Raw genomic sequence first — 57,671 nt, 5'->3', positions numbered from 1 at the left:
AAAAGGGGACCTCTCTTCATTATTATGTCGCAAACATAGGTATATTATTCAAATAAAAAAACTTTTTACCCTAAAAAATGAATTATTTACCCATCTTTTTGAATGAAACACACCACATACAAGCATATAATGCAAAATATGCAACTTATCAAAACACCCACCACCTGTATTTCATTCACAAAGATAGGTAAAATCACCACCCGCCGGAAGAAGAAAGAAACACCCACCCTAAAAGTCAAAAACACCACCCATACGGAAATTCACCACTGTTCAAAAAAAACGATTGCATGAATCACCTCCGAACAAAGATGAATACGCCAATTAAGGGTTCTTTGGGATTCAGCTACCTTTGACACCAAACCAAACAAAACTCACCAATATGAAAAAGAAAAGAAAATTGTTTTTATTCGTTTGTCTATTTACCTCCACCTTATTATATGGGCAGGTAGTCGGCATTAAAACGAATGTATTGATGGATATCACTAAAACCATCAACTTGGGAGCAGAAATCGGCCTGAATAAAAAAGCAACCTTGGATTTGTACTTCAACTACAACCCCTGGAAGGAGAACAACTACAAAATGTTCAAGATGTTCGTTTTCCAACCCGAATATCGTTATTGGTTCTGCGACCGCTTCAACGGACATTTCATCGGCATCCACGCTCACGGCGGCATTTATCAGGCTGCCGGAATCGATATGCCTTTCGGACTTTGGAAAGAACTGGAAAACCACCGTTTCAAAGGTCACTTCTACGGAGCAGGCATTTCTTACGGATACCAATGGATAATGAGTAAACATTGGAACATCGAGGCCAACATCGGTGTAGGATACATCCGGGCCAAATACGAAAAATATCCTTGTATAGAATGCGGGGAGAAAACGGATGAAGGACACAAGAACTATGTAGGGCCTACCAAGGCTGCTGTCAGTTTAATCTATTTATTCTAAAAAACAAACATTGCAAGCAATATGAAGAAAGTTATATACCTTATATTATTAGTGACATTGCCGGGATTGAAATCCCAGGCACAGTCTACCGTTGTGTATAAAGATCAGGTACGCATTGAAAACCAGTCCGTCACACGCAGTGAGGACAACCGCCTGACCATATCCATGGACATCATCATGCAAGCCAACATGAAGATAACCTCCAATCGTTTTGCCACACTGACCCCGATACTTGAAGCAGACGGACGCACTAAGTCCCTTCCACCGGTTGTCATTTACGGTCGCCGCCGGGCGCTGACGCACGAACGCAACAACACCATTCCCAAAGACGCATTCGTGATTCTACGCCGGAAACGTCATACGGACCAGAAAGTAAACTACCTGATACAGTTGCCCTACGAAGCCTGGATGCAAAAAGCCAATCTGGTGATGGATACCGACCTTTGCGGTTGCCGCGACATTGTGGAAGCAAACCAACTCGACCCTATCACTTCACTCAATATCGAGCGCGCCAAGCTGCAACCTGCCATCGCATACATCGCCCCTAAAGCAGAAGAAATAAAACACCGTGCCGCAGAGGGCAGAGCGTACCTCGACTATCCGGTCAATCAGACCGTCATCTATCCGGATTACCGCAGCAACCAAGTGGAACTGGCCAAGATACGTGCCACCATCGATACGATCCGTGCCGACAAGAACATCTCCATAACAGGTATCCGCTTCGACGGATATGCCTCTCCCGAAGGCGGTTATGCCAATAATGCCCGCCTTGCCAAAGGACGTACGGAAGCGTTACTGAATTATGTGCGCAAGTATTACAACTTCCCCGAAGGGCTGATTACCACCACTTCTACTCCTGAAGACTGGAAAGGTTTTCGCAAGTTTATCGAAAACTCCGCACTGCCGCAGAGGAACGAGCTTCTTCAGATAATCGATTTGGAAGAAAAAGACATGGATGCAAAGGAGAAACGCATAGCCCGCTTTGTTGGCCCCGAAACTTACCGGTTCCTGCTCAATGAATGTTATCCTGCATTGCGACATTCCGATTACACAGTATCCTACACTGTACGCGGATTCAACGTCGAAGAAACCCGGGAGCTCATCAACAATCGGCCACAACTATTAAGTCTGCAGGAGATATTCAATCTGGCACAGACTTACGAACCGGGCAGTGAAGAATTCAACCATACCTTCCAAGTAGCAGCCGTCATGTTTCCCGACAACCCGACAGCCAACCTGAATGCAGCGGCCATGGAGATACAGCGGGGCGGCGACCTGACGGTAGCCAAGAAGTATCTGGCCAAAGCAGATCCGGATGCAGGCGCCACCCTGAACAACCAAGGAGTGATAGCCCTGATGGAAGGTGACCTGGATGCAGCCGAACAATACTTCAACCGGGCTAAAGAAGCAAATATAAAAGAAGCTGAAACCAACCTCATCGAGGTGAGCAAACAACGGAATTTCCCGACAGAATAAATAATCTATAACCACTTTTCCTTCTTCACGGGCTCCGGTAAAACGATCCTTGCAAGATTGTCTTTTATCACAATTTGTTCATATCCCGCGCAGAAACGAATGAATCCCGCAAACGATGATTATTATCAGTTTGCGGGATTCTTGTTATGGAGATATTTTCTTTATTTCTACAACTTATCTATCTCGTCAATCGTCAGACCAGTAATGTCGGAAATCAGCAGGTTATCCAACCCTTTTATTTTCATTTTACGGGCATTGGCTATGCGCTCTTCTTCACGGCCTTCAAAAACGACCTTCCTCGCGTTCCGTATAGAGTATCCATTCATAACCAGAAAGAAATGAACTAAATACAATAGCTAATTCCTTTCTTAGGCATTCCTATGCTTTTTCCCTTCCAACGGTTAGCCTTTTCCATCCGATCGTTTATTCTTTCCACCGTGGAGTTTCTTTCTTTCCTCCATGGTGGAAAGAATAAGTACCTACTACAAGTTCCCTTAACCGTCGCAGCGAAAAGGGATAAAAGTGGCGATGCGGCGGCTTAACCTCTGAAACTTAATATTATTTATGCGGATCAGGAGTTGGATTGCGTTCATATCCGCTCGATAATAAAATCAGAGGATGGGAGAATAAGTCACCGGATGACTGAAACGCCATTTCAAATATTTTACAGTGAATAAAACGGCATATTCCGGATTTAAATCAAACGAAACTACTTTTTTTTCGCGGAAGACAATCGTTCCATCAACGACAAATCTGACAAAAAGCACGTGAAAACGCCCTCCATACCCTGATAAACAGCCTGCAAATCATTCATTTTAGATTAAAATACCCACCACTCAAAAAAACTTTCAGATTGCGAGAAAAATAATTTGAGATTGAAAAAAACACCGATCAACGGGAAAGGAAAATGCCCCTACATTTGCAATATCGAAAGAAAGAGATAAACAAAACAAATTATAGAGTTACAAACAAACAAAACCAAAGTATCATCAGAAAGGTATCATCAGAAAGAAAGAATGACTACAGGAAGCTCAGTACTTATCAGATAAGACACTTCCAAATCAACAAAGCCTCTCACGATGTTGAACAGTTCCACATTATTATATAGAGAATGTAATAATGCTCCTCTCAAAAAAAGTCTATAAATGTACTACTTTAAAAGTACAACAACCCCAAAAAGTATTATCAATTTTAAAAATCAAAAGAATATGAAACTTAAAAGTTTATTTTTAGCAAGTTTGGCTGCATTGGCAATGGTTTCTTGCAGCAACGAGAACGATCCTGCCATTGACGGTGGTGTAGATAACGCAGAAAAGAATGCCCTTTTAAATTTGGGATTTGCTTTTCCGAAGTCAGCAGTAACAAGAGCTGATACTGAAGCAGGCAGTGAAGCTGAATATGAGTTTAATAATATAGCTATCATCATAGATTATCAAGAGCCCATTGATAATAAAGGTACTAAGAGAGAAGTAAAAATGCTGGATCGTGCTGCTTTCAGTCCGGCCACGGTGGCACCAAATAGCAATAATGTCGTGATTTATACCAAGGAATCCATTCATGTGACAAAAGGCACAGCTACCATTCATGCAATTCTCAATACTAATTATACGGAAAGTATCCTTCTAAATCCAATAATGCAGGATTTGTCTGCTCAAACATTTATGCCTAGTAGCTATGAAGCACTGGATGCTTTGACACAAAACGGGCCGGCTACTGCCAACAACTTCATGATGACAAATACAACAGAAGGAATAAGTGCAACATTCATTGAAAATAAAGCTACTGATGTCACGATTCCAATGAACCGTGTAGTTGCAAAATTAATGGAAACAAGTACAACGAGAGTATTTAAAAATGTACCGTTGGATTATGAACCTGCAACAACAGGCCTAGTCGAAAAACTACATATAGTCTTGAAAAAGGCTACTTATGTGAATCTGGCAAAGAAGACCAGTCTGTTCCCATCCGAAACCGCAATAAGCACAAATTGGTTTCAGGGATATCCCATGACTTGGAATGCATTGCCAGCCAACAATGGTAGTTTTGAATATATAGACTTGACAAGTGACGCACGCACCCATTACTGTTTTGAAAATGAATCGGAAAGTACTCATACAGGCATCATCTATGAAGCAGTAGCCACTTGGGATGAAAAAGCAGCCCAGACATTTTATATCTATGGAGGAAAAATTTATCTGGATTATGCAGCATTGAAGGAAAAATGCCCAGGTTGTCCTGAAGAAACTGCAACTTCCAAAGACTTCCATGAAAAAGACATCAGAAAATATGTAGATGGAAAGTGCTACTATTACAAGGATATCCAGACCACGACTGAAACAGGATCTGTTCCTAAAATCCAGCGTAACAACGTTTACAAAATAAGTGTATCCAGCGTTGTGAAAATCGGTACCCCAACCATCATCTTCGAAGATCCGGAAACACTTATGAACGTGAGCATTGAGGTTGATCCGTGGACTGTTAATGATAATTCATTAACCCTTGAATAGCCCTCTATAATCTTTAACCATCAATCAATCCTGAGACGGAAGAGGGGGAGTCCCCTCCCCCTCTTCCGTTTTTCTCTCAAAGAACTATCAAACAAAACATCATTATCCCCAAAGCTTAAAAGACAGAAAGCATGAAACGAATATTCACTCACATACAGAAATCAGCAAAGAGTGTACTGCTGCTTACAACAGTATTGGCTGGTGCAATGGCATCCTGCGACTCAGTCCTGGATTTTGAAAAAGGCGATTGCAGCATCGAATACCAAGTCAAGTTCAAGTATGACTATAACATGGAGAAAGTGGACGCATTTGCAACAGAAGTGAAAACTGTTACGCTTTATGCTTTCGACGAAAACGGAAATTTCGTCAACCAGAAAACAGAACAAGGTGAGCGTCTTGCCACCGAAAATTTCGCCATGACCATAGATTTAGCTCCCGGAGAGTATGACATGATTACATGGGCAGGTCTGGACGACCAATCGTTCGCCGTTCCCTTGCTGACCCCGGGGGTATCGAAGCTGAAAGATCTCACCGTACTGACCAGACGTAATATCGATACCAAGGCTACCGGCGAAGAAGGAGAATACATCGTACAACATAACCTCCCCTCCCTGTTCCACGGCAGAGTGGAAAGAGTAACATTAAGCGATAAGCCCAATACCCGCGCCATACAACAATTAGTGACCACTATTCCTTTGGTTAAGAACACCAACAACATACGCATCGTCATCGCCCAGATCAATCAGAACCCCGACCAACCCGTGACGCGCGCCATCAACAAAGAAAGATTCTCATACGCCATTTACGATGACAATGGCTATATGAACTACGATAACACCCTGCTGGAAGACAACATGCTGACTTACCTCCCGTTTGTCACCGAAGACTCCAAGGTTACAACCCGTGCCTTTGGCGACGAAGACGCTGAATATCCGGCAGCCATTGCCGAAATAAGCGTAGCGCGCCTGCTTGAAACGCAAACTCCACAACTGGAGATTATCGACCAGGAGACAGGCAAGCAACTGCTTCCCGACAACTCACTCATCAAACTCCTGGGTCTACTGAAAGAGCAGGATTTCATAGACATGTCCCTTCAGGAATATATGGACCGCGAAAGCCGTTTCGGCGTAATGTTCTTTGTTGACGAGAACCTGACAATGATAAACACCGTGATTCAAATCAACGACTGGATTGTAAATATCAACGATATCGAACTTTAAAAACGGACAAACAATGAAAAAATGGTTATACATATTAGCAGCTATCCTCCTTCAGATACAATTCGTATCTTGCATGGATGAACAACTGGTCGACGGTTCTTACGAAAGCGACATGACCAGCCTGAAAATAGTACTCGATATCCCGGTAGAGAACGCACAGTCACGGGGTCTTGTTTATGGCCCGGACGAGGATGCGGCAAATGTATACGAAAGCGAGATAAACGATATATACGCATTTGCCTTCGACAGCGACAACAAATGTGTTGATAAGTTCAAGACCGTTTATTCATCCGGTACACTCACTGCAACAATCAATCTTGAAAAGACAGCGGCGGACAAACCCATCACCGTAATGGTGATTACCAACCTGAAGAATCAGGAGAACGGAGACGAGTTAGTCGGCAAACTGAATGGCATGGAAGGCAAGACAAAAGAGCAAGTGCTGAAAGAACTGGAATATACCTTCTCCGGAGCATGGAACATTACAGAACGTCAACTTCCGATGTGGGGTGAAACCAAAATCACTCCCCAAAAAGGTAAAACCGTGTTCGGTGATGTAAAATTGTATCGTGCCGTATCCAAAATCAATGTAACGGTGAATAAAGGTAAAAGAATACAAGACAGTGGCACAGATATATTCAAACTACGCAGTGTACGTGTATATTATGCACGTACCAGCGGTTTGGCCGGTTCATTTTATGCGCCTGGAGATAACGAACCAGACAATCCAACAATAGGTTCGCCCACAATCACCCAGACTTCTATGCCCGACGGCGTAGAGTATATGCCAAGATACACAGCAGAACAGGAACCTAACGGAATTCAATTTACAGTAGATAAAGGCAATGACTATGCACTTGAAAACAAAATATATGTGCCCGAAGTAAATCAGCAGGGCGAAGAGCCAATGTGCCTGGTAATAGGCGGTTGCTACATGGGCAGCACTGAAGAAACCTACTATCGTGTAGACTTCAAAAAAGGCAACAAAGGCGATGAATATTATGATGCCCTTCGCAACCATATCTATAACTTCGACATCACAAACGTGAAACGACCGGGAACCGATATACCCGACCCGGCACTGGATCATGTGGTAGTGGGTATGGATGTGAAAATCACAGAGTGGGAAACAGAATTTATGCGCGGCATCGGCGGACAATATACGCTGGAGGTGCAAGGAGGAGGCGTAATAATGGATGCAACCAACCAACAAGGAACCAGCCTATGGGTAAAAACAACTTATAATGGAGGCTGGAAGGTCAGCTCCCAAGTAGGCGATTGGTATACAGTTGAGAAAGATGGCGATAAGGTAAAAATTGTACCTAACTTAAATCAAGGCGGTCAGCGTCGCGGTAGTTTTGTTATCACTTCCGGCAACCTGAATAAAACAATTATGGTACGCCAAAGAGGAAAGGGTACGGCAAACTGCTACATAGTATCAGATAATGGTCATCAGATGGTACAAGACTTAGTTGTAACCGTGAAAGGAAACGGCGAGGATGGCTTGATGGCAGATGGCAAGCCCCTGCATGACCAGAATCCCAATATAGCTCCTGCCTATGCGAAAGTTATCTGGGAAACAGCTGAAGGATTGGTGCAATTACAAAATGTGGTCGATGGAAAAGCCCAGGTCAACGAAAATGGCATTGTACAATATGCAATTGATTTGGGTAAACAAAATACAGATTTAAAGATACCAGGAGGCAATGCCCTGATAGGTGCATTTGATGCTGAGGATCACCTCTTATGGTCATGGCACTTGTGGGTATGTCCCGAATTGGATACAAATGGAGATGGCTACATTAAATATAAAGTAAATGATGAAGAAAGTGATGATGAAAGTAATGATAATTCGGAACCTTTCTTTCAAGAATGGAGCACCGGTTATACATTTATGGACCGTAACCTGGGAGCTCTCAGCAATAAGCCGGGATTGGCTTCACTCGGACTGCTCTATCAATGGGGACGTAAAGACCCGTTCATCGGAGCAGGTGACATTACAGAGTATGCAAAGATAATGGATACAAAGAATCTTGATGGTTTCTCATGGCAAACCAGTGGAAGCGCCTTGAGTGTGGAAGAAGCCCGAACAGCGCCGACAACCTTAAGCAAGGAAGCTCTTACCGGTACCGACTATGCCCTTCTGTGGGGAACGGATAAAGGTTTCACCCCTAATGGAGAAAGGGATGCAGGAAACAAGACTATCTACGACCCGTGTCCGGTAGGTTATCGTGTGCCGCCTGTAGGCTCGGTGGTATTCACAGATGGAAACTTAAGTAGTGCAAACGATAACTGGGATAAAAACAATATATATTGGCCGTACCTTCAGGATCAAAGCATATTAGAAAAGGATAAATATAAAACCGGTGCGAGTTCTTATGGCTTTTGGCTTAATCAGAAAGCCGGAGATAGCAAACCGGAAGGTGTACCCTATTATCCGGCGAATAATGCCGAATCAGTAGAAAATGCCGCCTGGCTCCCCATATCAGGTGTATATGATGGTGATATGACGAAATTTGCACTGGTAGACGGTCAATGGAGTGTTACTGTAAATAGTATTATATGGACCAACTCATCCATTAAAGCCAAGATCACGGAAAATGGTGTCAAGGTCGAGAAGACACGTCCGGGAGCCTTATTCTTACATGGAACGGAAGATTGGCGTACAAACCTGGGACTTTCCCATAATGTTGAGAACAGTGGACGCCATATACACAAATTGATTGAGGGAGATAATGATTTGTACGCCAAGCCAAGCCATGCCGGTTCTGTACGTTGCATCAGGGATCAGAAATCGACGACAGAGGGTTTAATCAAAACTCCGATAAACGTCACATTGGGATCAAAAGAAGGCTCTATATCTCCAGCAACTTTAGTGTCTATCACAGAAAGTTGGGAGGTTGTGAATCCGGGAGCATCCTGGTTCACCATGACACCGGATGAAGGAGGAGCTGGCAGTTCTCAAACAATTACATTCACCGCAACGAAAGAAAATACTACAGGCAAGGAACGTGAAGCTACTTTGACAGTCAAATTCAGTGATGGAACTCAAAAGAAAATCAAGGTAGTTCAAAAAAGTAAACCGGTTTATGTATCAGAAAACTACTTGACGTTTGCAGGATATGGCGACAACGCCGAAGAACGTCCTGCCACACAAGAAATTGATATAACAAACTGGGAAAGTGCAAGTTCAAATAAGAATTGGCTAAAATTGGGAAGATACAAAAATACAGAAATTTATTATAATAGTATAACAAAATTATCATACCCTTATTTTATTATCAGATTAGATAAAAATGATAGTGGAGCGGCACGTACAGGTACAATCACTGTAAAAATAAATAATAGTACTACTGAGACCATAACCGTGACCCAAGGGGTAGACAAAGAATAATAAATGAAACAAGCTAAAATCATAGAATTATGAAGCATATACATCACATATTATACTGTCTGTTGTTCATTGCAGGATTAAGTTCCTGCATCACAGACACGGATTACGATAATTACTGCCCGGGTGACGGAAAGACCGATGCGGACAAGGCGCAAGTTATGCTTAGTTTGTCCATCCCTAATTCACAGTTTCCGTCGGCCACACGCAGCATCTCTGACGACTCGAAAATCAACTCTCTGTATGTATTGGTATTTGAGGGCGAAAAAGAGGACTACGATACGAATTTAAAGAACTATAAGCTGACCGACGTAATAGACATTACAGGCAAATATATAGCAAAAAAGCGGTTCTATGTAGCTATCAAAGAAAGCAAAAAAGCGGTATGCTTGTCTCTCGTAGCCAATGTAGAGGCAGGGAAGATAAGCACGATAAAAAACTCTCTGGACGCCACCCCTCTTACAAGAGAGGCAACTTTGAAAAGCCTGACGTTTGAGAATGCCAGTAATCTATCTTACATGCCCATGTACGGCGAAGCAGACGTGTTTATGGATGGCCTTAGCAGAGAAGTGGGCAACGACGTAACAGTCAACATGGTTCGTGCCCTCGCCAAGATAGAAGTGCAAAACCAATCGACCCAACTAACGAAAGATTTTGAACTACTGGACATTGAAGTCTTAAATACAAATGCCAAGGGATATATAGCGGCAGGGCAAGGCGATATGGAGCAGGAAAGAGTTCAAAGTGTTGCCGCAGCTCCTGTTACCATCGAAGGGATACCAACAGCTTCCGTATATGTAGCGGAGACAACGAACACTAACCCCAGCAAAATCTCAGTTTTGCTTCATGCCAATTTCAAGGGTGAAGCATGCTACTATCGCTTGGATATGATTAAAGATGATGAGACAGAGAATGCAGAAATCCCGGAATTAATACGCAACTATAAATACATATTTTCACTGCAAAACGTGCAATCTGTGGGATATACAAGTCGTGATGAGGCTATAAATGGCAGTCCATCCAACGGAGTAATTAAAGCCCGAATGATGCTTCTCAGCGCAGAAGAGAGCGACATATTGGATATCACCACAGATGACTACTACTTCCTGGGAGTAAACTCATCTACCCTGCAACTGGATAGCTATACGGATGCAAGTGAAGGCTTCTTTACGAAGCTAAAAATCCTGACTAATAATGAAGCAGGATGGAAAATAGTAGATTATCCCGAGGAAGGCGTAAGGTTCACGATAGCTGCTACAGATGGCAGTACAGACGGTACTGCAGGCGGTACATTCTCCTCTGGTGAAGCAAGAAAAGTTATCTCCGTATGGGTTTCTACAAAAACAAATGAGGATTTCAACTTCTACATAACCAGTGGAAAGATTAGAAAGACGATTACAGTAAAAGCCAAACCATAAACAGAATTATTTACATAAAACGATATAAGTATGGAAATGTATGATATCCTATCCCGCGAATCGGAAAATACACAGGATGTGTATCTTTACGAAGTAGGAGGCCATTGGTACGCCTACGGGCGTTCCGCCCAACTCATCAAGCAATTGCAACAAGGGTTAGTGAAGATGAAGCAGTTTGTTAACAGCACTTACGGCAGCGTAATAGACCAGGTGGAAGTAGACTTCAAAGCAACTATAGAGAAGTGTACAATCATTCTCTGTTCCGACTCAGAGATGGTGTTGAAATGTTAAAACAAACATTACTAACCTATATATAAGAAAAGCAAAATCTTCTCTTAACCGGAAGATATTGTTTGTTTTGTTTGTATTCCTCACCCCACTTATTAATCGTCTGTGAAGATAATGGTAAGTGGGTGGGGATTTTTTTTGCCCTTTATTTACTAAAAAATCCATTCACAATAAAACATTCTATCTTGTGATTTGCTTCAAATAAGAATAATCACGACCACTTGTTATCTTAATAAAATGTTCACATGAAACCCATTTTGAACAGCTTGAACCTACTTATGCTGTAACTGCCCAAGAGATAGAAATTTATATAAAATCTTGTTTATTATAAATTGTTGCAACTTTTCTGTGCATGGGATTGTACCACTATTCAGGTAATTCATGTGCCATATAGGTACAAAAAAATGGAGCTTTTCACAAAGCCCCATTTTTCAGTTTTCAATAGGTATTAGTTTTTTTTAAGGTAAAAAGATTGTTTTCAGGATAACGCTGCAAATATAGCGGCTTTTCGAGATACTTACCAAATTAAAAAACATGTCTTATAACATCTTTTTGAATTTTCTTTGATTTTGTTACCACTTATGTAGCCTTTTCTACATCCGCAATCGTTTTCAATGGACAAATATATATCATTTTTCTAACAAACACTAAATTTTATCTAAAAAAGAGCTTATTTCTTAGTTAAAGGGTAATGTTCGTCTGTTTTTCCGCTATGCTTTAGCACTTTTGCATCGATAAAGAAGACTATTTCTTCTGCAATATTAGTGATATGGTCGCCGGAACGCTCCAATTTACGGAAGACACTTACCAGGTTCAAACAGGGAAGTACAGTCTCAGGATGCTGGGCAATGTAGTCTGCTAAAACAGTAGTAGCTTCTGCATTGATTTCATCCAATAAATTATCTTTGGCAAATACCGAAGTCGCCAGATCCTGACTTTCTTCCTGAAGAGCTTTCTTGGCAAGTTCCAGCATAGCAAGTACCTGTCCCTGCATTTCTTCCAGGCGCAATCGTTTCAGAAGTTCCGGATCAAGAACCGGCTCCTTGCAATTCAGAACGAAGCGGGCAATACCCTCGGCAAAGTCACCAAGACGCTCCAGATTCGTATTGATCTTCAGCATGGCAAGCACAAAGCGCAGGTCGATGGCTACGGGATTGTACAAAGCAATGATATCTTCAACATCACTATCTATCTTCAATTCCAAGGCATTCACACGACGTTCGCGTACCAGTACCTGTTGCGCCAGTTCACGGTCAAAGGTCAACACAGCCTCCCCTGCCCTGTCGAGCTGGTTATATACTAAGGTCCACATTTCGTCTATTTCTTTTTTCAGCAAGACGAGTTCCGATTCGATAAACTTTACCATAAATTTCTATTTTAAGATTACTTGTATTATAAATTAAAGAAGACCTGCAGTTCCTGTTTATTTCTCCACAGCAAACAAATGCCTACCCGAAGCGTCCCGTAATGTAATTCTGGGTCTCCACTTTATCAGGGTTCGTAAATATTTTCTTGGTATCATCAAACTCCACCATTTGCCCCAGATAAAAGAACGCTGTCTTATCACTAACGCGCGCAGCCTGCTGCATATTGTGTGTAACGATAACAATCGTATACTGCTCTTTCAGTTCGTGAATAAGTTCTTCTACCTTAGCCGTAGAAATGGGATCGAGTGCAGAAGCCGGTTCATCCATCAGTAACACGGAGGGAGATACAGCCATGGCACGAGCTATGCAAAGACGCTGCTGCTGACCGCCGGAAAGTGCATAGGCAGAAACTTTCAGCTTATCCTTTACCTCATCCCACAAAGCTGCCCCTTTCAGGGATTCTTCTACACGCTGGCGGATGAAGCTACTGTCTGTCACGCCATTCACGCGAAGCCCATAAGCTACATTCTCAAAGATGCTTTTCGGAAAAGGGTTAGGACGCTGGAATACCATACCTACCTTCTTGCGAAGTTCATCTACCTGAATATCTTTTCCATAGATATTCTCTCCATCGATATGAATCTCACCTGTCAGGCGGGTATTCGGGATAAGATCGTTCATGCGATTGAACAACCGGAGGAAAGTGGATTTGCCACATCCCGAAGGTCCGATAAATGCTACTACCGAACGTTCTTCTATCGACATGCTGATACCTTTCAAAGCATGGAAATCTCCATACCAGAAGTTTACATTATTTGCTTCTATTTTACCAATCATTTTGTTTACTGTTTTATTCCCGTTAGTTCATCTTTACTTTTTTCTCGAAATGCTTCCGCAAAGCATTCGCCAGAAGGTTTACCAAAAGGATGATTACGATTAAAACCAGAGCGGTGCCATAAGCCAGCGGAAGCTGGGCATCCATATCCGTGCCACTGGTAGAAATAACATACAGGTGATAAGGCAATGCCATACACTGGTCGAGTATACTTGTGGGGAGTTGTGGAAGGAAATAGGCGGCACAAGTAAACAGGATAGGTGCAGTCTCGCCGGAGACACGTCCCAGAGCCAGAATCAGCCCCGTAATCACATTAGGCATCGCCATAGGCAGAACAACGTGCCAGATAGTCTGCAACTTGGTGGCCCCTAACGCACGGCTTCCCTCACGTAGAGTATCGGGAATGGCTTTCAACGCTTCCTCTGTGGTACGGATAACTAAAGGTACACACAGCAATCCCAACGTAAGTGAACCGGCCAGGATGCTATCGCCAAATCCCATATAGTTAACAAATAAAGCCATACCGAAAAGACCAAAGACGATGGAAGGTATGCCGCTCAGGTTGTTTGTCATCATTCGGATGAACCGGACTACCCAGCCTTTCGGCGCATACTCATTCATATAGATTCCACTCATCACTCCTACCGGAAAGGCAAACAGGGCACTGCCTATCATCAAATAGAATGTTCCGACAATGGCGGGGAAAATACCTCCTGCCGTCATGCCGTCCGTGGGGGCAGTAGTCAGGAACTCCCAGCTAATAACTCCCACACCTTTATATATAATGAAGCCGAGAATGGCAAAGAGTATCCCCACCACTGTCAGGCTCAGCAAACGGAATGTTCCGAATGCAATACGTTGCGAAAGATGTTTCCTATCTATCATACTTATTTTTCTTTTCTCTATAAGACATTATCTTTTCCGGGCTGACACAGCTTCTACCGTGAAGTTTATCAGCAAACTAATAAAGAACAACACTACACCCAAAAGAAATAAGGCTTCATAATGTGCTCCCCCGGCAGGTGCCTCTCCCAGTTCCGCCGCAATCGTTGCAGGTATGGTACGCAACGGTTCCAGAATGGTATGCGGTATGACTGCCGCATTACCTGTCACCATCAGTACCGCCATTGTTTCGCCGATAGCACGTCCGATTCCCAATACCACACCGGAAGTGATACCTGATACGGAATAAGGTATCACCACCTTATATATGGTCTGCCATTGTGAAGCCCCCAATGCAAGGCTGGCTTCCCGCATGGCACGGGGACAGTTGCGCATAGCATCTTCCGTCACCGTTATAATCGTAGGCAATGCCATTATAGCCAATACGATGCTTCCCGCCAGTCCACTTTCACCCACAGGCAGATTGAATACTTTCTGGATGAATGGTACAATCACAATCAGTCCGAAGAAACCATAGACCACCGATGGAATGCCACTCAGCAACTCAATGATCGGTTTCAGCAGATTACGTATCCTGGAATTTGCCACTTCGGACATATAGATAGCAACTGAAAGCCCAAAAGGCAATGCTATCAGGATGGCAAATAAACTCACCCACAGTGTACCGGTTATTAAGGGTAGAAAACCGAATTGTGCGGCAGGTGTAGCCGTCGGAAACCATTCCGCCCCCGCAAAGACATCTTTCACCGAAATGGTGTTATCCTGCAATAAGTGGACGGAATCCGGACGAACAATAAACTGTTGCGGTACAAAAGCAATAATGCCTGGCGTACGTTCCACCAGTTCGGTAATCTTTACTCCGGCATGTTCATAAGCTGCCCCCAGTTCTTCCTCGGTATAATACTGAGTGATATCTTCCAAACGGAAAAGCTGGATGGGCATATCCTGCCCCCCGACTTCATTCCAGTTTGTTATCTCCTCATCGAAAACATCTTTTATCTGAGCTGGGGTTAGCTCACTTACCTTATTATCTTTATTCAGTGCCAATACATATCCTTCTTCAATGACCCGGCTGTTGAACAGTCCCAACGCCTCGGAAAAGAGAAACAGGATGATGAGCACAATGGTGATGCTTGTTACAAAACCGCTACAAGCTAACACTCCTTCTATTATTTTCTCAAAAAGCTTCTTCATAAATGCCTATTGAATTTCGTATGCAAAGAAACCGCGTCGATGTTAAGAAAGTGTGACTAAGGTTTGAAAGAAATGTTTCAAACCTATTACAAAAGCGTTACAACCTCCAAAAACACAAGTTTTGTAATTAGATTGTAATGCGCAATTGTTTTATTTGCAATCAATAAACAAATAGAATAATATTTGGGTTCTATTATCACCCCATTTCAAGTATAATAAAATTCATTATAAATAGAATCAAAAACAATTTTGAATAAAATGAAAACAATAAGTATCATCCTACTCCTGACATTAGCTGTAAGCAGCCTACAGGCGCAACGCATCAAAGGCAGTGACACCGTACTGCCTGTAGCACAACAGACTGCCGAAAGATTTATGGCCCTCAATCCCGACGCCCGTGTTACCGTAACCGGTGGTGGCACCGGAGTGGGTATTTCCGCTCTATTGGACGGAACAACAGATATTGCCATGGCATCCCGCCCCATTAAATTCAGTGAGAAGATGAAAGTAAAGACAGCCGGAAAAGAAGTGGAAGAAGTGATCGTAGCTTACGATGCCCTTGCCGTTGTGGTTCACCCCTCCAATCCCGTAAAGCAACTGACGCGCCAACAACTGGAAGATATCTTCCGAGGTAAGATTACGAATTGGAAGCAAGTGGGTGGAGATGACCGTAAAATCGTGGTGTACTCTCGCGAAACATCTTCGGGTACTTATGAATTCTTCAAAGAAAGTGTTCTCAAAAATAAAAATTACATGAGTAGCAGCCTCTCTATGCCTGCCACCGGTGCCATTATACAATCTGTCAGCCAAACGAAGGGAGCAATAGGATACGTAGGATTGGCTTATCTTTCCCCTCGCGTCAAATCACTGTCCATATCTTACGACGGGACACACTTTGCCCCACCTACTATGGAGAGTGCTACAGATAAGAGTTACCCCATTGTGCGGCCTCTATACTATTATTATAACACAGAAAACTCCGAACAAGCAACCCCTCTCATTCATTTCATCCTTTCACCTGCAGGTCAGGAAATCATTAAAAAGAGTGGATATATTCCCGTGAAATAAGGATATACGAAAAAAATGTCTTACTTTTGTAGCTCGATTTTTAGATTATATACATACCAATTATGGCAGATATTAAGAGCGAAGAAGCAGGCGAAAAAAAGAGCCTCAACTTCATTGAACAAATTGTTGAGAAAGACTTGAAAGAGGGTAAAAATGGTGGTAAAGTGCAAACACGTTTCCCGCCGGAGCCCAACGGATACCTCCACATCGGACATGCCAAGGCTATTTGCCTTGATTTTGGTATTGCAGCCGATCACAATGGCATTTGTAATTTGCGTTTCGATGATACGAATCCGACCAAAGAAGATGTGGAATATGTAGAAGCTATCAAGGAAGATATCCAATGGCTGGGTTACCAGTGGGGTAATGAATACTACGCATCCGATTACTTCCAGCAATTATGGGACTTTGCCATCCGCCTTATTGAAGAAGGTAAAGCATATATCGACGAGCAGACTTCGGAACAAATAGCACAGCAGAAAGGCACTCCTACCCAACCGGGTATAGAAAGCCCTTACCGTAACCGTCCGATAGAGGAAAGCCTCTCCCTGTTCAAGAAAATGAATACAGGTGAAATAGCAGAAGGCGCCATGGTGCTTCGTGCCAAGATTGATATGGCAAACCCGAATATGCACTTCCGCGATCCTATCATCTATCGCGTAGTGAACCATCCGCATCACCGTACAGGGACAACGTGGAAGGCCTATCCGATGTATGACTTCGCTCACGGACAAAGTGACTACTTTGAAGGTGTAACGCACTCTCTCTGTACATTGGAATTTGTTCCCCATCGTCCGCTCTACGATCTCTTTGTAGACTGGGTTAAGGAGGGTAAAGATCTGGATGATAACCGCCCCCATCAGTACGAATTCAACAAGCTGAACCTCAGCTATACCCTGATGAGCAAGCGCAACCTGCTGATTCTGGTAAAAGAAAAACTGGTGAACGGATGGGATGATCCCCGTATGCCGACTATCTGCGGTTTCCGCCGTCGCGGATACTCACCTGAGTCTATCCACAAATTTATTGATAAAATAGGATATACCACATACGATGCACTTAATGAATTCGCTCTACTGGAAAGTGCCGTACGCGAAGATCTTAATACCCGTGCTACGCGTATCTCAGCGGTAGTGAATCCGGTGAAACTGGTTATCACCAACTATCCGGAAGGAAAAGTGGAAGAACTGGAGGCAATCAATAATCCGGAAAAACCGGAAGAAGGCAGCCATCTCATTGAGTTCAGCCGCGAACTGTGGATGGAACGCGAAGATTTCATGGAAGATGCTCCGAAGAAATACTTCCGTATGACTCCGGGCCAGGAAGTACGCTTAAAGAATGCTTATATCGTGAAATGTACCGGTTGCAAGAAAAATGAAGCCGGAGAAGTAGTTGAAGTATATTGCGAATATGATCCGAACACCAAGAGCGGTATGCCCGAAGCAAACCGTAAGGTGAAAGGTACCCTGCACTGGGTAAGTTGTGATCATTGCCTTGAAGCAGAAGTACGCCTCTACGACCGCCTTTGGAAAGTGGAAAATCCACGTGACGAACTGGCTGCTATCCGCGAAGCTAAAAACTGTGATGCACTGGAAGCGATGAAAGACATCATCAATCCGGACTCACTGAATATATTGCCTCATTGCTACATTGAAAAATACGCCGCCGGCATGAAACCGCTTACTTATTTGCAGTTCCAGCGCATCGGATATTTCAACGTAGATCCAGACTCCACACCAGAGAAAATGGTATTCAACCGCACTGTAGGCTTGAAAGATACCTGGGGCAAAATAAACAAATAAAAATAGGATTATAGGAGTAAACAATTAATGAGCAATAAAAACCTGCTGTCCGGCAGGGATAAAGAGTTACAGGAACTTGCCGAACAATATGAAGCGGCAATGTCCGAAAACAAACCGTTCTATCAGGATGCAGATGAGTTAGCTGATCTTGCCGACTGGTATGGTACAAAGAAAAGATATGATAAGGCTTTTGAGATTGCAGAATATGGATTAAAGCTGCATCCCGATAGCACTGAACTTATGATTGAATACGCTTACCTGCATCTGGATAACGGAAAGAAAGCGAAAGCACGTGAAATCATTGAAAATCTTCCCGATACTTATTCGCCGGAAGCAAAAGTGGTGCGTGCCCATTTGCTATTGAGTGAAGGTAAACTGGATGATGCCGAACAGTTACTCGACACGATTGAAGATAAAGCTGATCTGGCAAATGTGGTAGATGTATCCTATATGTATCTTGACATGGGGTATCCGGATAAAGCCTTGGCATGGCTCGATCCGGTAAAGGAAGAATATTCTGATGAAGAAGCCTATATTGCCGTGGTTGCAGACTGCCTTTATGGCAAAGGCATGACCGAGGAAGCAATTCCTTTGTATAACCGCCTCATAGACATGAATCCATATTCGGCTCCTTACTGGTTCGGATTGGCAAGATGCCACTTCGAAGAGATGAACTTCAACCAAGCTATTGATGCTTGCGATTATGCATTGGTGGGTGACGATGAATTTGCAGACGCCTATGTAATGAAAGGGCATTGCTTCTACCAATTAGGTAACGAAGATGCTGCTCTGGAGTATTATCAGAAAGCGGAGGAGCTTCATGGACTTGCTCCCGAATTTATCTATACATACATTGGATTATGCAAGGTATCCAAAGGAGAATGGAAGGAAGGCTATGAAAACCTGGAAAAAGCAATTCTGGAAAATGAAACAGATGAAATTGCTTCTCCAATACTGCCCAGCTTATATGCCAATGCAGGACTTTGCCTCTCCAAGATGGGGAAGAAACGTAAAGCACACCAATATTGTAAAAAAGCACATAAACTGTCACCGGAAGAGCCGGAATCTCTCCTGATAGAGGGTCGCATATACATTGAAGAAGGGGACTACGACAAAGGAATAAAGCAGTGGGCAAAGGCCTTGAATTGCTCCCCTACTGCCGACACTTGGAATGAAATAGGTATGCATAGCATGGAAATCGGTTATCTGGATTATGCCAAGATAGCTTTTGAACGTGTCTGCGAATTGGAACCGGACTTTGATGGTATCAACGAGAAGTTGACGGTACTCTACATGACACTGCATGATAAAGAGAACTTCATAAAGTATAATCAGAAATGCCCCCGCCCATTCGATTTAAAAGAATTGGAGAAGATGCAGATGCTTATGGAAAGCGAAGACCGGGAAGACCTGGCCGCTTATATGCAAAACATCATAAAAGCATTGCAATAAAAAAGAATAGAGAGTAAAGGAATCTTTACTCTCTATTTTATATATACCATCAAGATATTTGTTTGTTATCTCTTATTTAGCACTACGAGTAGAAAGCTTTTCCAGAAAATATACCAGGAAGAAACCCACTATCATCAATACTACAGCCTCAACAACATACTGATTGGGCAGAATATTACTTTCAACCAATGGCTTCACTACTCCATGATTATCAGTAAAAGTTTCTATGGTTTCCTTCCAAGGCCACACTTTGTTTAGTGAACCCAACATGAAACCTGTCAATACAGCCAATGTTATATTGCGGAAATGCTTTAATGCATACGAAAGAATCCGTGAAAAAGAAGTTATTCCAATAAAAGCACCCACAAAAAACACTAATAAAACCGTTATATCAAGTGTTTTGACAGCTTCCATTATAAAGAAGTACTTACCTAACAGTACCAGAATAAAACTTCCCGATATACCCGGCAATATCATAGCACAAATGGCAATCGCTCCACAAAGGAATATAAAAAATAAGTTGGAAGGAGTTTCAGCAGGAGTTGCTACCGTAATATAATATGCAACTGCCACACCTATAATAAATGCCGGAATCGTTTTCTTGTTCCATTCCTTTATGTCTTTTCCTACAAACCATGTGGATGCCAGTACCAGTCCGAAAAAGAAAGCCCAAACCATAACCGGATGGTCCGTAAGCAACCATGTGATAATTTTAGCTAATGAAAATACGCTGATTCCAATTCCCGCCAGCAGAGAGATCAGAAAATTACCGTTAATCGCTTTCCAGAATGCTCCCCATTTTCCTGTGAAAAACAACTTTAAACTTTTTCCGTTAATGCTTTTTATCGAATCTATCAATTCGTCATAAATACCTACAATAAAAGCAATTGTTCCCCCCGATACACCGGGAACCACATCGGCTGCTCCCATTCCCACACCTTTCAGCATGAGTAGGGCGTAGTCTTTTAAACCTCGTTCCATCTTTTTCTTTATCAATTAACCATTAATACTTGATTTATGGGACGCAAAGTAAAACAAAAAAAGCCAGTTACTTACTATAAATCAATCAAAAATATCCGAAAAACACATTGGAATTTTATACAATAGTTAGATACAGGTATAAAAAAGAAATGGTGTATAATAATCTCACGACTACTATACACCTGGTCTTTTCTAATTGCTTATTAAAATCTGAGGTTTACTACTTTACAGCCTCTATTGCTTTGTCATAATCCGGCTCCTGGGTAATTTCAGGTACCAGTTCAGTGTATGCAACCTTTCCATCCTTACCGACAATAACTACTGCACGTGCCAGCAAGCCACCCAACGGTCCATCTGCCATACGCACACCGTAACTTTCATCAAAATCAGAGAAACGGAAATCAGACAAAGGAATTACATTTTCAATACCTTCCGTAGTACAGAACCGTGCATGGGCAAAAGGCAAATCTTTGGAAATCGCCAAAACCACTGTATCTGGCAGACTCGCTGCCAGCTTGTTGAACTTGCGCACAGATGTTGCACAAACACTGGTATCCAAACTTGGAAAGATATTCAATATTACATTCTTACCTTTCAAATCTTTCAAAAAGAAAGAAGAAAGATCTGTTTTTACTAACTCGAAGTCGGGAGCAACTGTCCCTACTTTTATAAACTCACCGATAATCTTAACCGGCTGTCCTTTAAATTTTGTTGTAGCCATAGTTTTCTTGTTTTATATGTCTATATAACAAACGAACTGTTGGAAAAGTTCGCCCAAAACTTTTCCAACTGCAAATTGTTACTCTCACAAACATGATTACAATAACCATTTAAAATTAAATTTGCATGAAAACTTTATTTGACGAACTTCAATGCGAAGTAAAAAACTGGTGGATGTCTCTCCTACTTGGTATACTCTATGTAGTAGTTGCTATAAGTCTGATGTTTGCTCCGTTCAGCGGTTATGCAGTTTTGAGTATTCTGTTCAGTATATCGATGCTGTTCAGCGGTTTGTTAGAGATTTCTTTCGCCGTAAGCAACCGGAAGAATGTTTCCAGCTGGGGTTGGTATCTGGCAGGCGGTATCATCGACATGATATTAGGTTTCTATCTGATAGCTTATCCGCTGTTAAGCATGGAAGTAATTCCATTCATCATTGCATTCTGGTTAATGTTCCGCGGCTTTTCTTCCATCGGCTATGCCATGGATCTGAAAAGATATGGTACCAGAGACTGGGGATGGTATATTGCCTTCGGCATATTAGCTGTGATTTGTTCACTCCTCATTCTGTGGCAACCGGCAATAGGTGCCATGTATGCTGTCTACATGATCTCATTTGCATTCCTTATTATCGGATTTTTCCGCATTATGTTGTCTTTTGAGTTGAAGAACCTTCATAAGCGAGGAAGAAGTATGAGAGATAAAAATGAAGAAAAAGAAATTCCAGTAGGATAAGTAGCAATCCAGCCCGGAAAAACGAGTTGACTAAAGAACCTGGCAACAGGAACTCGCCAACTCGCTTTTTCATTAGTTACACCTCAGAAAGCGATGCATAGTGGTTCTGGATACCCCCATCTGACGAGCTAATTCCGAACAAGAAACACCTCGCTTGGATTCACGCATCAAACGTCTTTTATTCTCACGGAGTACTCGCATTGCAGGACAGGTTCCTTTTTTACGTCCTAACTTGACACCTTCCTGTTTTCGTCTTGCCAACGCTTCCTTAGTCCGCATGGAAATCAAATTACGCTCTATCTCCGCCATCAATCCAAATGCAAACCCCAATACTTTACTGTTAATGTCATTTTGAAAAACATATCCCTCTTTCGTGCTGTACAAAATAATTTCTTTCTTTATACACGAATTGAGAATGGTCATGATTTCTAACAAGGTGCGACTCAATCTTGAAATCTCCGTTACAATCAACGCATCCCCCCGCTGCATCCGGTTCAACATCCCCGACAGCTTTCGCTCCTTACTACTCACACTACCGCTCACTGTCTCAGTGTACCACTTGTCAATCTTCAATCCATTTTTCTCTGCAAAGCGCAGAAGTTCTTCACGCTGATTAGCCAGAAACTGCTTTTCTGTACTCACTCTTAAATAAGCTACTACCATAATTTTGTTGTTTTTATAGGTTTAACAGTGCCAAAGAACAGCAATAACAGTGAAAAATCACAATATCATTAAGCTATGAAATACAGCAAGTTCGCGCACTTTACCCCTTTTATTTTACATCACTTATTTCGAAGATGGCAAAGCAAATTATGTAGGAATACACATTTCCATACCGGAAGCTGGTTATAAAAAGAAACAAGAAAAAATCTTCTTTCTTTTCTATAATAGACTATTTTTCCTTTTCAGCTTCCCACAAGTCCTATTATTAAGTTCTTGAAACGTTAATTATCTAATTATGAATGCATTGCATTTACCAGCTGTTCACATCATAATGTAAAAGCATTTACCTCAGCATGTAACGGTCTTTACCCCATATTGTAACGACCTTTACCACGGTATGTAACGGTCTTTACCACGTCATGTAACGGTCTTTACCGTAACATGTAACGGCCTTTACCGCAACATGCGAACAAGATTAGCATGGGGGATAAAAAGAACCACCATGAAAGAAAACGACCGCATCTCTGTAAGATTTCAATTCCACTCTTCCCATAAAAAAATGAATCTATTCATTTTATTCTACCCTTCGTTTGCATTATCTTTGTGGTCAGTTTTATAACAAGAATATAAATTCATAATTAAAAAACAAAGAAATTATGGCAATGCATACATGGTTTGAGTGCAAAATCCGTTACGAAAAAGTAATGGAAAACGGAATGAACAAGAAAGTAACCGAACCTTATCTAGTAGACGCACTCAGCTTCACGGAAGCAGAAGCACGTATTATTGAGGAAATGACACCGTTTATTTCAGGAGAGTTTACGGTATCGGACATCAAACGTGCTAACTATAGCGAATTATTCCCAAGCGAAGAAGAAGCCGCAGATCGCTGGTTCAAATGCAAACTGGTCTTCATCACTCTGGATGAAAAGAGCGGAGCTGAAAAGAAAACATCTACTCAGGTATTGGTACAGGCTGCCGACCTCCGTGATGCCGTTAAAAAGCTGGATGAAGGCATGAAGGGTACAATGGCCGATTACCAGATCGCTTTAGTGTCCGAAACACCTCTTATGGATGTATATCCGTACAGTGCAGAACCCAATGATAAACCGGAGGTTTAATATATATTAGTATCATGAATATTGCAGATAATCTTCAACAAGTGCTGAACGAACTACCTGAAGGGGTGCGATTGGTAGCTGTTTCCAAATTTCACCCCAATGAAGCGATAGAAGAAGCCTATCGCTCCGGGCAGCGAGTGTTCGGTGAAAGTAAGGTGCAAGAAATGACTGCCAAGTACGAAAGCCTTCCCAAAGACATTGAATGGCATTTTATCGGGCATCTGCAAACTAATAAAATAAAGTATATTGTACCCTACGTAGCCCTGATTCACGGCATTGATTCATACAAGCTTCTTGTTGAGGTCAATAAACAGGCCGAAAAGGCCGGAAAAGTGGTCAACTGCCTGCTGCAACTGCACATTGCAGAGGAAGAGACTAAATTTGGTTTCAGTTTCGACGAATGTCGGGATATGTTAGCGGAAGGTGAATGGAAAACTCTCAGTAACATACAATTATGCGGCTTGATGGGCATGGCGACAAATACAGACGACAATGAACAAATAAAGAAGGAATTTTGTTCATTAAGTAGCTTCTTCAAAGAAGTGAAAGACTCATGGTTTGCCGACACAGAGGCTTTTCGGGAGTTGTCCATGGGAATGTCCCACGATTATCACCAAGCTATTGCGGCTGGCAGTACTCTGATACGCGTAGGAAGCAAAATCTTTGGAGACAGAACGTATTAATCATTATTCATTAAACATTATTACCATGGCAACATTAAAAACTACTTTTGCCGGGTTAGAATTAAGAAACCCAATTATCGTCAGCAGTTCAGGCTTAACTGATAGTGCTGAAAAAAATCAGAAATTCTATGAAGCCGGTGTCGGTGCCATTGTTCTGAAATCTCTTTTCGAGGAGCAGATCATGATGGAAGCTGACTGGCTTGGAGATCCGAATATGTATCCGGAAGGCAGTGATTACCTGGTAGAATACGTCCGCCAGCATAAGCTGTCTGAATATCTGGAATTGATTAAAGAGACTAAGAAAGTATGCCCTATTCCTGTTATTGCCAGTATCAACTGCTATCAGGATGCTGAATGGGTAGGCTTTGCACAGCAAATGGAAGCTGCAGGCGCCGATGCTATAGAAATTAATATTTTGGCGTTACAAACAGATGTTCAGTACAATTACGGTTCATTTGAACAACGTCATATTGATATTCTCAGCCACATCAAAAAGACAGTTCGCATCCCGATCATTATGAAATTGGGCGACAACCTTACTAATCCGATAGCTTTGATAGACCAGCTATATGCCAATGGAGCTGCCGCTGTTGTATTGTTCAATCGTTTCTATCAGCCGGATATCGATATCGAGAAAATGAAGCAAATCTCAGGAAATGTATTCAGCACAGGAGCTGATCTGGTTAAGTCTTTACGCTGGATAGGTATTGCCTCAGCAGCAGTAAACAAGCTGGATTACGCAGCATCAGGCGGTATTCATTCTCCCGAAGGAATCGTAAAAGCAATTCTTGCAGGAGCTTCAGCCGTAGAAATCTGTAGTGCATTTTATCAAAACAGTTATGCGCTTGTAGCAGAATATACCCGTTTCCTGAATTTATGGATGGATCGTAAAGGAATGGAAACAATCTCTCAATTCAAAGGAATGTTGAATGTTAGCGATTTGAATGGTGTGAATACCTTTGAACGTACTCAGTTCATGAAATATTTCTCCAGCAGAAAATAACAGGAACCACACAACATATCATTATAAAGCAAGAGGCTGTCTCAAAATAAAGTGAATCCTATTTTGAGACAGCCTCTTACATCTTTAATCCTCTTACGGAATACTCTTATTTAACGTGAGTTCAAGACAAACTATATTCTTAAACCAGTTTCTTGTCCAATGCTTCGAAACATGAATTCTTACTGATAAATTCCGGCACAATGTCCTTCATGGCCGACACAATCTTCATCTGGTCATAAGTGTAGCTAACGTCTATCAGTTTCTGAATACGCTCTTTCACTTCATCATAGTCATATTCACGCACGGTAGCTATCATGATTTTATCATGATAGGTCGGCTTGGTCAATTCTTTCACATTTAGTAATTCCTCATACAGCTTCTCACCATGACGCAATCCGGTAAATTCTATTTTCACATCCGTACGGCCTGACAGACTGATCATACGTTTGGCAAGATCTACAATCTTCACGGGCTTGCCCATATCAAAAATATAAATCTCACCTCCATTCCCCATACTACCGGCCTCAAGTACCAGACGGCAAGCCTCAGGAATCGTCATGAAATAGCGGATAATCTCAGGATGGGTAACTGTAACCGGTCCCCCACGTTGTATTTGATCGCGAAAACGGGGAATCACAGAACCGTTGGAACCCAATACATTGCCAAAGCGCGTCGTAATGAATTGAGTTACATATCCACCATTTTGTTGTAACTTCCTTGCCAAAGACTGTACATAGATCTCACAAATACGTTTGGAACATCCCATCACATTCGTCGGGTTCACAGCCTTATCAGTAGAGATCATCACGAACTTCTCCGCCCCATACTTCACAGCCAGGTCAGCTATGGTACGGGTTCCATACACATTGATCTGGATGGACTCTGAAACATTATCCTCCATCATCGGTACATGCTTGTAAGCCGCCGCATGGAAAATATACTGAGGCCTATATTCCCTGAAAATATCTTCCATACGTGTAGGATTGGAAATATCTGCAATGATAGTCTCTGCATCAATATCACGCCAACAATCCTGCAATTCCAGACGAATATCATGCAACGGAGTTTCTGCCTGGTCTATCAGAATCAACTTATAAGGATTGAAAGAAGCTACCTGACGCATGATTTCGCTGCCAATAGAACCGGCAGCACCGGTTATCATCACCCGTTTTCCTTCCAGATGAGAAGCAACTTTATGAATATCAATCTCAATCGGATTACGCTGCAGGAGGTCTTCAATCTGTATTTCTTTCAGTTGGGTACGGTTCAAGGTTTGCCCGCTCCATTCGCTCAAGGGAGGCGCAGTCATCAATTTGATGTTGTGGGCCAAAAGACGGTCAGTCATATCCGACCTTTTCAGCTCCTCCATTTTGGCAGGCGAAATAATAATAGCATGTACATCACGGTCGCTCAGCACATCAATCAACGTCTCGTCATTGGGGAATACCTTCACTCCCATCATCACTTTATTTATCAACTCCGGCTCGTCAGCAATGAAACCACGCAAGCGATAATGATTACGCAGGTTCACACGCAAAGCTTTAGCAATATTCACCCCCGCTTCCTTAGCGCCATAAATAAAAACGTTGGCGCTATGGCTTCCGTCAAAATTCAGAAGTTCATAAAACATCTTCACAACAATACGCGAACAGGACATCATGGCGAAACTGATAATATATGCCATGAAAAACACGCTCACAGGTGCCAGGCGGACATTCATGTAACTTGATAGAAGTACACTTGAAATCATCAGCAGTGAATAAGACACTGTCAATGACACAAAGATGCGCATAATATCTATAAACGAAGAAAAGCGCAACACATTGGAATATGTACGAAATACCCGAAAAAATACTAAATTGACAATGACCGTCCATACAATCGTTTTGTCAATGGTGGAAGACTCCAGAAAAATACTCTGAAAATCATACCGGAGTGCATAAGCCAATAGGCTGGATACAACGATTATCAGTACATCGATCAACAGAATAGTCCAAATCGGCAATACCTTTGCTGAGAGGTATCGATGAAAAAATTTATGTTTCATTTCATTTGACAGTTTTGCTTTAGGCGGGGCAAAGATACATCATTTTTTATCAAATAAGAGAAGAAAAAGATAAAAATATGTGATAAAATGAAATGAGGCTGTCTCAAAATAGTTTTTTTGAAGTGAACCCCAAAAGTTTTTTATCTAACTTTCAGAGGTGAGTTCAATTTTGAGACAGCCTCAGACTAATGATCTATAAAGCTCTGTTACATCAAATTACTAGCTAATTCACTTAGTTGACTACGTTCTCCTTTTAACAAATTCACATGAGCAAAAAGGTTCTGATCTTTCATACGATCAATCATGTAAACCAAGCCATTGGACTGGCTGTCCAGATACGGTTGGTCTATCTGCTGGATATCACCGGTGAACACCATTTTGGTTCCTTCGCCAGCACGGGTGATAATAGTTTTTATTTCATGTGGAGTTAAGTTTTGTGCTTCATCAATGATACAATAAGTTTCACTCAAACTACGTCCGCGAATGAAAGCTAACGCCTCGATTACCAGCTGCTCGCTTTTCTGCATATCTTCCAAACGTTTTACTTCAGTAGAATTAGAAGCAAACTGACGTTTAATAACATTCAGATTATCAAACAAGGGCTGCATGTAAGGTGCCACTTTCTCTTTTGCATCACCCGGTAGGAAACCAATATCTTTATTGGATAGAGCAACAATCGGACGTGCCAACAGAATCTGTTTATAATCATTCATCTGACTAAGGGCAGCTGCTAAAGCCAACAAAGTCTTTCCCGTACCAGCTTTGCCCGTCAGAGCAACCAACTTAATATTAGGATCAGTCAACACTTCGAAAGCAAAACTTTGTTCAGCATTTCTGGGTTCAATGCCATAGTTCTTTGTTTTATTTACCCGGCAAATGGTATGTGTAAAAGGATTATAACGCGCAAGGACACTATTCCTGTCACTTTTCAGGATAAAACATTCATTCGGATGGATAATATCTTTGAAATCAAACTCACTGATATCCAGTCCTTCTCTGGAAGAATAAATACGGTCTATCAAAGCAGGATCAATTCCTTCGAACACCTCATTTGACTTTTCAAATATATCCACATTTATCACCTTATCGTTGATGTAATCTTCGCAAAGCAGACCTATGGAACGTGCTTTCATCCGGAGATTCACATCTTTAGTCACCAGGATAGTTTTCATATCCTTCTTCTGGCGTGTCAGCCAGTCCACTACAGCCAGAATCTTATGATCGGGAATACGCTCGGGGAATGAGTCGAACACATCCGGAGCATCCACCGAACCGGCTATCACAAATAAACTTCCCAGACCTTCGCCCAGAGAGGCACCTTTATTGAAAAGATTGTCATCGGTAACTAAATCGAGTTCACGGAGAAATTCACGGGCATTGAAGTTTATCTGTTCATTCCCTTTCTTGAATTTGTCCAATTCTTCAAGAACTACGATGGGAAGATAAATGTCGTTCTCTTGGAAATTCTTAAGACAGTTATAGTCGTGAAGGATCACATTCGTATCAATCACAAAATTTTTCTTTGTTCCCATACTCTTTTAGATTTAAAATGTTGATATATTTGCCTCCAAAGCGAAGATAAGCTGCACTTCGACATAAAAAATGAACAAGTTCATTTTATTCTGCTCTCAGTTTGCATTATCTTTGCAGCTTCTAAGATAGGAATTAAAAAGAGAGAATAGCTTGCTTTCTCGTTAAATATTTTAAAAGATGGATTATCAGAACACTTTATTATACTTATATAACAGTGTCCCCATGTTTCAACAGGTGGGAAGTTCAGCATACAAGGAGGGTTTAGAGAATACACTAGCACTGGACGAACACTTCGGCCACCCGCACCAGCACTTCCACAGCATCCATGTAGGGGGAACTAATGGAAAAGGCTCATGTTCGCACACACTTGCCGCCATTTTGCAGGAAGCAGGATATCGGGTAGGACTTTACACTTCTCCACACCTTGTGGACTTCCGCGAGCGTATTCGAGTGAATGGACAATCCATCCCGGAAGAGTATGTAGTCCGATTTGTAGAAAAAGAACGAAATTTCTTCGAACCTCTGCATCCTTCTTTCTTTGAATTGACTACTGCTATGGCATTCCGTTATTTCGCCGATGAACATGTAGATGTAGCAGTTATTGAAGTAGGACTGGGTGGAAGACTGGATTGTACCAATATTATACATCCTGATTTATGTATTATCACCAATATAAGTTTTGATCATACCCAGTTCCTCGGTAATACATTAGAGAAGATAGCAGGAGAAAAAGCCGGTATTATCAAAAGCAGAATACCCGTTGTAATCGGAGAAACCACTCCCGAAACAAAACCTGTATTTACAAAAAAGGCTCGCGAAGTGGATGCGCCCATTTTCTTTGCAGAAGAAAACAAAAAAGATGATTACCCCGGATTGGAATGTGAACTAAAAGGATTATACCAAGCTAAGAATACCCATACTTTACTCACAGCCATCGCACAGCTACAGCAAGCCGGATACAATCTGAGTGAGCAGGCTGTCCGTAGTGGTTTTGCACATGTTTGTGAACTAACCGGCCTGATGGGACGTTGGCAGAAATTGCAGGACAACCCTACTCTGATATGTGATACCGGACATAATGTAGGTGGTATCACATATATCACAGAGCAATTGAAACAGCAATCTTACCGAAAGTTACATATGATTATAGGTATGGTGAATGACAAAGACATACGTGGTGTATTGGCATTACTGCCCAAAGACGCTGAATATTATTTCACGAAAGCCAGCGTCAAACGTGCATTACCCGAAAATGAGCTTTACCAACTTGCTTCTGAAGCCGGATTACAAGGAAGTTGTTACCCGGATGTCCCTTCCGCTGTGCAGGCGGCACAAGAAAAAAGCCTCCCGGAAGACTTTATCTTCGTAGGAGGCAGTAGCTTTATTGTTGCTGATCTGTTAGCGAACTGCGATACACTCGATCTCCACTAAAGCATCTTTCGGCAGAGCTTTCACTGCAACAGCCGAACGAGCAGGGAAATCACCATCGAAATAGGTGGCATATACTTTATTCATATCTGCAAATAATGACATATCTTGCAGGAAAACAGTAGTTTTGACAATATTTGCCATCGTCAAACCTGCTTCTCCAAGGATATGCTTAATATTCTCCAATGACTGGCGGGCTTGTGCTTCAGCCCCTTCTACCATCTGTCCGGTAGCTGCATCAATAGGCAACTGACCAGATACAAATATCATTCCATTCGCTTCGATAGCCTGGCTGTAAGGACCGATAGCCCCCGGAGCTTTCTGACTGCAAATTACTTTTTTCATTCCAATAATATTTTAATATTCAACAATTTATGATTTATACAAGAAAAAAACAGATATTCTATGCAGTATTCTCCAACTTCATGCATTTACCTAATAGGATTATACACAAAAGAAAAATTCACTTATACCTGTTTTAAAAACCTAGACTTAGCTAATTCTTTTTTGACACGGGAGTTTCCCGATAAAGGCTCGGCTTGTGAAAGCAGAGCCTTTTTTAAATATATCAACTGCGTCACAGATAACACTTTATATTACAACTACTTACAATGTTTTTCAATCAAAGCATCAACGTTCGGATCACCCAGTTCTTTTGCTTTCGCAAAACTAGCACAAGCCTCCTTGTTCTGCTTCAACTGCAATTGTGCAACTCCCATCAAACGATAAGCTTCAGCATATTTGGGATCAATTGCCAAGGCTTCTTTCAGAACTTTAATAGCTTCTTCATTTCTACCCACGCGAATATTCACCGCAGCAAGTTCCGAACGATAAGTCAACTCTTTCGGATTAAGTTCAATTGCTTTTGCCATATCATCCAACGCACGTTGGAATTGTTTTGCCTGGAAAGCGGCTTGTTCACGGTAATAGTAGAATACATCATTCACATTACCACGCACAGCTTTATAATATTCATCATAATCAAGCATTGCATTACGCCCCTGTCCGGCATTCATGCGCGCTTGGGCACGTTCCAGCAGATAAGGGGCAACATCTTCAGTATACGGTTGCAGGCAATGTGCTATACAGCTATCCATCAAAGCCAGCACTTCTTCCGGAGCTGCTTCCATCAATTCTTTTGTCTTAGCAGCACTAAAGAATGTAGCAGGAGAAACAATATTGGTTTTATTTACTTTCTCATAGCTGGCAAGAGCTGCTGCATAGTCTTTTTTAGCAAACTGAATATCGCCTTCCAACTGAACATAAACCGGAAGTTCCTCAATTGCTATTGCTTTACGAACTTCATCCAATGCTTTGTCATATGTCCAATCTTTATAGGTGGTTTCCGGCTTAGTCAACTGATAATTATAAATTAATTTGGCACGATTGAAGTATGCATCATCTTTCTTCTGTGCTACTTCAAGTGCTTTATCTATATCAGCAGCAGCCTTATCCATCGAACTTATTTCTTTCGACAAATACATTTGACTGTTGGCACGACGAAAATAACCATCGGAACTGTTAGGATACTGGGCAATAAAATCATTCAGCAATTCGGCATATTTCTCCGGAGTTTGCTGTGAAGAAGCCATATAAAGATATACCAGCGCTTGTTCTTCTGTATCGGGCAACGCTTTCTTAATGCCAATACTTGATAAAGCATGATCATTAAAGGAAAGAGGATTAATCTTCTGAGCCATAGCATAGTCAGCACCTACCGCATAGCAAATGGTAGCTGTATCTTTTCCTGAAGATTTCTGTGCAAGACCGAAAACTTGTCCGTCAGCAGTCATTACCGGACAACTTACCATCTTGTCTTTCAGATGCATATCAAGCGTATAATAATGATATTGTCCATCTACCTTAGATTCTTCTTTTACCTGTCCGGTAGTATAAGAACGGTCTTTCTGTGTAGAATAAGGCAACAAATAGACACTTGTACCTACAGTCGGAGCCGTAGGAGATACCAGTAATGCAGGTACTTTTTTTCCTGAAATCGCTACACGGAACTTCACAACATCGTACATGTCGTTTGCTCCCATGATAACTTCCACAGGCATTTGTTCACCCTCTGAATTAATGACTACGGCACGTTGCGCACCTTTAAACAGACTATAATCAGACAGAGCCATTCCATCCTCGGTAACAAAAAATCCGTTTCCCGTATTGAGTATCTTATCACTCTCATCGTACGTAACTACCGAAAAAACAGCACGCTTGGCTTTTTCCACCCATTTGGGTGCCTGAGCTACACTCCACTGTGCCAGCAAACAGAGGGCGAGCGTCAACAACAAGTTCTTTTTCATATCTTAGTTGGTTCTTTGTTTCACAGCTTCATAAATCAAAATACCTGCCGCAACAGAAACATTGAGCGACTCAATAGTACCCAGCATCGGGATTTTCACCCATTCATCACAAAGAGCCAGGTTCTCATAGGAAACACCTTTATCCTCAGCTCCCATTATGATACACATCGGTCCTGTATAATCAGCTTTGGTATAATCATAGTCCCCCTTTTCCGTAGCTGCCACAATGCGGAAACCACTATCCTTGAGATATTGCAATGTAGTCTTCAGATTCTGCTCACGACAAACCGGCAGCACATGCAATGCTCCGGCAGATGTTTTCATTGCATCTGCATTCACCGTTACACTTCCTTTAGCAGGAATAATAACAGCATCTACCGCTGCACACTCACAGGTACGGGCTATAGCACCAAAGTTACGAACATCGGTCACACCATCCAACATGACGAACAACGGATTCTTGCCCTCTTCGAAAAGAAAGGGCACCAAATCTTCTGTCTTCTGATACGTAACGGATGAAATAAAAGCAATCACCCCTTGATGGTTCTTACGGGTAATGCGGTTAATGCGTTCCACCGGAACACGTTGCACCGGAATCAAAGTTCCTTTTAGTGCAGCAAAAAGTTCTTTGGATAAATCGCTCTGAATGTCTTTCTTCACCAGAATCTTATCGAATTCCTTTCCTGCCTGTATTGCTTCTATCACAGCGCGAACGCCGAAAATCATTTCACTCTTATCAACCATCTTTGAGAATTTAAAATTAGAAATTAAAAATTAAAGGCTATCTTTTGATACCAAGAAGCGCCTTTGCATTATTCAAAGCAGCTTTTGTCAAAGTAGCCCCACTGAGCATATGGGCTATTTCCTCTACCCTCTCCTCATCTGCCAAACGGCGTATGTGGCTATTGGTTTCGGTTTCATTATCTTGCTTATATACTTTATAATGTGCACATCCGCGCGCAGCAATTTGCGGCAGATGGGTAATACTGATTACCTGGCGATCCTGTTCGCCCATTTCCTGCATAATGTCCGCCATACGGTCGGCAATCTCACCGGATACTCCTGTATCTATTTCATCGAATACAATAGTGGGCAATTTCACCGCACCCGCTATCATGGCCTTGATGGACAACATGACACGTGCAATTTCACCACCGGAAGCTACCGATGAAATGCTTTGCAATGCACCGTTCTTATTGGCAGAAAAGAGAAAGTTTACAGTATCTTCACCGTGTACGCCAGGCTCTTTTCTCATTCCCATTTCCACCTGAAAACGCACATTAGGCATACCCAGCGGAATCAAACGTGAAGCCATCTGCTTCTCAACTTCACGGGCAGCACTGGTACGGGCTTTGGTAAGAACAGCAGCCTGCTTTTTCACCTTATTATATAAGGTATCGCAAAGAATTGTCAACTCACCGATACGTTCATCATAAGAAGTAATGGCTGCCAACTTTGCTGCATATTCCTCAGTAAGCGCCAGCAACTCTTCTACGGTAGTTACTCTATGCTTTTGCTGTAAGGTATAAATCAGATTCAACCGATCGTTCACCTCTTCCAGACGCTCAGGGTTAAACTCGACATCCTCTTCCTGAGAAGAAACCTCCTGAGAAACATCTTTCAATTCAATATATGTACTTTCCAGACGTTCAGCAAGTTCTGTAGCCGGAGAATAGACCTTTTGCAGACCAAGCATTGTATTCAGACTTTCCTTCAACGCAGCCAACAAACCGCCTTCATCAGAGGTCAGCAACTGCCCGACGCGGAACAAACCGGCCTTTATTTCTTCAGCATGACTCAATGTATCCGTCTCTTGTTCCAGTTCTTCCTGTTCACCTGCAGATAAATTCGCTTCTTCTAACTGTTCCAACTGGAAACGGATATAGTCTTCATCTGCTTTATTCTGCTCAGCACGGGCTATAAGATCAGCCAAGTCCTGTTGTGCCTGCTTCCATTCTCTGTACAAAGATTGATAAGCGGAAAGTTGTTCATCATTATGAGACAATATATCAAGTACATTCAACTGGAATCCTTCTTTATTCAACAAAAGATTCTGGTGCTGAGAGTGCACGTCAATAAACTGTTCTCCAAGTTCTTTCATTTGTACAAGCGAAGCCGGAGTATCATTGATAAAGGCACGACTCTTGCCGGATGCGTAAACCTCACGACGCAAGATACACTCTTCTTCATATTCCAGTTCATTCTCCTCAAAAAAAGGTTCCATACCATAAGCTGAAATATCAAAACGAGCCTCAATCACACATTTCGATGCACCCTGGCGAATGGCTTTTACTTCGGCACGCTGCCCCAGCAACAAACCGATAGCACCTAGTATAATAGACTTACCGGCACCCGTCTCACCCGTGATAACGGAGAAACCTGCACCAAAGCTAATATCAAGCTTTTCTATAAGCGCGTAATTCTGTATGTAAAGCGAACGTAACATGACTTATTTACAATTTTAAATCTTACTCACTTCCTATTATTGTTTTATCTTTTCCCACTCGGTAGCCAGCGAGGGATTGACAGAAGAAAGCAACTCACAAACCTCTTCTTTTTCCTTCATTGCAGCACGGGAATAAAGATTAATCAATTCATCTTTCTTTATTTCAGTAAACAAACCTGGCAATGCCGACATAGGTTTATTCTGTTGCGCCTCTTTCAGGTCGCTAAGCATAGATGTTATTGTAGCACGGGCACGGGCAGCATTCACTGAAAGTTCATCCATACCTGTACGATGATACCCATACATCAGTTTACGCAAAGGCGTCATGCCATCTTCCAGATAATCGGAAACCAACGCATAACGATTCCGACTGCTATCGAACGCTTTCCAACCGGTTTCACCAAGATTCTGTGCAGCTGTTACAATATCTTCAGCTGCCCGAAAAACCTCCGTACCACCTTGTGGAGCCATCGTATCCATGTCCAGTCCGATAATCATATAAACATAATAAGCAATTACTGCCGTCAGATTACTGTCAATAACATTATCCCGCAATTCCAGCGGATCAAACTCACGATAGTTGAAAGCAACATCCGTATCTTTAAAGCTAAAAACTACCGTCTGATAACCGGATTGCCAGACAGGGCGTGTAGACTGTACAATCAACTCACATTTCCAACGCCCGTCCGCCTCATTATACTCTTTCACTGTCAAGTTCATAGAGCAACGAATCCGTTCATTCATTTCATACTGTGCCTGCGTCCACCGACGGGTATTGACAAACTCCATCAAAGCATTTTCAAGCGTAGTAAAAACTTGTGTACTCGTACCTTGTATCTGAGAATAATTCACCGTAAATTTACAATTCAATTCCTGGGCAGCAGACTTTAACACCACCGCAACCAGAAGCAGAATCATATAAAGTGTCTTATTTCTCACTACCTATATTTACTTATTCTTCAATACTTCCACCAAACGATCTACAATATCCGCAGCTACTTCCGCTTTTGATTTCAACGGAAAATCCGTCTTGCTTTCACGGTCGATGATGCTGATTTTATTCGTATCGTACCGGAAACCGGCTCCCTTATCATTCAAGGAATTCAACACGATAAAATCCAAATTCTTCCGCTGCAACTTATCTTCAGCATTATGCAACTCGTCATTCGTTTCCAAAGCAAAACCTACCAGCACCTGGCGATCTTTTTTCATCTGTCCCAAACAAGCGGCTATGTCTTTCGTAGGTTTCAAACGCAACGTCATTTCCCCTTCCCTTTCCCGCTTTATCTTGGCATCAGCAACTTGTTCCGGTGTAAAATCAGCAACAGCAGCCGAAAGAATTGCAGCATCAGCCTCCATAAAAAAGTTACACGCTGCAGCATACATCTGATCTGCCGATTCCACAGTAAACCAATCTGCCGGATATTTCAATTGCTGTTGCACAGGACCTGATACCATAATAACCTTAGCTCCACGAGCAGCACATTCATCAGCAATAGCAAAACCCATTTTACCGGAAGAATAATTTCCGATGAAACGCACCGGATCAATCTTCTCATAAGTAGGTCCGGCAGTAATCATAATGGTCTTACCCCGCAAATCACCTTCTTTCCCGGCAAAATAATTCGCCAAATGCTGAATAATAACTTCCGGTTCTTCCATGCGTCCCTTACCTACCAGATGGCTGGCAAGTTCTCCCGTACCCGGTTCTATAATATGATTTCCGTAAGAACGAAGCGTATCCAGATTCTTTTGTGTAGAAGTGTGGGCATACATATCAAGATCCATGGCAGGTGCCACAAACACCGGAGCTTTAGCCGACAAATAAGTTGTTATCAGCATATTGTCAGCCACACCGTTGGCCATCTTGCCAATCGTTGAAGCAGTAGCCGGAGCTATAAGCATAGCATCCGCCCATAAGCCCAGATCCACATGGTTATTCCATGTACCATCACGCTGGGCAAAAAACTCACTGATAACCGGTTTACTCGTCAGTGCCGAAAGCGTGATGGGAGTTATAAATTCTTTCCCCGCAGGAGTTATGACAACCTGTACTTCAGCACCTTGTTTTATCAATCCCCGGATTATATAACAAGCTTTATAGGCAGCAATACTTCCGGTTATACCTAATACAATTTTCTTCCCTTTCAGTGTATTCGCCATGATACTACTTATTGGTTAATTCACGTAGACGAATCTTAGTCAACATTGCCTTGGTATTCAATGTAAAGTCGCTGTTCAGTATCCAACTATAATAACCCGGATCACGCTTCAATACATCTGTCACCGACATCCCTTTGTATTTTCCAAAGTTGAATACTTCCACGCCATTATCATCATAAACCATACGTCCTGCGAAATCCACATTCTTGTTAAAACTGGAATATTCAGCCAGGAAAGCGATGTCATTCTGCAATTCCGGATAACGGTCCAGCTGTGCCATCAGCACCTCGTAAGTGGCTTGTGTATCAGCTGCCGCCGTATGTGCATCCTCCAGATTTTTTCCACAATAGAATTTATAAGCAGCAGAAAGTGTACGTTGCTCCAATTTATGGAAAATGACCTGTACATCCACAAACTTGCGACGGCTCAGGTCAATATCTACACCGGCACGAAGAAATTCTTCTGCCAACACGGGAATATCAAAACGATTGGAGTTAAATCCTGCCAGGTCACATCCTTCTATATCATTGGCAATGGTACGGGCCACTTCTTTGAAGGTAGGGCAATCTACCACATCCGCATCATAGATACCATGAACGGCAGATGCGCCTTCGGGAATATGCATTTCCGGATTAATACGAAGTGTTTTTGCTTCCTCATTACCATTGGGATGTACTTTGAGATAACAGATTTCAACGATACGGTCTACATTGATACTCGTTCCGGTCGTCTCTAAATCAAAAAAAACAATCGGGTTTTTGAGGTTTAATTTCATTATTATTATAAGTATAAGCTACAAGCTACGAGCTACAAGCTACAAGTGGCTACGCTATATCCCCAAAGGCACTCGTAACCTGTAGCTTGTAGCTCGTAGCTATAGCAATTATTAATCATTCAGCATCATCGGCATCAGCAGCATCAACAAATCCTCATTTTCTTCTTGTTCAACGGGGATAATAACACCTGCACGTGACGGGTCTGCCAGTTCAATTATCACTTCATCAGCAGCAATATTATTCAAAATATCAATCAGGAAAGTCGATTTAAAACCAATACTCATCGGATTACCATCATACTGGCAAGCCAATGTTTCTTCAGCAGAAGTAGAGAAATCAATGTCCTGGGCTGAAATCACAATCTGATTGGGCTGCATACGCAACTTGATAAGACTACTTGCCTGTGACGAGAAAATAGAGACACGACGCAGTGCACCTACCAACTGCATACGGTCCACAGTCACTTTATAAGGATTATTCTGCGGTATTACCGAATTATAATTAGGATAACGTCCTTCAATCAGACGACATACCATGCGATATTTCTCCAATGTAAATACAGCATTACGCTCATCGAACTCAATAACAACCTGTCCTTGTTCTTTAGGCAACAAGTTCTTAATCAATGAAGCCGGTTTTTTAGGCAGAATGAATGCTGCACGTTCATTACCTTTGGCCGCTAATGTTTTGCAACGTACCAGTTTGTGACCATCAGATGCCACCATTGTAATATCTTCTGTGGTGATATCAAAATAGATACCATTCATCACCGGACGAAGTTCATCATCAGCCGTAGCAAATACGGCACGATTAATGCCACCCAACAATACGGATGCTTCCATCTCTACACGTACGGCATTATCGCCCAGCATAGCCGATTGAGGAAATTCATCGGCATTTTGCCCCATCAGACTATACTTACCATTTTGATACTGTACTGTGATTTCCAAGGAATCAGTATTCACTTCAAACGACAGCGGTTGCTCGGGGATTTCCTTCAAAGCATCCAGAATTGTTTTAGCAGCCACGGCAAAACGTCCGTCAGCATCACTTTCATTCACTTCAACTGATGTTACCATCGTCGTTTCACTATCAGAAACAGTAACCGACAATGTTCCATCTTTCAGTTCAAAGAGGAAACAATCCAAAATGGGCAACGCATTCTTCGAATTAATCACACGGCTGATAGCCTGTAAATGGCTGGAGAGCGCAGTACTCGAAACGATAAATCTCATATGTTCTGTGTATTTAAGTTTTATATTATTCCCTATTCGTACTATAACTTCATAGTATCGGACAAAGTTACAAAAAAAGATCTTCCCACAACAAAGAAAATTAAGAAAAAACGTCCGGAACTTCTCCGGATTTCCCTAAAAAATTGTAACTTCGCCGCATCATTTAAAAAGAATGCAATGGAATTTACAGGAAAAATTATCGCTATACTCCAGCCAAGAGGCGGAGTGGCAAAGTCGGGCAATGAGTGGAAAGCACAAGAATACGTGATTGAAGACCACGGCCAATATCCCCGCAAAATGTGTTTCGATGTTTTCGGAGCAGACAAAATAGAACAGTTTAACATCCAGATGGGTGAAGAACTGACCGTATCATTTGATGTAGATGCACGCCAATGGCAAGACCGTTGGTTCAATAGTATCCGCGCATGGAAAGTAGAGCGTGTCAGCGCTGCAGCTCCTGCAGGTGTACCGGGTGCACCTGTTCCGCCACCGGCACCGACTGCCGCACCGGAATTCCTGGCAGGTGATGCTAAAGACGATCTGCCGTTCTAAAGTATATAAAGTTTAGGTATAATAAAAAAGAGGAGAATAATTCTCCTCTTTTTTATTATATAATTACAAGTATTTTGAACCTCACGTTTACCCTTTGTATAAAAGCACCAAATTCGGATATACCACCTCTTCTACACAAGTAAACTGTATAGAAAGTATAAAATGGCGGAAAAACTTCGCCTGACGAAAGAAGAAGTTAGGTATCAGACGTACATATGTTTCCGGTTGCTCTACCATCCTTTCCATATCCACCATCATCACAAAGCTATACGATGGTGAAAGACTTCCTATCCCTTCCTCGTAAAGTGCCGTACCATCCAGCACCTCTCCATTCTCCATAGAATCTATATATGCAGTAAGACTAACCACATCCGGCGCCATCAACAAATGTCCACGATAAAAACAGACATATGTATAAAGAGCCGATTCCGTGATACCTGTCAACTGGGTCAGTAAAGTATTTCGAGGCAATACATAATAACGGTGTCCCCATGCTTTGGGATAAAGATGATAATCAGGACATTCCTGCGGAACAGGAGGTGCATCCACTTCCTTAGGAGAAGTATAAAGCAATGATTGCAAACGACGCTCAGCCTGTGACATATTCTTCACCGGAACGCTCATCACTGCACATGGATACTCACTTAATGTATCTTTCGGTTCAAAGAGACAAGAAATCACCTGATCTCCCGCATAAGTCTTCAGAAAGTCCATCCACTCCTCATCCCTCTCTTTGATATAATCGGAATAAGTAGCTTTGGCATATTCCTGCTCTGCCGTAAAGCTACACATGGCATCCATATCTGAAATAGCCCAACAGTCATAAAAGAAAGTAGAGAGTGGAAGCTGTTCTCCCGGAAACCCTTCCACCGGCTGCTGATGACGTAAAGCATTAATAAAAGTGCGTGTAATGTCCGAGCCATGGCTGATACCTGAACAATAAATGGCAGTTTCATTCAGCTTCAAATCAAACTCCGCCCAACTTCCCAAATAGGTTTGCGAACGAATACCATCCGTATTTTTCCCCATATCTACTGACTTGATGCGCACATACATCGTAGCTTCCACATTCGTATTCTTTCCCGCATGCATCAGTTTGAATGAGGGCATATCTATTAACGATTTCTTAGAAAGCCGTGCATCAATCACTTGTTCTACCAACCGTTTCTGAAAACTAATTGCCAGGAAGTCCGGTGTAAAATACGCAGCCAGAAAGCGCCCCTCAGGCATAGGATAAATACTAATCTCTTCACCCCTGTAATCAAAGAATTTAGAGGGAAATGCACTGGAACTATATTTCCTGATAAACGACTCCACCAACTCATAATCTCCCGAACCCAGACTGCAATACAGCACTTGATTCAATGGGTTATCCGGTTCATGGAAACTGATAAGCATTTTATTCATCTGCTTACTAAGGCCATGCGGAGTATCATCGAGCAAGGTATGCAGATAGTTTTTCAGATAGACAAAGAGTTCGGAAGCATAAAGGAAGTGATTATCTTTGCTGCAACTTAGTTGATTGATACCATCAACCAGCTCAGCCATGCGATCTGTCTCCAACACAGCCATTGCACTTTGAGGGACTAAAGTATAAAGATTAAAATCTTTCTGACTCTCCACCTCATTCAACCTGAAGAATGAATACACCCCAAACCCCGTACATAGCAATACTATGGACACAATCACGGCAATTCTTATGATAAGACGTAACTTCATGGTTTTTCAGGCATCAAGTTTCGGCAAAAATAATTATTTCTACTAATAAAACAAAACAAATGTTTCAAAAACTTTAGTAGATATAAAAAAGTTTTAGAATGCCTGTGCCTCAAAACTCAATTTCCATACCATCAAAGGTCAAATGTACATCAGGCGGAAGCTGTTTTTCAAGCTCGGCATGCAATCCGGCATGATGACTCATATGGATAAAATAAGTTTCCCGTGCGCCAATACGCTTCGCCGTTTCCAAAGCCTCGGAAATACTCTGATGCGTAGGATGCGGTTTTACGCGTAAGGCATTCACAACCAGAACATCCAAGTCATGTAATTGTTTATATGATTCTTCGGGCATAGTCAGCATATCTGTAATATAAGCCATACGTTTACCGATACGATACCCCAGAATAGGCAGACGCCCGTGCATCACCTGCAAAGGGGTAATCTCCGTATTATTGATGAAGAACGTTTTTCCGGCTTCCACTTCCTGCAAGAAAATTTGAGGAACACCCGGGTATTTATGCTCCAGAAAGCAATAAGGCATCCGTGCACGCAGGTGAGTTGCCGTATACTCATCGGAGTATATAGGTATTTCACCGAAACGACAGAAAGGACGAAGATCATCCAGCCCACCTACATGGTCATAATGTTCATGGGTAATCAGCACTCCATCTATTTTTTCAAATGAGGCTGCACGCAACATCTGTTCCCGAAAATCCGGTCCACAATCAATCAATATCACCGCATCATCCGTATGCAACAAAGACGATGCACGTAAACGGTTATCACGCAGATCGGTAGAAGTACAAACTTCACACTTACAACCTATTTCAGGCACTCCTGTCGATGTTCCGCTCCCTAATATTCTTAGTTTCACGTCTATTACCAATTAATTATCAATCTTTCAAATAAAATTCACTTCGGGATGAATGTCAATACCAAACTTCTCACGAACTGATGCCCGTACAGCATCCGAAAGTGCTACAATGTCAGCTCCCGTTGCCCCACCCCGGTTTACTAATACCAACGCCTGCCTATCATGCACAGCGGCAGGTCCCAGCGCTTTACCTTTCCAACCACACTGGTCTATCATCCAGCCTGCAGGAATTTTGATCCGGTCAGTCCCCATCTCATAAAAGGGCATTTGAGGATATTCTTCCCTCAAAGCCTCAAAGACCTCACGAGAGACGACAGGATTCATAAAAAAACTCCCGGCATTACCTAGTAGTTTCGGATCAGGCAATTTACTTTCACGAATATCAATGATCACCCGGCGCAATGTTTTCAAATCTACTTTCGGATATTTTTCAAGCTCCTGGCGGATCGTACCGTAATCCAGCGTATAATGCTCTTTCTTACTCAAAGAAAAACAAACATACGTGACAAATACCTGCTTCATTTCCGGATTTTTAAAAATACTGTTCCGATATGAGTAATTACATTCATCCACTTGGTAAACATGTTTCATTCCTTGTATGTTCACCGTTTCCACGGAAGAAATCAGGCCTTTCACCTCTACACCATAGGCACCAATATTCTGTACAGCTGCCGCTCCTACCTCACCAGGTATAAGAGACAGGTTCTCAGTCCCGTACCAACCACGTTCCGTGCAATAGGCCACGAAATCATCCCATACCACACTGGCACCTACACGCACCAAAACCTTTTCTTCATTTTCAGCCATTACTTCAACGCCACCAATGCGCGAATGCAATATCACTCCTTCATAATTTCCAGTAAACAGCAGATTACTCCCTCCGCCAATATGCAGATAAGGAGAAGTGATACGCCCGTCAGCAATCAACTTCTCCAATTCTTCTACCGAACCGTATTCCAGAAACACGGCAGCTTCCACATCAAGTCCGAATGTATTGGGTATTTTTCTCATTTACAAATCTTAAATGCTCGTATCCTCATATTTATGTAACTCCCACTCTCCGCGATGTCTGCGGAAATAGAAGATATTGGTATATCCATTTCCAATCCCGTTCACTTTCAGGATTTTCGTATTTGAGTTATCACTATTCTTCTGTCCATAATTGATATTGGATAGTTTATCCACAGGCAATACAGGGCGGAAAGCATACCACTGGTTCAAATCAAGCGTAGTCTCCAGAATAGAAAACTCATCATCCGGATCTATTGTGATATACTTCAAAGGTTCCCGGATATGTCGACTCTGATAAATGCTGTCGGTTACAAAGCGAGAGTAAAACGCAACGAAGTCTTCATTTTCCCCCTGCTCTATCTGGCGAAGATTGATAGCTTCCAACATCCATACCCCCTTAGTACGTTCAAAATAGTATTTCTTCACCATACGGTTTTCTAGAAAAATCCATTCCACCTGTACAGAAGTAAGTGCAGTATCTCCCACCAATTCCAGATCATCTTCATCATCAAAGAGCAATGTATAATAACTCTGCTGGGTAAACAAATAATCATGCTCCCAGTCCTCCTTCTCTATTTTCGAAGATGTATCGACGTTGTAAAAAGGCAATGGAAATTTGGTCCGCTGCCGTTGCAGGGCGTCATCCGAAGCATAACTATAGATAAAATCATCAAATGATTCATCCGCTTCTATGGGCTTAGGGTCGTTATCCTCTTCAACCTCCGGCACAGTATCAGCCTTATGTGAAGCTGAATCCACCAAATTGGTGATTGTCGCAAAAGGGTCCATCTTCGTTTTCTTGTTGCCACATGACATCAAGAAAACGAGAAGAAAGAACCCCAATCCTATTTTTCTCATTCTTTACCGAGACCTCATCAGGTCACTTATTTAGTTTAGCTCTTAACTTTTCAAGCATGTCCACTGTCATGGACTCTAAATCATACTGCGGTTTCCAATCCCACTCTTCACGAGCACAGGTATCATCCAGACTATCAGGCCAACTGTCGGCAATAGATTGTTTCAATGGATCAATTTCATATACCATTTCAAAGTCGGGCACATGCTTCTTGATAGCCTGGCAGATCTCTTCCGGATCAAAGCTCATAGCAGCGATATTGAAAGCATTCCGATGCTTCAGACGTGCCGGAGCAGCCTCCATCAATGAAATAGCTGCATTCAGCGCATCAGGCATATACATCATATCCATATAAGTACCAGGTCTCAAAGGACATACAAATCTTTCACCTTTCACTGCGGAGTAAAATATATCGACTGCATAGTCGGTAGTACCTCCACCCGGAGGGGTCACATTGGAGATAATACCCGGAAAACGAACCGCACGGGTATCTACACCATATTTAGTATAATAATAATCACTCAATAATTCGGTAGTTACTTTGGTTACACCATACATTGTACGGGGACGCTGAATCGTATCTTGCGGCGTCTTCACATGAGGTGTAGCTTCTCCGAACGAACCGATAGAACTCGGGGTAAAGACTGCACAACCATACTCGCGCGCTACTTCCAGCACATTCCATAATCCATCGATACCGATTTTCCAGGCCATGGCCGGACGGCTTTCAGCAACAACTGAAAGCAAAGCTGCCAGATTATAAATCGTATCAATCTTGAATTGGCGTGCCACCACTTCAATAGACTGACGGTCGGTCACGTCGGCAATAGCTGAAGGACCTGATGCCTTTAATTCCCCTTTAGGCATAGCACTCGGAATGTATCCAGCGATAACATGGTCATCCCCATAACGTTTACGCAACTCCAATGTGAGTTCCGAACCTATCTGTCCGGTTGCTCCAATTACCAAAATATTCTTCATACGACTTATTTATAAGGTACTCCATACTTAGAGACGCGCAAATATACATACTTTTTTTTCATTATTCTATCATTTTGCTATTGTTTATTTGAAGAAAAATCGTGTCCTTTGTATCGTTTAGTATTAAGATGACAAACTTTTAATTTATAAAGCTATGTACGGGAAAATGAAAGAACATCTCAGCAATACACTTGCTGAAATTAAAGAGGCTGGACTCTATAAAGAAGAACGCCTGATCGAGAGTGCACAACAAGCCGCCATCACCGTAAAAGGGAAGGAAGTGCTGAATTTCTGCGCCAACAACTACTTGGGTTTGTCCAACCATCCGCGACTGATTGCCGCTGCCCAAAAGATGATGGATCACCGTGGCTACGGCATGTCTTCCGTACGCTTCATCTGCGGAACACAAGACATTCACAAAGAACTGGAAGCTGCTATCTCTGACTATTTCAAGACGGAAGACACCATACTATATGCTGCTTGTTTTGATGCTAACGGTGGTGTATTCGAGCCGCTATTTACGGAAGAAGACGCCATCATCTCCGATTCTCTGAACCATGCCTCCATCATCGACGGTGTCCGCCTATGCAAAGCCAAACGCTACCGCTACGCCAATGCCGATATGACCGAACTGGAAAAATGCCTACAGGAAGCCCAGACACAGCGTTTCCGCATCATAGTCACCGACGGTGTATTTTCTATGGACGGCAATGTTGCCCCAATGGACAAAATTTGCGATCTGGCTGAGAAATACGATGCACTAGTGATGGTAGACGAATCGCACTCTGCAGGCGTAGTAGGTCCTACGGGACATGGTGTAAGCGAACTGTATCAAACTTACGGACGCGTAGATATCTATACTGGAACATTAGGTAAAGCCTTCGGCGGTGCTATGGGCGGATTCACGACCGGACCGAAAGAAATCATTGACCTGTTACGTCAGCGCAGCCGTCCGTATCTGTTCTCTAATTCAGTAGCTCCGGCTGTGATAGGTGCAAGTATCGAAGTATTCAAGATGCTGAAAGAAAGTAATGCGCTACATGACAAGTTAGTAAACAATGTGAGCTATTTCCGCGATAAGATGACTGCTGCCGGTTTCGACATCAAACCCACTCAAAGCGCCATTTGCGCCGTGATGTTGTATGACGCCAAATTGTCTCAGATATATGCCGCACGCATGCAGGAAGAGGGTATCTACGTAACCGGGTTCTACTATCCCGTAGTACCGAAAGAGCAAGCCCGTATCCGCGTACAGATTTCGGCAGGACACGAGAAAGAACATCTAGATAAATGTATCGAGGCATTTATTAAGGTAGGAAAAGAACTTGGAGTATTAGCGCACTAAAGTGCGCTAAGTTACAGGCTACGAGTTACGAGCTACAAGTCACTCGTAGCTTGTAGCTTTTAGTATCACCGCAAATCTGCTCCCTTTCCCCTGTTCCGAGTGCAGTTCAATCCTTCCCTGCAATTTCTCTATAATAATCTGGCAGATAGAAAGCCCCAAGCCCGTTCCTTGCGAAAATTCATTCTGCTTGTAGAACCGATTAAAAATCATCTTCTGCTCGGCGCGAGGAATGCCACAGCCTGTATCTTCCACATAAATTTCCACTTCCGAAGTCTCAGGTAAATAACGATATCCCAGCTTGATATACCCTGAAGCTGTAAATTTAGAAGCGTTATTCAGGAAATTAGTGACCACTTGCACCAACCGTCCTTTATCCACATTTATCCTTACCGGCACTGTATCCTTATCCTTAATAAATTCCAACTGTTCCGGTATTAACATCTGATGGGTCTGATAGATTTCATCCACCAATTCCTCCACTCCGCATGGAGCAAATTCAAAGGACATATAGCCCGACTCAAGCCGTGAAAGTTCCAAGATATCATTTATCAGCATCAGCAGCAAATCACTATTCTTGTTGATCGTCTTGATATACTCACAGCGCTCATCTGGTTCCAGTTCTTCATCCGCTGCCAATATATTGGAAAAGCCGACAATCGCATTCAGCGGAGTGCGTATCTCGTGGCTCATATTCGCCAGGAACGACTGTTTCAGCTCAGCTTTTTCCGCCAGCAGACGCGCCTCTTCCAGTTCATGTTCATGATCTTTAATGTCCTGTATATTCAGCAACAGTCCGGCAGCCTTATAGCCGCCATCCGGTAATGCAATGGTCTTATACCGGAATTCCCACCATTGATATCCTTTTCCGTTAAAGTCGCAACGCACCTGCACCGCCACCTTACGGATTAAGGATATCTTCCTCCAGTTTTCCTCCACCTCATCCCGGCATTCCGGATGAATAAACTTAATGAGTTTATCAAACGTAAGTACCTTCGACATCATTCCCTGCGACTTCCAGAAATCACTCTCAAATATAAAATAATCATTCTCCAACTTCCACGCGTACGTATCACTCCCCTCAATAGCCAGCGCCAACGTTTCTTTTTCATCCTCCAGCGCATTGAGAGCTTTCTTTTTCCTCCCCTGCTCCCGACGATAAAGGAAAAACAACAAGACAAACAGCGTAATCAATAGAACTGTAACTGAGAAAATAATTCCTCCCCACAGCCAAGGATATGCCTCACTGAATGGAATATGGATAATAGAATACTTCTCTGGAATATCCGCCTTCGAAAGCCCCCTCTGCTCCATCACCTCCCAATCTACCACATACTCTTTAGCACTGTTTGCGATGGGCATATCCAAAGGCTTCTCACCATGCAAAATCCTGACCGCCGCATCCACCATTTCCCCTACCTGTATTGGGATCGTCGTCATATATCCCCCCAACAGTTTCTCGCCATAGCCAAAACCTTCATTAATGGCTGTCAGGCTGGGACTGGAACAGATATTTCCGATATTGACAGTCGTAAAGTCCCTTTTCAATTGAAGATAACACCTATCTCTTGTGTATTGGCTCAAACTCCAAAGTAGTCCGGCATCCGAACGATCCTTCTGAAGCCGGACAGTAAGCCCGGCAAAATACGTATAACTCTTGTCTTTTACAAACTCCTTCCATTCCCTGGAATTGAATTCTTTTGAGTTCATGAAACCTTCCACCTTCTCGCCTTTCAACTGTTCCCAAGCATCCTTCCTTATTTGTTTATCCAGATAAGTGGAGTCTATAATAGTGAAGAGATGCATCCCCTTCCCGAATATCTCTTTCGCAACCTTGATATTCGCCATAAAATCTATTTTATCACGAAATCCGGTCACATTGGGATATTGCTTTATAAAAGACCAGTTAGGGTAATTCACTCCACCAAAAACAACGGGGAGTTGCTTCGCCAGCGGATGTCCGCACTTCAGCAGTGAATAAGTTGCCTGGTCATCATTGACCAATATAATTTCCGGTTCCCAGTTTTCGGAAACTTCATCCAACAGAGAGTGCAGATACAAGGATTCTAAGTTATCCTGATAAGCCTCGCAATCTAAATACACTGTACGGAGTTCGACATCAATCCCTCTCTTCCGGAAAGTTTCGGCAATCATTTTATTAAAATCAGGATAAGCAGCATAAGTTTTCTCATAAGAGTGCACCACCAGCACTTTCCGTTTTTCCATCTCCGAACAAGCGCTCAAGACATGGCAACTCAACATTATCCAAAGGAGGAATTTAAAATTTATTTTGCCCATACGCATAGTAATTCACAGTACGTGTTAAAAAGAGTAACAAAGGTAGACTAAAATACTGAAACAGCAAAAATAAAAGAGCTGCTTAAAAAATCAAGCAGCTCTTTTTTTGACTTAGCAATTCTATATCAAAAGATTATTAACGTTCGCCCAATTTTACGTCTACAAAGAAGATACCCGTTGCACCGGCTTTCTTAATCATATCAACAATGCCTGCAGCAGTTGATTCTTCTTCTACTTGTTCACGCACAAATCCCCACAGGAAGTCCTGCGTTGCTTTATCTTTCTCAGCAGCAGCTACATCTACCAACTTGTCAATCATTTCGGATACACGACATTCGTGTTTGTAAACCTGTTCAAATACTTCCAGCGGAGTACCAAAATCATTAGGAACTACATCCAGCTTATCGACTTTGGCCTTACCACCACGCTTAATTACGTAATCGGCCAGTGAACAAGCATGTTCATTCTCTTCTGCCCACTGTTTCTTCAACCAATGTGCCATACCACAAAATCCTTCTTTTTCCATATAGAAAGACATAGCCAAATACATGTTAGCGGACCACATTTCAGCCGTAATCTGCTCGTTAATTGCATTCTGTAATTTTTCAGTAATCATAATCGTATTTTTTAATTAAATTGAAATCATTACAAAAGTAACAATGATACACAACATTTGTTCATTTGATAACATTTTTTAAACAAATAAAATCAGAAGTACATTTGAAACTAGTATATATATGTTCGGCGTATAACTCCTCCATTGCTTTTCCATTTCCAATCACATCATACAAATATAGATATTGAAAATAAAAAAGATAATTTCCATATTTCAAATACAAATAAATTAAATACAAAATGACAAAAAGCGTGCAAGATTTAAATGATAGTCTTACACGCTTCCTACAATATATTCAATTCTTTCACACCAGTTCGTCCGAAGTGTACCCCTGTGGCAACTCACGACAGTTATAGCTCGAAGCCATTATCTCACCATAAGCACCTGCAGAACGTAATGCAATCAGATCTCCACGCTTCACCTTATTCAAATCTATCGCTTTCCCGAAAACATCCGACGATTCACAGATAGGACCTACCACATCATACGCCTCAACTGCATCCTCGGAAGTAATATTCTCTATCTTATGATAAGCCTGATACAATGCAGGACGAATCAAATCCGTCATACCAGCATCAAGGATGGCAAATTTCTTATTTGCTCCCTGTTTTACATAAAGCACCTGTGAGATAAGTGAACCGCACTGCCCCGTTATGGCACGCCCCAATTCAAAATGAAGTGTTTGATAAGAGCGCAGTTTCAGATGTTCGGCATAAGTAGAGAAGTAATCCTTAAAATCAGGTATTGCCTGACGGTTGGGATGCTTATAATCAATACCCAGTCCACCACCTACATTGATATGCTCGATGCGGATGCGATGTGCTTCCAGCTTGTCTTGCAATTCATTTACACGATTGCACAGGGCAACGAAATCACCCATATCTAATATCTGCGAACCAATGTGAAAATGCAATCCGATAAACTTCACATTCTTCATCTCCAAAGCCACTTCTATCACATGATCCATGTCTTGCATACTAATGCCAAACTTGTTTTCCGCTAGTCCGGTAGTGATATTGGCATGAGTATGAGCTCCTACATTCGGATTGATACGGAAAGCGACATTAGCCACTTTACCTTTAGCTGCAGCCAGTTCATTGATAATCTCCAGCTCAGGAATAGACTCTACATTAAAACAGAAAATATTATAGTCCAGACTCAGATTTATTTCCCAATCAGACTTGCCCACTCCGGCAAAAACAATCTTATTTGTAGGAAAACCTGCCTTAACAGCAGCACGCACTTCTCCTCCACTCACACAATCGGCACCCAGCCCGTTCTCACGGATAATAGAAAGCACCTTCGGATTAGCATTTGCTTTCACAGCATAATGCACCTCAAAATTGCCATATTTAGCAGCTTCTGCACGCACGCAGGAAAGAGTGTCGCGCAACACCTTCGTATCATAATAATAAAAGGGGGTACGCAGTTCACGGAATTTATCTATGGGAAATGTTCCTTTCATACTTCAAAACCTTATTGATAAAGAAAAGAGCGCAAATTACGCGAATTACACAAGAGCCTTTATCAGCGAGTTGTGCAATTTGTGTAGTTTGCGCTCCATATCATTTTATATCTGTACTTTCTTATTTCTCTTATTCTTCGTTGAACAGTGCATCACTAAGCGACTGCAATGCCTGATTCTTATCGCACTCACGAATGAGGAAAGAAATGTTGTAGTTACTACCACCGAACGAAATCATTCGTACCGGTATGTCGCGCATGGCATCCAGTGCCTTCGCTTCGAAACCGACATTCTCCCATTCCAAATCACCTACCACGCAAACGATACACATATCCTTATCTACTGTAACGGTTCCGTACTTCTTCAGGTCGTCCAGAATCTCGTTGAGGTGCTTCGTATTATCAATAGATACAGATACTCCTACCTCAGAAGTACAAATCATATCGATAGAAGTCTGATAGCTCTCGAAGATTTCGAAGACCTTGCGCAAGAAACCGTGGGCAAGCAACATACGACTGGATTTAATCTTGATAGCTGTAATGTTATCTTTTGCTGCAACTGCCTTGATTTTACCCTTCTCAGTATCATTGGAAATCATAGTACCGGGAGCAGTCGGGTCCATCGTATTCAGCAGACGCACCGGTATATTAGCATACTTGGCAGGCTGTATACAAGTGGGATGAAGAATCTTCGCACCAAAATAAGCCAGCTCAGCAGCTTCTTCAAAATGAAGATGACGTACAGGAGCAGTCTTGTCAACAATACGCGGGTCATTATTGTGCATACCATCGATATCGGTCCATATCTGGATTTCGGAAGCATTGATAGCTGCACCGATCAGAGAAGCGGTATAATCGCTTCCACCACGTTGCAGATTGTCTATTTCTCCGTAAGCATTACGACAAATGTATCCTTGTGTGATGTAAATCTCAGCACCGGGATGCAATTCCAACTGCATCTGAAGTTTCTCCTTAATATATACAGGATCAGGCTCCGCATTCTTATCGGTACGCATATATTCCAAAGCCGGAAGCAAAATGGACTTCACACCACACTCTTGCAGGTAATAGTTCATCATGGCAGTAGAGATCAATTCTCCCTGTGCCAGAACCACTTTCTCCTCAAACAGCGTGAAAAGATCTTTGGTGTAAGAACGGATGTAGTCAAAATGAGATTTAATCAGTTCCTGACCTTTCTGTTTATACTCGGGAGTGGAATACAACTCATTCACATGCTGTTTATATTTAGCCTCCAGCTTGTTAATGATTTCGTTGGCACCCTCCGGATTTTTCTTGTACAGATAGTCCGAAATTTCCACCAATGTATTAGTTGTGCCCGACATAGCCGAGAGTACAACTATCTTTTGTTCACCATCAGTGATCAATTTGGCTACTTCCTTTATCCGCGATGCAGAACCTACGGAAGTACCTCCAAACTTTAAAACTTTCATTTTCGTTCCTGTATTAAATGATTATATATTATTATTTGTTTCTTCTACAGTCGGCATCATACCCGAATACTCGGACGTTACATCTGTTATCTGATGACCTGCACAACGATATACCTGTCCCGGAAACTCGTGAAGCAGATGGAGATTGTGCGTAGTCATCAATACCAACGAGCCACCCGTGCGGCTGATGTTATGTAATAGTCCTACAATAGCACGTCCCGTTTCCGCATCCAGATTACCGGTCGGTTCATCCGCCAGGATAATCTCCGGAGAGTTGAGCATAGCACGGGCAATAACGATGCGTTGCTGTTCGCCTCCCGAAAGTTCGTTAGGAAACTTATATCCTTTATTACCCATTCCTACCTGCATCAGCACTTCAGCAATACGATCTTTTATTTCCGATTTGTTTTTCCAGCCCGTAGCCTTCAATACAAAAGCAAGATTATCGTTCACCGTGCGGTCCGTCAACAGTTGGAAATCCTGAAACACAATGCCCAACTTACGACGCAACTGCGGAATATGCTTACGCTTAATGCGACTCATATCATACCCCAGTACCATTGCTTCGCCGGCAGTAATATCCAGTTCTCCGTAGAGGGTCTTTAACAAACTGGTCTTACCCGAACCTACCTTACCGATCAGGTACACAAACTCTCCCTTCTGCAGCTCAAGGTTTACCTCATTCAGCACGCACAAGTCCTGTTGGTGTACTTCCACATCTTTATATCGTATCAGCGGTTCAGCCATTCCCATTTAATTATTAATTGTCAATTGTTTAGTGTTTCTTCCACGAAGCGCTATGACGTTCTTGCAACTCGCGTGCCAAATCTTCCAGACTGTATCCTTTGGATGTTAGCAGCACGATGAGGTGGTATATCAAATCGGCTCCTTCATAGATCAACCGTTCATCAGTTCCGTTGCAAGCTTCGATCACTGTTTCCACAGCTTCTTCACCCACTTTCTGTGCCATTTTATTCACACCTGACTCAAACAGACTGGTTGTATAAGAACCTTCCGGCATCTCTTCATGGCGCTTAATAATAAAATCCTGAAGATGCTTCAGGAACATTACAGGCTGTTCATTCTTCTCACCCCAGCATGTATCCGTACCTGTATGGCAAACAGGACCCACAGGGTGTACCTGAATCAGCAATGTATCCTGATCGCAGTCTTCTTTGATAGAAACGACATTCAGAAAATTGCCACTCTCCTCACCTTTCGTCCAAAGACGGTTCTTGGTGCGGCTGAAAAAAGTCACTTTACCGGTTTCTACCGTTTTGTCGTAAGCTTCTTTATTCATGAAGCCCAACATTAACACCTTAGCGGTGTCTGCGTCTTGTATGATTGCCGGAATAAGTCCGTTCATTTTATCAAAATCCATTTAGGTAATTATTAATTATAAGCTATAAATTATTAATTGCTATGCAGCGTGATGCGGTAATATTCTGTCATCTTTATCGCCTTATCACTTTGCCACTCTATCACTTTTACATCACCCGCATTGGTATTCCCTGGGCGCAAAGATACGATTTTAAATCGGGAATTTTAATTTCTCCGAAATGAAAAACACTGGCTGCCAATGCTGCATCTGCTTTTCCTTGCAAAAACACATCACGAAAATGCTCTTTTGCTCCTGCTCCGCCCGATGCAATCACCGGAATAGAGAGGTTATCAGACATTTCAGCAAGCGCTTCATTAGCGTATCCGGTCTTTACGCCATCATGATTCATGCTGGTGAAAAGTATTTCTCCAGCACCACGTTCCTGGGCTTCTTTGGTCCAGGCAAACAGTTCTTTATCTGTTTCTACACGACCTCCATTCAAATAGCACCACCAGCCTTTTTCAGTCTGTTTGGCATCTACCGCCAACACACATACCTGCGAACCGAAGTTCTTAGCTATTTCATCAATCAATTCGGGACGGCGAATTGCAGAAGAATTGATAGATATCTTATCTGCACCGGCATTCAGCAGACGGTCTACATCACTCAATTCGTTGATACCGCCACCTACCGTAAACGGAATACTAATATTGGCAGCAATGCGCTTCACCAACTCTGCAAATGTCTTGCGACCTTCAAAACTGGCTGTTATATCCAGAAAAACCAATTCATCAGCACCTTGCTCACTATACGCACGCGCCAGTTCCACCGGATCGCCCGCTTGACGCAAATTGACGAAATTGGTTCCTTTCACTGTTTGTCCGTCTTTGATATCGAGACAGGGAATAATTCTTTTCGCTAACACCTTTAATGATTTATGATTTATAATTTATGATCTATGACTTATGAATGTCGATTTAGGAGCTGCATGTATCCGCCCCATAAATCAGAAACCAGAAATCATAAATCTTTCAATTTCCTTCAGAGTAATATGCCCTTCATACAGAGCCTTACCAAAAATTACAGCCGGTACTCCAGCCATCTCCAATGCACGTATATCTTCCATATTGCTGACACCACCACTTGCTATCAGGTAAAGGTCGGAATGTTGTTCCAGCATCTCCTTGTACAGTTCAATAGAAGGCCCCTGCAACATACCATCGCAACTGATATCCGTGCAAATTACTTTCTGAATGCCTTTCTCTACATATTCTTTCAGAAAGGGAAATAATTCACAGGCACTTTCGTCCTTCCAGCCATTCACAGCTATCTTCCGGTCTTTCACGTCCGCACCAAGAATTATCTTCCCACTGCCGTAAACTTCCAGCCAATGGCAGAATAGCTCAGGATTTTTCACCGCAATACTGCCGCCTGTAACCATCTGTGCCCCATTCTCAAAAGCAATTTTCAAGTCTTCATCACTTTTCACGCCACCACCGAAATCAACTATCAGGGAAGTCTGTGAAGTGATTCTATTCAAAACATTATAATTGACTACATGATGAGAAGCCGCTCCGTCCAGGTCTACCACATGAAGCCGGCGAATACCGTGTGCCTCCATTTCTTTGGCCACTTCTACCGGATTTTCGTTATACACCTTCTTACTGTCATAGTCACCTTGCGAAAGGCGTACACACTTTCCGTCGATAATATCTATTGCAGGAATAAGCTCTATCATATATGCATCTACTTAATTATAATTCTAAAAAATTGCGCAGGATACGCTCTCCCACACCTCCACTTTTCTCCGGATGGAATTGGGTAGCGTAATAATTATCCTTATGCAAGGCAGCGCTAAACGGTTGTATATAGTCCGTCACAGCAGCCGTATATTCATTGACGGGAACATAGAAACTATGCACAAAATAGACAAACTCTTCTTTTGTAAAGCCTTTGAATAAGCCACTGTTCGTCTCTGTGAGCGTATTCCAACCCATGTGAGGCACTTTATCCTCATGCTTCTGTGGAACGAAACGCTTCACTTCCGTATCAAAAATACCCAGACAATCTACATCTCCTCCCTCTTCAGAATGTCGACACATCACTTGCATACCCAGACATATCCCTAAAAGAGGCTGTCTAAGTTCCTTAATCAATGCATCCATGCCACTGGCACGCAGAAACTTCATGGTGGTTTCCGCCTCACCCACACCTGGAAAGATCACTTTGTCCGCCGCACGCAATTCATCTTTATCCGCCGTTACCACAGCTTCCACGCCCAAACGCTTCAGCGCATAATCCACCGAATAAATATTGCCCGCATTATATTTGATAATCGCTACTTTCATGAATATACCTTAACTAAATATCACTGTTTTATTCTTATATGCCAGTACCTTGCGCTCAATATGCTTCTGCACGGCACGCGAGAGAACGATCTTTTCCAAGTCCTTCCCCTTATTAACAAGATCTTCTACAGTATCTTTATGAGTGATACGAACTACATCTTGTTCAATAATCGGTCCTGCATCCAGTTCTGTTGTTACATAATGACTGGTAGCACCAATGATCTTCACACCACGCTCAAATGCTGCATGATAAGGTTTTGCTCCCACAAATGCAGGAAGGAAAGAGTGATGAATATTGATAATCCGATTGGGATAGGCATCAATCATCCGCTCTGAAATCACCTGCATATAACGCGCCAGTACAATGAAGTTCACCTTATGCTTTGCCAGCAATTCCATTTCTTTTTTCTCCTGTTCTTCTTTAGTCTCCTTTGTAATAGGGAACAGATAGAAAGGTATTCCGAAACGTTCGGCTACATGTTGCAAGTCGGGATGGTTGCTTATAATAAGAGGAATCTCGACATTCCACTCTCCTGCCGTATAGCGTGCCAGCAAATCGAACAGGCAATGTGACATCTTAGATACAAATATTGCCATGCGTGGTTTCGTATCCGAGAAATAGAGACGGAAAAACATTTCATATTTCTGTGCGTACAACGTAGCAAAATAATCTTCAATTTTCTCTTGCGGTATCAGGAAGTTCTTCAATTCCCACTCAATACGCATGAAAAAGATATTCTCCACGTGATCGACATATTGGTCCAGATAGATAATATTTCCCTTGTTTACCGTTATAAAGTCTGTCACTTCTGCCAGAATTCCCGGTTTGTCGGGACAGTGAAGTAACAGTTTGGCCGTTTTCATCATCCTAAATTATCGTTTTTATCGTTTTCAAATTACAATTTTCTCGATTTGAGTTTGCAAAAATAACGATTTATTGTAAAATAACGAAGTTTTCGAGCAAGAAGTTTAAATCAAGCAACAGAAAGCTTCGTTTTCATTACAAAACCATCCCAATCCCCTTTCGCAAAAAGCTCTGCAAGAACTTATTTTTTTTCATATTCCAATGTTCTCAAAATGAGGATATAAAAGGAAAAGTGATAAAATCAAGCAAAAAAATTTCATCGT

50 protein-coding genes are annotated in these 57,671 nt (G+C 42.3%); 17 read left to right on the top strand and 33 right to left on the bottom strand.

Translation table 11 applies throughout. The annotated features are described in order from the left end of the window. Positions 1–379 precede the first annotated feature (379 nt). Together DW182_RS13185 and DW182_RS13180 are read left to right on the top strand one after the other, a co-directional pair. Positions 380–949 (top strand): DUF3575 domain-containing protein, encoded by a 570-nt coding sequence (locus DW182_RS13185; RefSeq protein WP_118295816.1) that lies wholly within the window; start codon positions 380–382, stop codon positions 947–949. 21 nt (positions 950–970) lie between these two features. Then, complete coding sequence (locus DW182_RS13180) at positions 971–2,425, top strand: DUF3868 domain-containing protein (RefSeq protein ID WP_118295815.1); 1,455 nt, start codon at positions 971–973, stop codon at positions 2,423–2,425. A 167-nt stretch (positions 2,426–2,592) separates the two neighbouring features. Here the strand turns inward: DW182_RS13180 and DW182_RS22165 are convergent, their stop codons facing one another. Next, positions 2,593–2,751: a hypothetical protein gene (locus tag DW182_RS22165; protein ID WP_158580805.1), complete on the bottom strand. Its 159-nt coding sequence runs from the start codon at positions 2,749–2,751 to the stop codon at positions 2,593–2,595. An 882-nt stretch (positions 2,752–3,633) separates the two neighbouring features. Between DW182_RS22165 and DW182_RS13165 the strand changes: the two genes are divergently transcribed. The 5 genes from DW182_RS13165 (at position 3,634) to DW182_RS13145 (ending at position 11,252) form a co-directional block, all read left to right on the top strand. Further along, entirely contained in the window at positions 3,634–4,932 is a 1,299-nt protein-coding gene (locus DW182_RS13165; RefSeq protein ID WP_158580804.1) for an Mfa1 family fimbria major subunit, read from the top strand. A 131-nt stretch (positions 4,933–5,063) separates the two neighbouring features. Beyond that, the gene (locus DW182_RS13160) at positions 5,064–6,152 is read left to right on the top strand and encodes a FimB/Mfa2 family fimbrial subunit (RefSeq protein ID WP_118295811.1); all 1,089 of its coding nucleotides are present in this window, start codon (positions 5,064–5,066) and stop codon (positions 6,150–6,152) included. Positions 6,153–6,165: 13 nt separating this feature from the next. Continuing rightward, complete coding sequence (locus tag DW182_RS13155) at positions 6,166–9,546, top strand: BACON domain-containing protein (RefSeq protein ID WP_118295810.1); 3,381 nt, start codon at positions 6,166–6,168, stop codon at positions 9,544–9,546. A gap of 29 nt (positions 9,547–9,575) precedes the next feature. Beyond that, positions 9,576–10,961, top strand: a complete 1,386-nt coding sequence (locus tag DW182_RS13150) for a hypothetical protein (RefSeq protein ID WP_118295809.1) — start codon at positions 9,576–9,578, stop codon at positions 10,959–10,961. A 30-nt stretch (positions 10,962–10,991) separates the two neighbouring features. Continuing rightward, positions 10,992–11,252: a hypothetical protein gene (locus tag DW182_RS13145; protein ID WP_118295808.1), complete on the top strand. Its 261-nt coding sequence runs from the start codon at positions 10,992–10,994 to the stop codon at positions 11,250–11,252. Between the two features lie 667 nt (positions 11,253–11,919). On the opposite strand, the gene phoU is transcribed toward DW182_RS13145, so the two are convergent. The 4 genes from phoU to pstC all read right to left on the bottom strand — a co-directional run bounded on the left by phoU (position 11,920) and on the right by pstC (position 15,548). Next, positions 11,920–12,615, bottom strand: coding sequence for a phosphate signaling complex protein PhoU (gene phoU, locus DW182_RS13140; RefSeq protein ID WP_118295807.1), 696 nt, complete (start codon positions 12,613–12,615; stop codon positions 11,920–11,922). A gap of 82 nt (positions 12,616–12,697) precedes the next feature. Next, positions 12,698–13,453 (bottom strand): phosphate ABC transporter ATP-binding protein PstB, encoded by a 756-nt coding sequence (pstB, locus tag DW182_RS13135; protein ID WP_022391980.1) that lies wholly within the window; start codon positions 13,451–13,453, stop codon positions 12,698–12,700. A 22-nt stretch (positions 13,454–13,475) separates the two neighbouring features. Then, positions 13,476–14,336 (bottom strand): phosphate ABC transporter permease PstA, encoded by an 861-nt coding sequence (pstA, locus tag DW182_RS13130; RefSeq protein ID WP_118295806.1) that lies wholly within the window; start codon positions 14,334–14,336, stop codon positions 13,476–13,478. Between the two features lie 27 nt (positions 14,337–14,363). Beyond that, positions 14,364–15,548: a phosphate ABC transporter permease subunit PstC gene (pstC, locus tag DW182_RS13125; RefSeq protein WP_118295805.1), complete on the bottom strand. Its 1,185-nt coding sequence runs from the start codon at positions 15,546–15,548 to the stop codon at positions 14,364–14,366. 258 nt (positions 15,549–15,806) lie between these two features. On the opposite strand from pstC, the gene DW182_RS13120 reads away from it, so the two are divergent. The 3 genes from DW182_RS13120 to DW182_RS13110 all read left to right on the top strand — a co-directional run bounded on the left by DW182_RS13120 (position 15,807) and on the right by DW182_RS13110 (position 19,870). Beyond that, entirely contained in the window at positions 15,807–16,616 is an 810-nt protein-coding gene (locus DW182_RS13120) for a PstS family phosphate ABC transporter substrate-binding protein (protein WP_007664923.1), read from the top strand. A gap of 62 nt (positions 16,617–16,678) precedes the next feature. Further along, positions 16,679–18,418 carry a glutamine--tRNA ligase/YqeY domain fusion protein gene (locus tag DW182_RS13115; protein ID WP_118295804.1) on the top strand — a complete coding sequence of 580 codons (1,740 nt, stop codon included), beginning with the start codon at positions 16,679–16,681 and terminating at the stop codon, positions 18,416–18,418. 27 nt (positions 18,419–18,445) lie between these two features. Beyond that, positions 18,446–19,870 (top strand): tetratricopeptide repeat protein, encoded by a 1,425-nt coding sequence (locus DW182_RS13110; protein ID WP_115502761.1) that lies wholly within the window; start codon positions 18,446–18,448, stop codon positions 19,868–19,870. 72 nt (positions 19,871–19,942) lie between these two features. Here the strand turns inward: DW182_RS13110 and DW182_RS13105 are convergent, their stop codons facing one another. Next, a complete protein-coding gene (locus DW182_RS13105) occupies positions 19,943–20,851 on the bottom strand; it encodes a DUF368 domain-containing protein (RefSeq protein ID WP_044534408.1) in 909 nt (302 codons plus the stop codon). Positions 20,852–21,071: 220 nt separating this feature from the next. Beyond that, positions 21,072–21,572 carry a thiol peroxidase gene (tpx, locus tag DW182_RS13100; RefSeq protein WP_021967221.1) on the bottom strand — a complete coding sequence of 167 codons (501 nt, stop codon included), beginning with the start codon at positions 21,570–21,572 and terminating at the stop codon, positions 21,072–21,074. A gap of 125 nt (positions 21,573–21,697) precedes the next feature. Between tpx and DW182_RS13095 the strand changes: the two genes are divergently transcribed. Next, positions 21,698–22,306 (top strand): HdeD family acid-resistance protein, encoded by a 609-nt coding sequence (locus tag DW182_RS13095; protein WP_007664932.1) that lies wholly within the window; start codon positions 21,698–21,700, stop codon positions 22,304–22,306. Positions 22,307–22,378: 72 nt separating this feature from the next. Here the strand turns inward: DW182_RS13095 and DW182_RS13090 are convergent, their stop codons facing one another. Further along, on the bottom strand, positions 22,379–22,972 hold the full coding sequence (locus DW182_RS13090; protein ID WP_270348543.1) for a master DNA invertase Mpi family serine-type recombinase: 594 nt from the start codon (positions 22,970–22,972) through the stop codon (positions 22,379–22,381). 653 nt (positions 22,973–23,625) lie between these two features. On the opposite strand from DW182_RS13090, the gene DW182_RS13085 reads away from it, so the two are divergent. The 3 genes from DW182_RS13085 to DW182_RS13075 are packed head-to-tail and all read left to right on the top strand — an operon-like array spanning position 23,626 to position 25,776. Beyond that, positions 23,626–24,090 carry a DUF4494 domain-containing protein gene (locus DW182_RS13085; RefSeq protein ID WP_007664937.1) on the top strand — a complete coding sequence of 155 codons (465 nt, stop codon included), beginning with the start codon at positions 23,626–23,628 and terminating at the stop codon, positions 24,088–24,090. A 14-nt stretch (positions 24,091–24,104) separates the two neighbouring features. Continuing rightward, a complete protein-coding gene (locus DW182_RS13080; RefSeq protein ID WP_118295803.1) occupies positions 24,105–24,773 on the top strand; it encodes a YggS family pyridoxal phosphate-dependent enzyme in 669 nt (222 codons plus the stop codon). 25 nt (positions 24,774–24,798) lie between these two features. Further along, positions 24,799–25,776, top strand: coding sequence for a dihydroorotate dehydrogenase-like protein (locus DW182_RS13075; protein ID WP_007664942.1), 978 nt, complete (start codon positions 24,799–24,801; stop codon positions 25,774–25,776). Between the two features lie 139 nt (positions 25,777–25,915). Here the strand turns inward: DW182_RS13075 and DW182_RS13070 are convergent, their stop codons facing one another. Beyond that, the gene (locus DW182_RS13070; RefSeq protein ID WP_118295802.1) at positions 25,916–27,823 is read right to left on the bottom strand and encodes a nucleoside-diphosphate sugar epimerase/dehydratase; all 1,908 of its coding nucleotides are present in this window, start codon (positions 27,821–27,823) and stop codon (positions 25,916–25,918) included. A 206-nt stretch (positions 27,824–28,029) separates the two neighbouring features. Next, positions 28,030–29,355: a PhoH family protein gene (locus tag DW182_RS13065; RefSeq protein ID WP_007664946.1), complete on the bottom strand. Its 1,326-nt coding sequence runs from the start codon at positions 29,353–29,355 to the stop codon at positions 28,030–28,032. 178 nt (positions 29,356–29,533) lie between these two features. On the opposite strand from DW182_RS13065, the gene DW182_RS13060 reads away from it, so the two are divergent. Further along, positions 29,534–30,787, top strand: a complete 1,254-nt coding sequence (locus DW182_RS13060; protein WP_118295801.1) for a folylpolyglutamate synthase/dihydrofolate synthase family protein — start codon at positions 29,534–29,536, stop codon at positions 30,785–30,787. Here the strand turns inward: DW182_RS13060 and DW182_RS13055 are convergent. The 8 genes from DW182_RS13055 to dnaN form a co-directional block, all read right to left on the bottom strand. Beyond that, a complete protein-coding gene (locus DW182_RS13055; RefSeq protein ID WP_118295800.1) occupies positions 30,755–31,129 on the bottom strand; it encodes a RidA family protein in 375 nt (124 codons plus the stop codon). The genes DW182_RS13060 and DW182_RS13055 overlap by 33 nt on opposite strands. A gap of 257 nt (positions 31,130–31,386) precedes the next feature. Next, positions 31,387–33,090, bottom strand: coding sequence for a serine protease (locus tag DW182_RS13050; RefSeq protein WP_118295799.1), 1,704 nt, complete (start codon positions 33,088–33,090; stop codon positions 31,387–31,389). A gap of 3 nt (positions 33,091–33,093) precedes the next feature. Beyond that, a complete protein-coding gene (gene rlmB / locus DW182_RS13045; protein ID WP_044534229.1) occupies positions 33,094–33,834 on the bottom strand; it encodes a 23S rRNA (guanosine(2251)-2'-O)-methyltransferase RlmB in 741 nt (246 codons plus the stop codon). Between the two features lie 37 nt (positions 33,835–33,871). After that, positions 33,872–35,536, bottom strand: coding sequence for a DNA repair protein RecN (recN, locus tag DW182_RS13040; protein WP_118295798.1), 1,665 nt, complete (start codon positions 35,534–35,536; stop codon positions 33,872–33,874). Positions 35,537–35,572: 36 nt separating this feature from the next. Then, positions 35,573–36,454, bottom strand: coding sequence for a DUF4835 family protein (locus DW182_RS13035; protein WP_118295797.1), 882 nt, complete (start codon positions 36,452–36,454; stop codon positions 35,573–35,575). 30 nt (positions 36,455–36,484) lie between these two features. Continuing rightward, a complete protein-coding gene (gene coaBC / locus DW182_RS13030; RefSeq protein WP_118295796.1) occupies positions 36,485–37,699 on the bottom strand; it encodes a bifunctional phosphopantothenoylcysteine decarboxylase/phosphopantothenate--cysteine ligase CoaBC in 1,215 nt (404 codons plus the stop codon). Positions 37,700–37,703: 4 nt separating this feature from the next. Beyond that, on the bottom strand, positions 37,704–38,474 hold the full coding sequence (locus tag DW182_RS13025; protein ID WP_007664979.1) for a 3'-5' exonuclease: 771 nt from the start codon (positions 38,472–38,474) through the stop codon (positions 37,704–37,706). Between the two features lie 111 nt (positions 38,475–38,585). Continuing rightward, positions 38,586–39,710 (bottom strand): DNA polymerase III subunit beta, encoded by a 1,125-nt coding sequence (dnaN, locus tag DW182_RS13020; RefSeq protein ID WP_118295795.1) that lies wholly within the window; start codon positions 39,708–39,710, stop codon positions 38,586–38,588. 177 nt (positions 39,711–39,887) lie between these two features. Here dnaN and DW182_RS13015 point away from each other — a divergent pair, with 177 nt between their 5' ends. After that, positions 39,888–40,262, top strand: coding sequence for a DUF3127 domain-containing protein (locus DW182_RS13015; RefSeq protein ID WP_118223851.1), 375 nt, complete (start codon positions 39,888–39,890; stop codon positions 40,260–40,262). 87 nt (positions 40,263–40,349) lie between these two features. Here the strand turns inward: DW182_RS13015 and DW182_RS13010 are convergent, their stop codons facing one another. The 5 genes from DW182_RS13010 to DW182_RS12990 form a co-directional block, all read right to left on the bottom strand. Further along, on the bottom strand, positions 40,350–41,981 hold the full coding sequence (locus DW182_RS13010) for a DUF3352 domain-containing protein (RefSeq protein ID WP_118295794.1): 1,632 nt from the start codon (positions 41,979–41,981) through the stop codon (positions 40,350–40,352). Positions 41,982–42,090: 109 nt separating this feature from the next. Beyond that, the gene (locus DW182_RS13005) at positions 42,091–42,855 is read right to left on the bottom strand and encodes an MBL fold metallo-hydrolase (RefSeq protein WP_118295837.1); all 765 of its coding nucleotides are present in this window, start codon (positions 42,853–42,855) and stop codon (positions 42,091–42,093) included. 27 nt (positions 42,856–42,882) lie between these two features. Next, positions 42,883–43,866: a UDP-N-acetylmuramate dehydrogenase gene (gene murB / locus DW182_RS13000; protein WP_118295793.1), complete on the bottom strand. Its 984-nt coding sequence runs from the start codon at positions 43,864–43,866 to the stop codon at positions 42,883–42,885. A gap of 9 nt (positions 43,867–43,875) precedes the next feature. Beyond that, positions 43,876–44,724 carry a DUF4348 domain-containing protein gene (locus DW182_RS12995; RefSeq protein WP_118295792.1) on the bottom strand — a complete coding sequence of 283 codons (849 nt, stop codon included), beginning with the start codon at positions 44,722–44,724 and terminating at the stop codon, positions 43,876–43,878. Positions 44,725–44,746: 22 nt separating this feature from the next. Next, positions 44,747–45,703, bottom strand: coding sequence for an NAD-dependent epimerase/dehydratase family protein (locus tag DW182_RS12990; protein WP_117707997.1), 957 nt, complete (start codon positions 45,701–45,703; stop codon positions 44,747–44,749). 154 nt (positions 45,704–45,857) lie between these two features. Between DW182_RS12990 and kbl the strand changes: the two genes are divergently transcribed. Continuing rightward, on the top strand, positions 45,858–47,048 hold the full coding sequence (gene kbl, locus DW182_RS12985; RefSeq protein ID WP_007664997.1) for a glycine C-acetyltransferase: 1,191 nt from the start codon (positions 45,858–45,860) through the stop codon (positions 47,046–47,048). A gap of 39 nt (positions 47,049–47,087) precedes the next feature. Here the strand turns inward: kbl and DW182_RS12980 are convergent, their stop codons facing one another. The 10 genes from DW182_RS12980 to purU form a co-directional block, all read right to left on the bottom strand. Continuing rightward, complete coding sequence (locus DW182_RS12980) at positions 47,088–49,349, bottom strand: HAMP domain-containing sensor histidine kinase (protein WP_117707996.1); 2,262 nt, start codon at positions 49,347–49,349, stop codon at positions 47,088–47,090. A gap of 130 nt (positions 49,350–49,479) precedes the next feature. Further along, positions 49,480–49,959 (bottom strand): ferritin, encoded by a 480-nt coding sequence (locus tag DW182_RS12975; RefSeq protein WP_117707995.1) that lies wholly within the window; start codon positions 49,957–49,959, stop codon positions 49,480–49,482. A gap of 304 nt (positions 49,960–50,263) precedes the next feature. After that, positions 50,264–51,424: a diaminopimelate decarboxylase gene (lysA, locus tag DW182_RS12970; protein ID WP_117707994.1), complete on the bottom strand. Its 1,161-nt coding sequence runs from the start codon at positions 51,422–51,424 to the stop codon at positions 50,264–50,266. A 130-nt stretch (positions 51,425–51,554) separates the two neighbouring features. Next, positions 51,555–52,874 (bottom strand): aspartate kinase, encoded by a 1,320-nt coding sequence (locus DW182_RS12965; RefSeq protein WP_007665003.1) that lies wholly within the window; start codon positions 52,872–52,874, stop codon positions 51,555–51,557. Positions 52,875–52,895: 21 nt separating this feature from the next. Continuing rightward, positions 52,896–53,621: a cell division ATP-binding protein FtsE gene (locus tag DW182_RS12960; protein ID WP_007209750.1), complete on the bottom strand. Its 726-nt coding sequence runs from the start codon at positions 53,619–53,621 to the stop codon at positions 52,896–52,898. Positions 53,622–53,649: 28 nt separating this feature from the next. Next, positions 53,650–54,255 carry a bifunctional phosphoribosyl-AMP cyclohydrolase/phosphoribosyl-ATP diphosphatase HisIE gene (gene hisIE / locus DW182_RS12955; RefSeq protein ID WP_118295791.1) on the bottom strand — a complete coding sequence of 202 codons (606 nt, stop codon included), beginning with the start codon at positions 54,253–54,255 and terminating at the stop codon, positions 53,650–53,652. Between the two features lie 106 nt (positions 54,256–54,361). Next, positions 54,362–55,120, bottom strand: coding sequence for an imidazole glycerol phosphate synthase subunit HisF (gene hisF / locus DW182_RS12950; RefSeq protein ID WP_118295790.1), 759 nt, complete (start codon positions 55,118–55,120; stop codon positions 54,362–54,364). 81 nt (positions 55,121–55,201) lie between these two features. Next, positions 55,202–55,933 (bottom strand): 1-(5-phosphoribosyl)-5-[(5-phosphoribosylamino)methylideneamino]imidazole-4-carboxamide isomerase, encoded by a 732-nt coding sequence (gene hisA, locus DW182_RS12945; RefSeq protein WP_117707992.1) that lies wholly within the window; start codon positions 55,931–55,933, stop codon positions 55,202–55,204. Positions 55,934–55,949: 16 nt separating this feature from the next. Further along, a complete protein-coding gene (hisH, locus tag DW182_RS12940) occupies positions 55,950–56,543 on the bottom strand; it encodes an imidazole glycerol phosphate synthase subunit HisH (protein ID WP_007216310.1) in 594 nt (197 codons plus the stop codon). A gap of 9 nt (positions 56,544–56,552) precedes the next feature. Continuing rightward, complete coding sequence (purU, locus tag DW182_RS12935; protein ID WP_007209755.1) at positions 56,553–57,410, bottom strand: formyltetrahydrofolate deformylase; 858 nt, start codon at positions 57,408–57,410, stop codon at positions 56,553–56,555. Positions 57,411–57,671 lie beyond the last annotated feature (261 nt).

The sequence above is a fragment of the Bacteroides sp. AM16-24 genome, from assembly GCF_003471885.1.
GTDB lineage: Bacteria > Bacteroidota > Bacteroidia > Bacteroidales > Bacteroidaceae > Bacteroides.
This window is presented reverse-complemented; position numbering and strand designations above follow the sequence as displayed.

Bases quoted from the DNA above. Each gene is read 5' to 3' on its own strand.
- lysA (WP_117707994.1), bottom strand. From the start codon at position 51,424: ATGAAAGGAACATTTCCCATAGATAAATTCCGTGAACTGCGTACCCCC.
- pstB (WP_022391980.1), bottom strand. From the start codon at position 13,453: ATGATTGGTAAAATAGAAGCAAATAATGTAAACTTCTGGTATGGAGAT.
- DW182_RS12995 (WP_118295792.1), bottom strand. From the start codon at position 44,724: ATGAGAAAAATAGGATTGGGGTTCTTTCTTCTCGTTTTCTTGATGTCA.
- DW182_RS13160 (WP_118295811.1), top strand. From the start codon at position 5,064: ATGAAACGAATATTCACTCACATACAGAAATCAGCAAAGAGTGTACTG.
- dnaN (WP_118295795.1), bottom strand. From the start codon at position 39,710: ATGAGATTTATCGTTTCGAGTACTGCGCTCTCCAGCCATTTACAGGCT.
- tpx (WP_021967221.1), bottom strand. From the start codon at position 21,572: ATGGCTACAACAAAATTTAAAGGACAGCCGGTTAAGATTATCGGTGAG.
- DW182_RS13095 (WP_007664932.1), top strand. From the start codon at position 21,698: ATGAAAACTTTATTTGACGAACTTCAATGCGAAGTAAAAAACTGGTGG.
- DW182_RS13015 (WP_118223851.1), top strand. From the start codon at position 39,888: ATGGAATTTACAGGAAAAATTATCGCTATACTCCAGCCAAGAGGCGGA.
- DW182_RS12980 (WP_117707996.1), bottom strand. From the start codon at position 49,349: ATGCGTATGGGCAAAATAAATTTTAAATTCCTCCTTTGGATAATGTTG.
- recN (WP_118295798.1), bottom strand. From the start codon at position 35,536: ATGTTACGTTCGCTTTACATACAGAATTACGCGCTTATAGAAAAGCTT.
- DW182_RS13155 (WP_118295810.1), top strand. From the start codon at position 6,166: ATGAAAAAATGGTTATACATATTAGCAGCTATCCTCCTTCAGATACAA.
- DW182_RS12960 (WP_007209750.1), bottom strand. From the start codon at position 53,621: ATGGCTGAACCGCTGATACGATATAAAGATGTGGAAGTACACCAACAG.
- DW182_RS12965 (WP_007665003.1), bottom strand. From the start codon at position 52,874: ATGAAAGTTTTAAAGTTTGGAGGTACTTCCGTAGGTTCTGCATCGCGG.
- DW182_RS12990 (WP_117707997.1), bottom strand. From the start codon at position 45,703: ATGAAGAATATTTTGGTAATTGGAGCAACCGGACAGATAGGTTCGGAA.
- DW182_RS13145 (WP_118295808.1), top strand. From the start codon at position 10,992: ATGGAAATGTATGATATCCTATCCCGCGAATCGGAAAATACACAGGAT.
- DW182_RS13010 (WP_118295794.1), bottom strand. From the start codon at position 41,981: ATGAAGTTACGTCTTATCATAAGAATTGCCGTGATTGTGTCCATAGTA.
- DW182_RS13120 (WP_007664923.1), top strand. From the start codon at position 15,807: ATGAAAACAATAAGTATCATCCTACTCCTGACATTAGCTGTAAGCAGC.
- murB (WP_118295793.1), bottom strand. From the start codon at position 43,866: ATGAGAAAAATACCCAATACATTCGGACTTGATGTGGAAGCTGCCGTG.
- DW182_RS12975 (WP_117707995.1), bottom strand. From the start codon at position 49,959: ATGATTACTGAAAAATTACAGAATGCAATTAACGAGCAGATTACGGCT.
- DW182_RS13105 (WP_044534408.1), bottom strand. From the start codon at position 20,851: ATGGAACGAGGTTTAAAAGACTACGCCCTACTCATGCTGAAAGGTGTG.
- DW182_RS13075 (WP_007664942.1), top strand. From the start codon at position 24,799: ATGGCAACATTAAAAACTACTTTTGCCGGGTTAGAATTAAGAAACCCA.
- purU (WP_007209755.1), bottom strand. From the start codon at position 57,410: ATGATGAAAACGGCCAAACTGTTACTTCACTGTCCCGACAAACCGGGA.
- DW182_RS13060 (WP_118295801.1), top strand. From the start codon at position 29,534: ATGGATTATCAGAACACTTTATTATACTTATATAACAGTGTCCCCATG.
- DW182_RS13080 (WP_118295803.1), top strand. From the start codon at position 24,105: ATGAATATTGCAGATAATCTTCAACAAGTGCTGAACGAACTACCTGAA.
- kbl (WP_007664997.1), top strand. From the start codon at position 45,858: ATGTACGGGAAAATGAAAGAACATCTCAGCAATACACTTGCTGAAATT.
- DW182_RS13110 (WP_115502761.1), top strand. From the start codon at position 18,446: ATGAGCAATAAAAACCTGCTGTCCGGCAGGGATAAAGAGTTACAGGAA.
- DW182_RS13055 (WP_118295800.1), bottom strand. From the start codon at position 31,129: ATGAAAAAAGTAATTTGCAGTCAGAAAGCTCCGGGGGCTATCGGTCCT.
- DW182_RS13165 (WP_158580804.1), top strand. From the start codon at position 3,634: ATGAAACTTAAAAGTTTATTTTTAGCAAGTTTGGCTGCATTGGCAATG.
- rlmB (WP_044534229.1), bottom strand. From the start codon at position 33,834: ATGGTTGATAAGAGTGAAATGATTTTCGGCGTTCGCGCTGTGATAGAA.
- DW182_RS13065 (WP_007664946.1), bottom strand. From the start codon at position 29,355: ATGGGAACAAAGAAAAATTTTGTGATTGATACGAATGTGATCCTTCAC.
- coaBC (WP_118295796.1), bottom strand. From the start codon at position 37,699: ATGGCGAATACACTGAAAGGGAAGAAAATTGTATTAGGTATAACCGGA.
- DW182_RS13150 (WP_118295809.1), top strand. From the start codon at position 9,576: ATGAAGCATATACATCACATATTATACTGTCTGTTGTTCATTGCAGGA.
- DW182_RS13185 (WP_118295816.1), top strand. From the start codon at position 380: ATGAAAAAGAAAAGAAAATTGTTTTTATTCGTTTGTCTATTTACCTCC.
- DW182_RS13035 (WP_118295797.1), bottom strand. From the start codon at position 36,454: ATGATTCTGCTTCTGGTTGCGGTGGTGTTAAAGTCTGCTGCCCAGGAA.
- hisA (WP_117707992.1), bottom strand. From the start codon at position 55,933: ATGATAGAGCTTATTCCTGCAATAGATATTATCGACGGAAAGTGTGTA.
- pstC (WP_118295805.1), bottom strand. From the start codon at position 15,548: ATGAAGAAGCTTTTTGAGAAAATAATAGAAGGAGTGTTAGCTTGTAGC.
- DW182_RS13115 (WP_118295804.1), top strand. From the start codon at position 16,679: ATGGCAGATATTAAGAGCGAAGAAGCAGGCGAAAAAAAGAGCCTCAAC.
- DW182_RS13050 (WP_118295799.1), bottom strand. From the start codon at position 33,090: ATGAAAAAGAACTTGTTGTTGACGCTCGCCCTCTGTTTGCTGGCACAG.
- DW182_RS22165 (WP_158580805.1), bottom strand. From the start codon at position 2,751: ATGAATGGATACTCTATACGGAACGCGAGGAAGGTCGTTTTTGAAGGC.
- hisIE (WP_118295791.1), bottom strand. From the start codon at position 54,255: ATGGATTTTGATAAAATGAACGGACTTATTCCGGCAATCATACAAGAC.
- pstA (WP_118295806.1), bottom strand. From the start codon at position 14,336: ATGATAGATAGGAAACATCTTTCGCAACGTATTGCATTCGGAACATTC.
- phoU (WP_118295807.1), bottom strand. From the start codon at position 12,615: ATGGTAAAGTTTATCGAATCGGAACTCGTCTTGCTGAAAAAAGAAATA.
- DW182_RS13025 (WP_007664979.1), bottom strand. From the start codon at position 38,474: ATGAAATTAAACCTCAAAAACCCGATTGTTTTTTTTGATTTAGAGACG.
- DW182_RS13085 (WP_007664937.1), top strand. From the start codon at position 23,626: ATGGCAATGCATACATGGTTTGAGTGCAAAATCCGTTACGAAAAAGTA.
- DW182_RS13070 (WP_118295802.1), bottom strand. From the start codon at position 27,823: ATGAAACATAAATTTTTTCATCGATACCTCTCAGCAAAGGTATTGCCG.
- hisH (WP_007216310.1), bottom strand. From the start codon at position 56,543: ATGAAAGTAGCGATTATCAAATATAATGCGGGCAATATTTATTCGGTG.
- DW182_RS13180 (WP_118295815.1), top strand. From the start codon at position 971: ATGAAGAAAGTTATATACCTTATATTATTAGTGACATTGCCGGGATTG.